Here is a 46,389-nt window from a genome sequence, read left to right on the forward strand (position 1 = left end):
CCTATTGGGACAGTAACTACTGAAAATGCGCATTATACTGACTGGTCTGGGCATCATTTTTGTTTATCTTCTAGAGGAGATCTTGTTTTGACAGAAGAAGTTCTCTTATTTCTAAAGTCATTTGCATTAAATTATTGTGATATTACTCCATTAAAGAGAGCTTAATTATTTAGAGTCAAGTTATTTTATGATTTGACTCTTTTTGAATATCTTTCCAGAGTGGCCCCTCATACCCAGAATCGTTTCCGTACCCCTAGCTAGGTGTTCTAGAACATGAGGAGACATATGTCGTTGTAATTCTTCAGCAATCGGTTGAAGTTCGTCAAGAATCGAAAAATCCATAAAAAAACGCCATCCTTTCCTATAATTCTACAGAAAGGATAACGTCTTTTTTGCTTTATGGATAGTGTAAAACCTTAGCTTGATAGCGATGTGGCCGGACCTCTAAAATAAACTACTTTGGTTCAAAATTAATATTTATTTTCAGTTATTAGGTGGAAAAACACTTACTGGTATGTCCGACTTATACAATTGCTCTAATATCTTTTGATCTTTACAATATACTTCTGCATAACTATATTTATTTACTAAATCAATTCTTACAAAAATTGTTTCTTCGGTATTGCACCACCACTCAAAATATTTATCTGAAAATGATTCTCTCTTAATTTTATTTAAAGCTTCCGTTTTTTTAAACTCATCAATTTCACTAATTTTAGCCCCACGTTTTAGCCAAGTTTTATGCTTATTAACCATATAATATTTAATTGCATCATCGTCTAAAAATTCTTCTATATTGTCAGCTCTAATGAAAAAACTTCCCATGCAGAAATCATATATTTTCCCATCCTCATCAATACAAGGTCCAAAATCTCCTGCATAATGATAATCCATACATTGAACATAGTATTTTCCGTTTTCTTTTTTAAAAAATTTAAGTTCATATTTTGCTTCAAATTCATTGAAGTAAAACATATCCATTTGGAAACCCTTATAAAATCTTTCACCAATTTTATACCAAATGCCACCAAATGATACTTGAAAATCAATTACTTTATCAAAAATGGGTATTCCTTCATTGGCAAATATTCTTTTAATTTCATCTATATTTTTAATTGTATCAACTTTCTTACCAGATAATATCATGTCATTTACTGTCTCAGATAAGATTTTTTTCTCCATACTTTTAATACCCTCCATATGAATTTTTGTTACGAATTTTATAACAACTATTCTTTAGTTTATATATTATACATATTAACTCTTGTGACTATCTACATAAAGGATATAGGCCAATAAAAAATCACTTCTCGTTCTCAATTTTTTCGTTTTGGGGTATTCGCTTTTCTTAGTTTGATGGCGATGGGGTGGTACCCCTAATACCCCAGAAGGAAAAGAAAAGTATAATTCCTTTAACGTACAGGGCGTTCCATATATCATTATAAAAGATCATGAAAATAACACTCAAAATGTATCTTTGAATTAAAGTTTGATTAAAAAGTGCGTTCAAACCCTTACTTTACAGTAAAAAATAGAAGCTATTTTGAAAAAAGATTGATTAAAATAGCTTCTATATTTGTGCATATATATTGTGTTTTTATAAAAAAATTTGATCATTTTAGCAAGCGAATAGTGAAGATTCACTCCTGTTTCAGTATTATCTACATTTACTACATAAAATTTCGTTTGCTCTCTTAGCTAATACTTTATCTAATTGTCCAACAGGCATATTTTTTTCTTCAGGTAATACTAAAGAAACTGCAAATTGTTCACCATGTTCGATTGTTTTACCACATTGTGAACATACTAAATTTACATCTTTAAAATGATTTTTTAATTTATCTAACATATTATTTATTCCTCCTATTTGATTGTTTAATATAAAATATATAAATATCATTATATTTATTATACAAGATTAAAAAGAAAAGATGGAGTGGAATTCCAATTCACACCATCTTTAGCAACAACTATTTTATAGATCTGCAATAAAACTTTTTTACATATTATCAATCTTTATTTTAAACGACCAGACTTTTTTATAAATTATCAAACTTTGTTTTAAAGCCACACAAAAATCAATTCTTGGATTCAGCACTCAATTATTAGAAGAGGCTATTTTATAATAATCATCCCCAAAAAAAGAAACGAACAAAAATGTTCGTTTCTTTTTCATGGTGTTTAATGCTCAAGAAAACTTATAACCGCATAAGTATATAGAACGACTAGGGCAAAGGCACATATTCCCATAATAATAATCGCTAGTGCGCTTTTCTCTTGTCTAAACCCTATAATTCCAAGAATAAATGCACTCAACATCGTTACCTTAAGCATATTAGAAAGGTTGGGAATTGAATATTTACTCAACCAGGTAGAGAAACTTACAATTGCTAAAAAAGAGAACAAAGTTAGAACAATAGATGATATATTAATGTGCTTCCCATACTTCAAGTGCATTTCGCTACCCCTTTTCTTTTCATTAGTGAATAATAGGTAGATGACTATATTTTTATTTTATTCTAAATTTTCTTGAAAGTATAGAGCAAAAAGAAGAGGTTGTCCCAAAAGTCGCTGAATAGTTACTTTTGGGCAACCTCTTTTCTTTATTTTTATTTTCCTCTAGTTTAGAGATACTTGCTTCTTTTTAAATTTTTCAAGTTCTTCACGTTCACGCGGAGACAATTTTTCTAGTAGGGGTACCACCCCATTGCTATCAACCTAAGAAAATAGGTCACCCCCAAAACGAAAATTTTTTAATCCTACTAGTACACGCAAGTTTAGAAAATTCTTTACAAGAATTTAGACCATTAAAATAGGAATTAGTTTATATTAAAATTAGTTACATAGATTGAATATTGGAGGTATAGAATTAAGTTGGAAAAAGAATTTATGGTAATCAATAGCTTTTCTGGTGAAAATTTGACTGGAAATCCCGCAGCTGTTTTTTTTGATCCCAGTGGTTTAGATAATAATACTTTGCAAAACATCGCTAAACAGATAAACCTTGTGGAGACAGTATTTGTCTATCCCTCTTATAATGCGGATTTTCTATTTCGTTATTTTACTCCTAATAAAGAAGTATCGCTTGCTGGGCATCCAACAATCGCAGCATTTATGGCACTAGTAAATTCCAAGAAGATTGATCTCAGTAAAAAAAATATATATCAAATTGAAACTCAAAATGGAATACGTGAAGTTGTTATTGATAATGTTAGAAATCAAGTGCTTGTAAAAATGAAGCAAAGCTCTCCTAAGTTCATTTCACCAATAATAAACAAAAAGACAATCGCTAATACTTTGGGAATTAATGAAGCAGATATTGCTTTCAATCTTCCGATTCAAACGATTGATTTAGGCGTGAAATATTTAGTGATAGCAGTAAATTCTTTAAATGCATTAATGTCAGTTAAACGCGATATTCAATTGTTACAAGAGTTGTGTGAGAACTTGGGTGTTCGCGAAGTACAAATATTCACATTTGATACTTATGGAGAGGATTTTGATTTCCACACTAGAAATCTGTGCCCAGGGAAGGCATGGAAGATCCTGCTTGTGGAATGGGGAATGCTGCTGTTGGAGCATATCTTGCTAATAATTATTATAATAAGCAAAAGTATATTCACCTTCGAGCTGAGCAAGGTACGATTGTAAAAATGCCTTGTTTAATAGAAATGTTTATATCTAAAAAAGAAAAAGATATAGAACTTTATATAGGTGGTACTGGTAAAAAAGTGGTTGAGGGTAAGTTCTTTATTTAATTTATAGTAGGGACATCAATCTAAGATGAATTTATATCTATAATTCCAAAAAAACGCTATTCTTTTTGTAGAAATATATGTAGAAAGGATGGCGTATTTTTTCATTTGATGGAAATTTAATTTTGCTAGCTTGATAGCAATGTTGTGCTACCCCTTTGAGAACAAGAATATTATAAAGAATTGACTGTTGTTTATTTATGCCATATAATTCATATATGAAATATATGGTAGCTTTCAGAGAAATAAGAGAGAGATGTAGGAATAGTTGTAAAGTAGCATATTCATTATTTGACAGAAAATATAATTATTAACATCTAATTTGTCTAGTGTAGACTTCATTCTCTGAAGAAAGGGTGTTTTCTATGCAAATAGTGGCAAGAGAATTATATACTTTAATTAGAGATGTATATCATCAATTACAAAATAATCTGGAAAGTCAATTAGAACAATTCGACATCAGTATAGTTCAATTTGGAGTAATACAAGTGTTATCAGATTCAGAAAAAACTTCTATGTCTGATTTAAAACAAAAAATTGGTTGCGCTCCTAGTAATGTTACTACTATGATTCAACGAATGAAGAGAGATGGTTTTGTAACAACTACTAAAAATCCAGCTGATCAAAGAGAAACCCTGGTATATTTAACTGAAAAAGGTAAAGAAACAAAAGAAAAAGTAAATATTCAATATAAGGTATTTCTTAAAGAAAACTTTTCTTATTTTGATGAAGAAAAATTTATAACTTTATCAGAAATTCTCAAAGACCATAAACGCCATTTATTAAATGTTGAAAAAGGAATAACAAAAGTGTAACTAATAGATACACTTTTGTTTAAACATATACTTCATATATGAAGTATATGTTTGGATATATATTTCATATGTGAAATAAAATCGAAAGACAAGGAGAGATTTAAGTGAATGACAAAGGAATTAAACCTATGTTGTTTCTACTAGCAGTTGTAGCATTTTTTGTTGGAATGGATTCTTTAGTGGTATCACCTTTAATTCCTGATATCGCCAAATCCACTGCAACACCGATGGGAAAAGGAGGGTGGTTAATTACCTCTTACGCTTTATTTTATGGATTAACAGCTCCATTTTTCGGACCGATTTCTGATAAATTTGGCCGTAAACAAATGATTGTAACAGGAATGTTTATATTTTCAATAGGAACTTTTTGTACAGGACTAACTCAAGATTTTAACACAATTTTAGTTTTCCGTGCATTAACAGGGTTATCAGGAGCTATGATTATGCCAAGTATATTTGCAATGATAGGTGATAAAATACCTTATAAAATGCGTGGTACGGCAATGGGAATGGTAATGGGGGCAATGGTTGGTTCAACAGTCTTAGGAGTACCGATTGGGGCTTTCTTAACTTCTGTTGGTAACTGGCAATGGACCTTTTATGGTATAGGGATTTTAGCAATGTTGGTTGCAATTATTGTAATGATCATGTTGCCTAAAACGCCACCAACTAATCAAATTCCAGTGTCTGCACCAGTGGCAATGGTGTCGGCGATTAAAACTGCGTTTACAAATACATCTATATTCTTTGCATTATTATCTACTTTCTTGTGGACTATTGGTTTACAGGGGATGTTTTCTTATATTGGAGTTTATTACAAAGAAAATTTTGATTTTAGTGTAGAAAAAACAGGAATGGTAATTTTTTTGGCGGGAGCAGGTAGTATTATAGGCAACGTCATAGGTGGTAAATTAGCAGATAAAATCGGTAAAAAAGTAGTTATTTCAATTGCTACTATTATCGCTGCAATTGGGGTTGTTAGTTTCTCATTGTTAACTGAACATTTAATATCTGCAATTATTGTACACGTAGTATGGAGTACATCAATTGGGTTTGGACAATCTTCATTAACTGCTTTAATCTCAGAATTAAGTCCAAAGGTAAGGGGTACCGTAATGGCTCTTAATAGCTCAGCGATGTATATTGGAATGATGTTTGCATCTGCAAGTGCTTCCTGGCTATTAGTTCACGGAAAGACATTCTTATCTATTGGCATATTATGTGCAATGGCTAGTTTTCTAGTACTACCGATTGTTCATTTTTTAGTGAAAGATAGTACAGCAACAATAGTAGACGGACAACAAACTCAAGTAAAGTGGTAAGGATAAATAATCCAAATGTATATGTCGAAATTATTTATTTAAACATTTTTTCAATGTTAAAACACCAATTCTTCCTGTAAAAAGAAGAGGTACCGCCACATCGTCATCAAGCTAAGAAGATACAACTACCCCCAGAACGAAATTTTGTACTAACTTGTAATAAAAAAGCTCATTTTTTCGTTTTGGGGTGGATTTGTTTTCTTAAGTTGATGGGCATGTATGGTGAGGCCTATTAGGAAAGTTATTCATAACACGGCTATCTATGCATCCAGTGTTCAAAGAATATTTGACCATAAAAACTGTACCCCTAATTGTTAGTTATGTCTAAGAATTAGAGGTACAGTTTTTTATCTATTTATTTATACACGTACAGCCGTACCACTTACAGCAACCATTAACATTCCGTCGCGAACCACTTCGTAGTCTACATCGATACCAACGATCGCATTTGCTCCTTTTTGTGTTGCAAGTTGTTTCATTTCTTCCATCGCAATGTCACGAGCTTCTTTTAATTTACTTTCATATGCACCAGCACGGCCACCGACAACGTCACGAACAGAAGCGAAGATATCACGCACAATATTTGCACCCATAATTGCTTCACCGTTTACGATGTCTACATACTCAATAATTTCTTTTCCTTGAATTGTATTAGTTGTTGTTACGATCATTATTAACACGCTCCTATAATCTCTAAAAAATTTATTGTTATTTCTGATGCTCTTATTATTACATGGAGACAGTAAAGTAACTATCTCCTAGCCTTACATAAAGATGACAGTTCTGTAAGGTAGTAAAACAAAAAAGCTATTTACAACATATATCTCCACTTGGATGGGAGCATATTAACTTTCTTGGAGGGATAAATTTAAATTCAAACAATCAACTACTTTAGAATCATTAAGACCATCCCGGAAGTAAAGTATCAAATCCGAAATTCCTTAACGGGGGAAAATCGGATTTTCATTTTCCAAAAAAATGTATTAGTGTGGGTTTTATGTCATTTGGTTGGCGAGACCCATATATATAAGAATTTGTTGTTAATTCGATTGTAGACCAGAACTTTGGTGAATAATTTTATTATTTTTCCAATCAAGTTTATAATTATCTATAGTTCCAAAGTTGCCACGCGTAGAATTTTTGTGATTTTCTCCTGTCCAACCTTTTATACCATTATACCATAAGAGATACACATCGTTTTCTCTAGCATGTTTTACAGATAAATCCGTTGTAGTTGCATTTTTATCTGCAATTATAATTGCCATTGTACTTGGCTGAAAACCATATCTTACTAGAGCTGGAAGTTGACTGTCTGATGTGAAATTATCTCCCGCATTAATGAATGGATCGGTACGTGAGTTCATAAATAGTTCATTACCATAAAAACCACCCGAATCTCTATTATAAGGTCCATATCCTTTATTATAAAATTGATTAAATTCTACATTCCAATCTACTTTTTTATCTGTGTTATTTGTTACAAACGTTTTATAGTCTGGTTGTTCATATGATATAGTATTAGACCAAGATGCACCGGCTGATGCAGATGATGATGGACCTTCTGGTTTAATCTCTAAACCTCCACCTACATTGTATGAAACTGTAGAAGCTACTGTTTTTGATTCAATTTCATTTTTAGGTGCCACTTTATAAAATTTTGCATTGTCATTACTTGTAATTTCTAACCCTGTTTTAAAAACAGATGGCCAGACCAACGAAGCTGCAGATGGTGTTTCAGGGTTACGCAGAAAACTTGAAGCAATATTACTTCCTTCTGTAAAAACGATTGCATATTTTTTATCAGTATTTGGATCATCAATAAATGAAACTTTTATTGAATTTTTTATGTTTGCGTCAGCATTATAAGTTGAATCTAGACTATGCATAATTTTCGCGCCTTGTCCTATATCTTCAACTTTTGGTAAAGAATCTGCGTGCGCAAATGAAGAATTAAATGCTAAAGATCCACTAACAATAGTGGTAGCCAATGCTAGAGTTTGTACAAATGTTTTAGTTTTTTTCTTTGGAGCCATTGTTTAATTTCCTTTCATAAAAAAAAATAGTAGAAATATATATGTCGATAAACAGATTCTAATTTATATTTCTTGCAATTTTCTTTCATAAATATAACAAAAGTATTACATTTAATTTCATAGAAAGATGAAATTGAGAAATTTTCATTTAGGGGATACTTCAAAACCTATGAAGAGATTAGCAGAAACATATGAAGATAAAGAATATGCAGCTGAAGTTATTGAACGTATTTACAATGAGGTTACTTCTTGTGAAGATATTGGCTTTATTTTAGATTGTAAAAAGCTATTATTGTTGATTTAAAATAAAGTGTGATAATTTGTAAAAAAGATTGATAATTTAAAACAAAGTTTGATAAAAACGGTTTACTAAGCAGAATGGAGGATTGTATTGTGGGTAAGAGTTTATCAGAAATGTCACTAGAAGAATTATGGGAACTGTTTCCTATTATTCTGAAAGAACATAATTCAATATGGAAAGATTGTTATTTACAAGAAGAAAAACTACTTAACAACATAATCAGTAATCAATATATTGAACGAATAAATCACATAGGAAGTACTTCTGTTAACGGGTTATTAGCAAAGCCAACGATAGATATATTGCTTGAAATAACAGAAGACTGTAATTTGAATTTTTTAGTGAATGTGTTGGAGAAAAACGGATATATTTTTGAAAAGCAACCACAAAAGCCTTCACCTCATATGATGTTTTTGAAAGGCTATACAGAAAAAGGATTTGCCGAAAAAGTATTTCATCTTCATGTTAGGTATATAGGGGATTGGAATGAATTATATTTTAGAGATTTTTTACGACTGCATAAAGATGTTGCCCAAGAATATAGTAACTTAAAAGTGACCTTAATGGACAAATATGAATATGATAGAGACGGATATACGGAAGCAAAAACAGAGTTTGTTAACAAATACACTAAAATTGCAAAAACGGAATTTGAATACAAATATAACCCAAACTAATAAGCATTTTATTTCAAATCAAACTTTTTTACAAAATAAGTCCTTGATATGCCAACAAAGCATTCATTTTGATCAATCTTTTTTCAAAATGGATGCTTTGTATTTATTGTGAAATGCTAGCTTGTAAGGTGTTTTTGATCAAACATTATTTCAAAGCTACAATTATGGGGGAACAATATATTATTTTTTATTTATCGAAAAATTCACGTAATTTTCACAGATGCTTTCCTTAAAAGGGGGCACCATATCAAAAAAAGAAAATTGTACGTTTGGACACAATTTGGACACATTTCAGCCAGTTCCCTGTACGTTAAGGAACCGGCTACTTACTTTACTGCTTTTTTATGATTATGAAATTAAAAAAGATATAGTAGAAATCATGTATGAAATAAATGCAAGTAACACAAGGAAGAATATAAGCATGGTATTGGAAACACATCGTTCTATTCTTTTTTTCATTTGAACTTACTTTATTTTTTTAATTTGGTAGGATCAATTTGAAGTTGGGCTTTCCAAGAACCAGATACTTTTCCAATCCTGTTTATATTTACATCTAATGTAAGTGGTTGTTTAAAGGAATCTTTCCCTTCAGGACCTTCGATAAATGTGATGACACCTTCTGGTCTATCCTTAAAACGAATACCAATTCCCTTTAATTCTGCACCTGATGCTTTTAGTTCGAATGGTCCATCACTTGCTCCTTGAATAAATGCTAATTGTCCGAAGTACCCATTTTTCTTATACTCTGGGTTTTTTTCTTGTTGACCATTTACTTTGCCGTCATCTTCAAGTTGTAACCCTGTTGTATCAAATTCAAACGGTACTACATTTCCATTTTCTTTTTCAATTTTGTAATGAACGGATATACGTGCATCTGCTACATATAATTCTTTCAGATGTACTGTAACACCTTGATCTGTAATCTTTTCATCAAGAGGAATAAATTGCCCTTTTGTAACGTCTCTTCCTTCATCAATAATCGTATCATTTGAAATTGCATTGGAAAAATAAGAGGCAACATCTGTAGCTGCAACTCGAACTTGTGGAATCATGGCTGTTGCAAAAAGCCCTGCTACCGCTACTGCAGTATACATGAAACGTTTTGATTTTTTATTCATATTTGTAAACAATCCCTTCTGCGGTTCAGTTTTTTCATTGATATAAGAAACATTTTCTAATTTTGCGTGACTTTCAAATACTTTCCACGCTTGGTCAACATCAATCTCGATTTCTTTTGATGAATGTATTGTTGCTTCCTCTAACTTGACATTTTCCCATTGATTTAATTTGGTGATTTCGAGTAATAAATCTTGGCATGCGTTACAAGTATCTATGTGTTTTGTGAATTCTTTTCTTGTCCCATCAGATAATTCACCGTCTATATATGCTTGAATAAACCCCATATCATAACAATTCATTTATTACGCCTCCTCTAATTGTTGATAGATTTTACGAAATTTTTGCTTGGCTCGGACTAATAATGTTCCAATAGATGATATGTCGATTTGAAGAACTTCTCCAATTTCTTTATATTGAAAACCAGAAAATTTCATTAATAAAATGGTTCGATCTTTCTCATTCATTTCACTAAGCGCCATTTGTACTTTTGTAATTTCTTCTTTTCTAATCCAATCATCATCTAGGGATGAAATGTGCTGTACTTCATGATATTGTATGGTTTTATCTACTCTCGCCTGATGTCGTTTTTCGGATCGTAAATACTTATAAGCTACAAAAGTAGAAGATTTTATTAGCCATCCAGATAAGTTCTCAATCCCCTTCCAATTGTTGCGGTATAACTGTAAAAATACTTCTTGTGCCAATTCTTCAGCAATCGTCTGGTTTTTGACAATCCAAACAATCTGTTTCACAACGTACACATAGTTTTGTTTAAACAAATCTTCAAATGTCACATCCGAAACAGGCCTTTCTTCCCTTTTAATCTTAAACATGTCGGTTAAAACCTCACTCTCATTTGATGCCTGTATTATATAGAACCCGAATTAATGATTTTTGTGACAAAAATTCTTATTTTTTTTTTATATGTACAAAAAAACATTCATCTTTCAATCAGATGAATGCAAAAATTAAAATCATTTTGGTTTCTTAGATTATTTGTGTAGTTTAAACCAAAAAACAAATTTTAATAATCTAAGACCATTACGAGAGAAAAATTATATAAAAAAGTAAGTAGCCGGTTTCTTAGCGTACAGGGAACCGGCTGAAATGCGTCCAAATTGTGTCCAAACGTACAATTTTCTTAAAATGATATGGTGACCCCATGCCCATCAACTTAAGAACGGAAACAAAATGAACTTTCGTTCAAATAAACTACAACACTCTTAAAACACTTTTTATTCTTAAAAATGAGCATGCCAAATAAACCTAGGTAGGTATCATTTTTAAAGATTATGCAGTTTTCTTTTGTTTTCTAAGTCCACTATACTCATAGACAACACCCATAATATCGAAGACTGTTTTCTTCTCATATCGATGAGATTTCCGCCCATTTTTCTGTAATAGGTGGAATAGACGGATTAGAATCTTTGTTATTTCTTGGGTGTCTTTCTGTATAGCTTGATACAAAAGATATAGATAATCTTGGATCATTCCTATCGCTTTATATTCGCTTAATTCTCTTTTTTTCTTTTGCAAAAGAAGTTGGCGCATTTTAAACATAGTAGAGGAGCAAAGGAAAATAGCGATTAGCTTTCCATATAATTGGCACTCTAATCGTTCCTGTTTTACATTACGATAATGGTCTATTTTGAAGAGTGATTTCCACGTTTTAAAGACAATCTCTATTTGCCAACGCAAAGTATATAACTCATGTACCTGTTCCATCGGAACCCATTCCCAAGGTGTATTCGTCACGTACACGTTTAATCCCGCTACCATTTTACTTTTCTCCGAGTACGATCTATTTTGGGATTTTTCTTTTTCCGAAATTTTCGCTCGTCGTTTTTGAAGTTGTTTTTCTGTTAATCGATTAAAAATAACACGTGCAAACAGTTGTTGTTTATCACCAATATAAGCATTTTTTAATTCCAATGTTTCTCCAGGTTGTAGTTGGTTTAAAATTTGTTTCACATCGATTTGTAGGTATTCCGATTGTTTCTTCATTGCACCATTTTTAAAGTATTCTGGGTCTGGATTTTTCACATATACATTCGTATTTAATTTCAAACGAGAAATATAGTATGTACCGCGTTGATCCATTTGATCTAAGTCTTCCAATGAAAAATAACCCAAATCACGAATACATAAATCTCCAGGTTGTAAGGTATCTAAGCACTCCGTACCAAATGTTTTGTCATTATTTTTTCCTGGTCCAACTTGAAAGTTAAGAAATTCCCCACTGTGTAGATCATATTCTAATTGGATTTTGATTCCAGCTTTTTGAGCACATCCTCCAGATCCTGGATATACATTCTCTAAAGCATTTGGCACTTGAAATACGGTGGCATCTAGGATACGAATTCGTTGGAAATAAGAGAAGAAATGGTTAGAAATTTGCGTTTGTTCACATACTTTTTGTTGTAACAGTAAAGAAAAAATATGTTGTAAAAACAAAACTGCTTTAGCATTTAAACGTTTATTTAAGCCCTCAGGGCTGAGTAAAGTACCAGTGGCTGCATGAAGCCTGCTACATAATCGGACTAAGGAATCACTTGCCACCTGTTGACTAATCCAAATACACATAGTAGCTAAGTCTGAGCCAGAAAACTTACGTTTTCTCTTTATAAATCCGACTTCCCTTGCAAGTTTTTCTAAAAATACAGGTGCAACATATCGTTGTAATTCTTCCGCAAATGGCTGTAGTTCACCTTGAATCGAGAGAATCATAAAAAAACGTCATCCTTTCTAATTTAGCCTGTTTAGAAAGGATAACGTTAATGGGCATTTGAGGGTATTAAAACCTCTTGAGTTAATGGGCATGTGGTGACCCCTTATTCCAGAGATGCTAACGAGTTTATTGAACAAGAAAAAAGGACTACCCCAGCGTCCCATTTTCACCAAAGACCCATTTACTTTAAACTATTGCACCCTTTGTATATCAACTATGATTTAACTTTCAAGTCTTTTTTTAAATAATAATGCTCAAAGTCTCTTCCTACATTATCTATACTGCCAAACACTTGATAACCATTCTTTTTATAAAAATCTAACGCTTGAAAACTTAAGGTATCTACTTTTATGAAATCGCATTTTTTATCTAAAGCAATTTTCTCTAGCTCTAATAATAATTTAGTCCCATACCCAGAGTGTCGAATGTCCTCATCTAATATAACAGTATAAATCTCCAGCCAATTCCAACATACCGCACTTAGTATTCCACCACGAACCTTGCCCTTTTCATCCTTAAGGAATAAATTGATTTCTTCATATCTACCTCCCAAATCTTTTGGGAAATGCTTTAAATTGAACCTGTAAAGTTCATCGTCAATATATTGTTTATCGTTTTTATTTAATTCTTTACTAATATGTAGTGTCATTCAAAATCCCCCTCGTTCTCTCATCACTTAATACTCCATAACCCTCGTGGAAATCCTTTCTTTTCTTCGGCTAACCTGCACCCTTAACTCACATAAAGATTTCCAGAAATGGACAGAAGAAATTTTCGTTATGGTGGCACTTCAAAATGTTAGCTTAATAGCCATGGGATGGTACTCAAAATAACAACCAGAAAAAAACTCTATACAGAGGCCTTTTTTCCTGGTATTTTTTTTGTAAATTGATATAAAGCGATTGCTCCTAAAATAACAAGTATTCCTTCAGGAACATCTAATAATACTGTTTTCCATGTTTCTGAAATTAATAATTCATTACCTGTAGAGGCTTTATAATATCCTTCTATATAGCCAATAGTAAACTGAATTACAGATAAAGAGACAAATAACCACAAACCAAGTCGAATTCCTTTTTTATTTTTAAACATATAACACCTCTTTAAATTAAGTAAACATAATATTAAAATTATTATATTAAATATCCATTTTTCTGTCAATTATATTTGTAACTTGTCTAATTAGCGTACCATCCCATCATTATCAAGCTAAAAAGAACGGGTTACTTCAAAACAATAAAAACGAGCATAATGCACAAAATTTTCGTTTTGGGGAATTTTAAAGTCTTAAGTTGATGGGCATGGGGTCACCATATTAAAAAAAGAAAATTGTACGTTTAGACATAATTTGGACACATTTTAGCCGGTTCCCTGTACGTTAAGGAACCGGCTACTTACTTTACTACTTTTTTATATGATTTTTCTCTCGTAATGGCCTTAGATTATTAAAGATTCACATTAATTTCAGAAGAGGATTTGACCTTTAAGGCCAAATCCTTTTTATTTTTATTATTTCGCAGCTAGTTTTTCTTTTACTTTTGCAGGAAGCTCGTCCTTCTTCACTTCTTCCCAAGCTGATACACCTTCACCTTCTTTATCAGAGTAGTAGACGCGTAGGAATGCTTCTTTACGAAGGTTTTTTGGAGCATCAAATGTTTATAGAAATAGAATTTATTGAGAAAATTGAATTTTCATAAAAATAGGTTGTTCCCCCAATATTCTCCACCTATAATTTAGATGTACCACATGATTATATAATAAAGGAGGAGTTCATAATGGGACGTTGGATTATAGTAACAAGTGAAAAGCATGAACCTAAATTAACAGTGTCTGAAACAAAAGAATTACAGAAACTACAAGAAAAAAAATAAAGAAGATAAAGAGGACATTCTTATGATGTCCTCTTTATCTATACATAAATTCATGAAAAATTGTATTTATTTAATTTATTTTACTGGAGGTTATTAGAATGCTATATTCCTGGGAAAGAGAAACCTTAGAAGAAACTGCGCATCAACGTATTATGGATACGTTCAAAGAATTAAGTTTTTCAGTGAAAAAAAAAGCTTTTGGAGATAAAATACAAACCACATATGTGGAATTATTTAATTTAAATCAACAGATTGAATCATTCGGTGTAGGAAAAGGGAAGTACAATGAATTAGGCGCATTGTTTGAGGCCTTAGAGCATTATACTCTGGAGAATATATCAATGAAAGAGTGTGATTTTTTCTCTTCTCATCATATTGCGAAGAACCCAATATTTGAAGGAGAGCGTGTTATGCAATTGATAGTAGAGGAACCAGATCAACAATTACTTTGTAAAAAATACTATTCTTTGAATAATACACAACAACATGTATGGTACCCATTTTTCATTGCTAATCCACATTATATGCAACATCCAATTGAAACGGATACTTATCAGTATCAGAAGGTACAACGATACAGTTCTAATAGTGGCACAGCCATTGGTTCCACTTTACATGAGGCAATTATACATGCAACGAATGAAGTCATTGAAAGGGATGCCTTTTCTTTATTTTTACTTCGGCATTTCTACTATGATATGCCAGATCATACATTAAAAATAATTCATCCAAATACACTTTCACCATCCCTAAAAGAAACGATTGTACACGCAGAAGAGGAATTACAAGAGGAAATTATACTATTGGATATTACAACGGAAGTTGCAATTCCAACTATATTAGCTGTTACAAAAAATAAAAAGCATACTGGTATATTTGGGCTTGGTACATCTTTATACCCTGAATATGCTATCTTGCGAAGTATTACAGAACTGGTTCAGGTGAATCATATCGCTTCTGCAAATATTGGTGATGAGTTAGCACATCGAGAGCATTTTTTGAATCAATTACAGCCGTATCCTCGTCACTATGCTTGTGCAGAAATGAATATGTGCTCCGTATTTAATCAATTTCCAGCCACTTATGTTTCGTTTGAGGATTTACCGAGATTTTCAGAACGTAATTTAATACTTTACATCGAAGAACTGCAAGAACGATTACACCAACAACATTTTTCTATCTATTATTCTCCAGTCAAAGAGTTTTCCAATGGTATAAAAATCATACATGTACTAATTCCACAAATGGAGCGTTTTTTATTGATTACAAATGGTCAATTGGTATTCCCGTCCGAAAGAGGTATGAAAAAGAGTCTTAAATTACAGTCCAGTTTATAAAAAACATCCTATAAGAATTTAAACCAAAAAACAATCGACCATTACGGGAAAAAAATTAGTAAAATCAATAACCGGTTCCTTAACGTACAGGGAACCGGTTAATTTGCGTCTAAAATGTGTCTAAACGTAAAATTTTCTTTTTTTGATATGGTGAGGCCAAATATGTACCTAGAGCCGTATTTAAATTTAAATGTGATACGATAGTTGTATGTATGCATTTAGATGGTAAAAGGGGATGAGTGTTGATGAAAAACCATATAAAAGTAAACTGAAGGGATTTTTCTAGATATATTGAATATCGATAAGTGGGGTTATGTTAAACTTTTAATATGGTTTTTAATCTCTGGACAGGATTAAAATTGTTAAATAAAAATTATTTATACAAACTAATCCCTTATCTATAATAGATAAGGGATTAGTTTAGTTTTGTTGTATGGTATAAACAAAATTGAGTGTCATAATATATGGTAACATGAATATTCATGTGTTTTTAAAATTTTATTTATTCTAAATAAACAAAAAGAACTAGTATCATACTAGTTCTTTTTGTTTGTAGATCCATATTTAAGTAGTAGGGTACTACATATAAATCCGTGATCTTTTTCTTATTTCATTTTAGAAAGATATTTCCAATCCTGTTTTTTCTTAGAAATAGGGGTACGGAAACGATTCAAGGAATGAAGTGCCACAATGGAACTTTGTAATATTAAATTAACTTAATGGTGATGATTTCCTGTTGAAGAATCCTTGTTATAAGGATTCTTTTTTCGTATTATAAATCCACACAAAAAAGATAAGATCGGAGAGGATGATCTTATCTTAAGCATAAAGGAAAAACAAGTGACACAAACCATCTTAATTTTTATGATATTGTATTTTTTGTTAATTTTCGATATAAAACCCACATTTAACATCTATATGGGGTACCGCCAGCATTTTGGAAAAAAACCACGCTAAGAACATGCAAGATTTAATATAGTTTTTTGGTTGATCCAACAACAAACGAGAAACCTAAAACCGCGCCAGAATAGGAATGTATAAAAAAATGCATAGGTCCATAGAACGAAAAAAGGAGGTTCCTTTGAGAGAGTAGGGTTCCTCCTTTTCCTTGCTACCGATAATGATGCGTTATGTTAACCGCATATGTATAGAATATACATCAAAAAATGTACGACTTATTCTAATTTCTTCGTGATAGAATATAAATAATCCATATTTTAACAAAATATAAGGAGGAAAGCTTTTGTATAAAAAACTTAGAAAACACCTGTCACTTTACCTATAAGTTTGCCGCAATTGGAAGCATAAACTTGCCGGAATTCGCTTATTTTAGAAGATATTTATCTAATTGTTCAAGGTAAATGGAAGCATAAATTTGCCGTGGATTAATTATTAACTCATAAACTTGCCGTGAATGTTAAAACAATAAAAATACCTATTATCAGCATCAGGTATTTCATCCTACTTTTTTTACAAATTACTTTGACAGACAAAGTAATTTGTTGTACATTATACTACGAGAGGTGAAGTGTAATGAGTGTTATATCTACAGACTTAATCCGTGGGCATACGGACATGATCATCTTAAACGTCCTTCATCAAGGTGATAGTTATGGATATGAAATATACAAACGGATTATTGAATTAAGTGACAATCAATATGAATTAAAGGAAGCCACTTTATATACAGCTTTTCGTCGATTAGAGAAAGAAGACTATATCTCTTCCTATTGGGGAGATGAAACTCAAGGAGGAAGACGAAAATATTACCGCATCACAGAATCCGGTATAAGTTTTTACGAAAATGGTAAAAAAGAGTGGGACATTGCGAAAGAGATTATAGATCATTTAATTAAAGGAGCAATTACAGGTGCTAATGAGAAATAAAAATTTAGATGAAAGAATACAAGAGTACATCGATAAACAGTTTATAGATGTAAAAGGAACACAGCAATTATTTGATATGAAAGAAGAGTTATTTATAAATTTAAAAGAACGAATTTCAGAAATGATTAAAGAAGGTTATACAGAAGAAGATGCTTTTAAAAAAGGAGTCATTTCAATTGGAGATTTAAGTGACTTAGTGGAAGAAATGCGATTGTATGGTCAAGATGGAACGAAACAATCTATTGACTCTAAAGAAGCACTACATATTTCAACAAAAGGATTGATTGTTGGAATATTATTATTTCTTTTTGGGATATTCGCATCCTTAATAGCAAATTATTTACTTGGATCACAATTATTTTGGGTTATCTCTTGTCTTTTCACTGTTCCAGGTATGTTGTTAATTATTCATAGTTTACTAATAAAAGAAACACGTAAACGTTATGCAATGAATAAGATCCGTGCTAGATATTACATTTTAGCAATCGGAACTTTCCTTTATGGTTTGTGTATATCAATTATCATTTTTTTCCTTCCAATAAAACTTGTTGCAATAATCTTATTCATGGTAGCCATTTTGATTAGTTTGGCTATTCTTTTATCCCTTCTACTGACTGGGAGAAGTCGTTTAAAATACAGGGAGATATAAGGGAGCAATAATTCAAACGCAAGCACCCTACATATTCTCTTGTCGGTATATGTATTAACTTTGTATTAGGAAGAGACTAAATTACAACCATTAAGCAGTAAAATCAATAACCGATTCCTTAACGTACAGGGAATCGGTTATTTTGTGTCCAAATCCTTTTATTTTTTTGGAAGCATAAGCTTGCCGTTCCGACAAACATATGGTTCTTATCACAACACCTTATATTAGGTTCCCTAATTCTTATCATTAGTGGCTGCTCAATTTCAAAAGGATACGACACACAACAAGAAGCATTAAAACAAGGATTAAAAACAACAAATAATACAGAACTAGATAAATATAATGCTCTAAAACATATTATAAAAATAGATGGAAAAATAGCCTTTTTTGTTACACCTGAAAATTACATTTCAATAGCAGATTTAGAAATAGAAAATGGGAAATGGACTGTTAGTGGGATAACAGGAGCAACAAATGTAAGTGAGTTAGAAGTACAAGATTCTGGTATATCACCTACTATGGGAATATCAAATGGAAAAGTTATTTCTGGTTATCTTAAGAACCCATCTATTAGCAAGGTATCATATGAATCTACCCCAGGACATATTGTAGATTTGGATAAATTCTTACCAAATGAAACAAAGTATAAAGGATGGAGTTTATGGTACGTGATCCTTCCTAATAAACTAGATGATGATTTAAAGTCTTTTGATCTTATTACGACTGTTTTAGAATTTAAAGATACAAATGGCACTATTATAAAATATAAGAACTGATCATCTAAAAACAACTTCTGATAACGATAATTATGTAAATGAGCTGTCCATATGGGCAGCTTATTGTATTTTTTGCTTAGCGTGTTTTTCTTCAAAATTGCTGGCGGTACCCAAATATTACTTAACATGGTAAAATAATATTCGGATGGGAGTCCAATACATATTATTAAAATTAAGATGGTTCAAGTCGCAGGAAGACACCTTAGGGTGTCTTTTTTTATTATAAATTTTTAGGGGTATGGAAATATAGCTATCAGGTCAACTAAACTAGTATCTTAGGGTCATTAACTTAAACACAAAATAAACTCATGTCTATTTTGTGGATTAAATTCATTCTCCTTGGATAAAGGACAGTAAAACCCCCTGAGTAATTAATTTTGTTGATTTTTATTACAATTTTGTAAGGTTAAGTAATAAAAATCGATAGAACTGGATATTCGAATGAGATACTCTGAATAAAGGAGAGAATATTCTGAAAAACGGGAGTGGAGTAAATGAAGAATAGGCAAAAAGCATCGATAATTTTCAAAAGTATTTTATGTTTAATCATTTTCATATTAATTACGAATGAAGCGTGGTTTACGAAAGTGGTGAGGGCAGAATCGGGTGCGTTGACTGATAGGAGTGTAGAGAACTTCAAGAAAAAGATGGATGAACAGGTACCAAAATGGCAGGAAAATTATCATGTACCAGGGGTTGCAATAGGTATTGTACATGAGGGTCGTATTGCTTATACACTTAACTACGGTTATGTAGATAAAAAGAAAAAAAAAGCGGTGAGTGATGATACTTTATTTCAGGCTGGTTCCATATCTAAAAGCCTTACAGCGTGGGGAATCCTACATCTCGCAGACGAAGGTCGTTTATCACTCGATGATCCCGTTGGGAAATTTTTAACCAAATGGAACTTACCTAATTCAGAGTTCAATAATAATGAAATCACGATAAGAAGATTATTAAGCCACACAGCAGGGCTATCTGCACATAAAGGATATCTTGGGGTTGCACCCGGGAAACATCTTGATTCTATCGAGGAGTCTTTGTCTGGAAAAGGATGGTTTAATGAGCCAGTGGAGGTTACCAAAAAACCCGGTTCAGAAACACTTTACTCTGGTGGTGGATATACAATTTTGCAACTTGTTATCGAAGAGGTTACCGGAATGCCCTTTGATCGTTATATGGAGGAACAAATTATGAAACCTTTAGGAATGAAATCTAGTTCATTCCTACAACGACCTGAAAATCCTAATCTTTCGAAAGCCTATGGATATTTTGGAGAGGAACTCCCTAGTTATCAATTTACCGAACAGGCTGCTGCAGGTCTCAAGACAAATGTTGCCGATATGATGACATTGATACTTGCAAGCATGGATGCGAATAATTATAAAAATAAAGGTTATGGTGTCATCAAAAGTGAACGTGTCGAGGAAATGCAAAAGCCGGTATTAGGGGAGAATGGTTTAGGTGTATTTGAAAAAAAGTTATCTAATCAATGGAAATTAATTTATCATTCCGGTGACAATCGAGGTTGGCATTCTTTTTATGGTTTGATTCCTAATACAAAGGATGGATTGGTAATCCTTACGAATAGTGAAAATGGTATAGACTTAAGACAGGATATTTACCACGCATGGATTGAATATGAAACTGGAAAATTACCTGAAAGTTACTTCTCTCTCGCTGAGCAGAGAAAACACAACTCAATTATATCAATTGTTATTGGAGCCACACTTGGTGTATATTTGCTTCTGTTTGTGATTAGATTGTACAAAGGTAGAGGAACCTTCATTATTAAGCACGAGAAGAAACCTTACATCAGATTAGTGGTTAGGATATTTTTACTTATTATTACCGCTATGCTCGTATTTTGTGCTTCCTATTTGTGGAAGGTTTTAAGTTTAAATTCTGGCAATACAATAAATTTTATTCTAATAATGGCGTGGATTATGGCATTATTAATTAGTGGATTTTTCCCGAAAATTCGAAGTAATAAAAAACAATAATCAGACAATGATATAATTTAAATTATATATTTAAATACTTAAGGGTTTACAAGGAGTACCGCCCCACATATCCATCAAGCTAGTAAAAATAAATACCCCAAAAATAGTAAAATTGACATCCACAGAGTAAAAATGTAAAAAATTATTGTTTTTGGGGCATCATAAAACCTTAGCTTGATAGCGATGGGGCGGGACACCTTTTACTATGCACTTGTGGCATGAATCGTACCCTTTGGATACATTTGTTGCAAATACATATAAGACACAGCATTTCAATTAATTTATGATACGATTATAAAAAAGGAGGAAACGATGTGCACAATTCACAAGAAGACATGTATGAACAATTGAAAGGTAAAAAAGAGGAAGTCACTTTATTTTTAAAGAGTGGGGTTCCAATACGTGGGCAAATCCTTGCAACAGATAAATTTACTGTCCTAATGATGGTTCATGGTAAACAACAACTAATCTACAAACAAGCAATCTCTACACTTGCTACGTAATACATACTGGGCTTATGTAAATATTTCTCAATATTATATTATTAATATGTAAACTATAATATAAGTAATTCTTTTTATTGTTTATATTTTGTTATTTCCTGTTGCAGAATCCTTATTATATATAAGGATTCCTTTTTTTGTTACAAATCCAAAAAAAAAGATAAGATCGGAGAGGATGATCTTATCTTAAGCATAAGGGAAAAACCAGTGACACAAACCATCTTAATTTTTATGATATTATATTTTTTGTTAATTTTCGATATAAAACCCATATTTAACATCTATATCAATATTGAGAAATTTATTACAAAAATAGCTATAAATGATTCGAAATCCGAATGTAAACTTTTACCCATTAGTTTACTTTCAAATTCACTTAAGGTACACATTTTCTCGTATCAAAAACCTCATGTTTATAAAGGTATACCTTTACAAACAGATGTAGCACATCTATGAAACATTGAAATATCAAGTTTATAAAGGTGATTGGAATTACTTTGTAAACGTTTATTTTTAATGAACACCTTTATAAACGAAAATGGTATAATTGAGGTAACAAATGTAAGGAGAATCTTAAACTTGGCAAATATTTATGGATATATACGTGTAAGTACAAAAGATCAAAATGAACAACGTCAATTACATAAGATGATGGAGCGAGGAGTGGAAGCTCGGCGTATTTTTGTCGATAAAGCAAGTGGACGACATTTTAATCGCCCTCAATATCAATTATTACGAAAAATATTAAGTACAGGTGATATTGTTTACATAGATGCCTTAGATCGTATGGGCCGCAATTATGATGAGGTAATTTCAGAATGGAAGTATATAACAAGAGAATTACAAGCTGATATCGTAGTTTTAGAAAATGAAACATTATTTGATAGTCGGAAATTTCGTGAGATGGGTGATATGGGCCGATTAATGGAAGATCAATTTTTATCTTTGCTTTCCTATGTTGCGGATCAAGAACGTAAAAAGATTCGTCAGCGACAAGCGGAAGGTATTGCAGTAGCTAAGTCTCAAGGAAAACATTTAGGCCGTCCTCAGGTGAACCTTTCGACCTTAAGTAAACAACAAATGAATATAATAGAAGAAACTTATTCAAAATGGAAAAGTGGAGAAATAACTGCTGTTATATTTATGGAAATGCTAGAACTAAAGAAAAATACCTTTTATAAAATTATGAAGGAATATGAAAAAGTAAACTAGGGATTTTCCTATAAAGCGTATCACCAACACTTTAACGAAACTATAGCAAACCATCCAAATTTAGAATCTGTACGTATTTTGATTGGTGACGGAATAACTATTACTAAAGTGAAGAAATATTCATATTTGAATGATTGTACATCCGATTTTTTTACTATCTAACAAAAGTGTAATGTTAATGTTATGTTGTTACATTTCTTCTTTGTGGAGAAAGATTTAAGATAACAATATAACAAAAACACATGAGGTGAAGGAATTGAAAAAATATATCGCACTTTTTAGTATTTTAGTCGTATTTGCAACCCTATTAGTAGGTCCTGGTTGGAATCCGGGTTTACATCATTTGGGTAAATTATCTCAGGATAAATATTATGTTCAAATTACAACGGATGGAACTAAAAAAGCTGATAACGGCGAAACATCAAAACGCTTTGATTATAAGTTAACTGGATTTGATAAAGACGGTAAAGAAAAAGAATTAGAATTCAATACTCGAAAAAACCTTCGTAAAGAAGCATTCATACGCGTCTACTATTCTGATAAAGAAGGTCAAGAAGGTGTATCAGGTTGGGAAGAAGTGAAGAAGGACGAGCTTCCTGCGAAAGTGAAAGAAAAACTAGCTGCGAAATAATAGAAATAAAAAGGATTTGGTCTTAAAGGTCAAATCCTTTTCTGTTTTCAGAATCCTCTTCTGAAATGACTGTGAATCCATGTCTTTTAAATAGAGCTGTTGTTACGCCATAACCATCTTGTTTATTTCCATTAAATTCTCCAGTGTAAATAGTAGAACTAGCACAAGATGGGCTACGTTCTTTTAAAACGAGGTTCTGGTGCAAATATATGAAGAAGAACATGAATGATAGTAGCTTCCTAACGGAACCGTATTTTATGTTATAAGTCCCAACACTCAGTGGATAAATTCTTTCCGATTTCGGGCAGACTGATCCCGTAAATCAATTTGTCTTTTTTTATCATATGCATGGCTTCCACACCACTCAATATAGAAGTTACTGTTTTATATGACTTAAATCCCAGCATAGAGCGCACACATTTCTTGATAAAACGATGATCTTGTTTTACTATGTTATTCAAATATTTTATCTGTCTAGTTTGGATGTCTGTTGGCATCTTTTTTTCTTTCTTCAATTGTCCTATGGCTATTGGATATGCTGGATTTTTATCAACTGTGATTACGCGAGGTTTTGAAACATAAAAAGACCGCAAGAATTTTTTGGGAAATCGCCTAGCAACCTTATGATTTCTAGCTGTACTCAGATAAAAGTCAATCTTATTTCTTTTAAAATCTATCGCACGATATAGATACATCCATTGTCCTTTTACTTTGATGTATGTTTCGTCGGATCATTCGTTTGTTTGAGATGATATCAGATGCGCTGATCCAGCTGAGGACCATATTGATATACCCACCGCATAATAGTAATAGTTGTATGAACTATTTCTATTCCTCTATTGTATACTTTGGAGTTACTTGACGTTTACAAAAAAATAGCCCTTCACCTGACCAAAAAGGATCAGGTGAAGGGCTATTTTTTGTATTTCTATCATTTTTTACTGTTTTTGTTCACTAAAATCTTAAAAAATTCCAGAGTGTTGGAAACCAGTTAGGGTTTCCCAACACTCATTAAAAACATAATCTAAATAGATTCTGTTTTTAATGAAAGTTGCATTTTATTTTTTTATGGACGTTACCTTCCAATACGTGCACGTTCTTAATAACCATTCTATGGGTCCCATTTTAAAGTATCGAAGCCACAGCGTACTAAATACTAATTGAATCACATATATACCAATGCAAAGAAACAGAGTTTGGATATAAGTGACAGTGACTTTCCCTGATAATTGTAGAAAATATCCAAATACCAACACTAAAGCGGATTGACCAAGATAGTTTGTTAACGACATACGACCATAGTTTTTTAAGGGAGATAATAGCTTTTGTACCCATGAATATTGTAATAATAATATTAATATCCCTACATAACTCGCAGAAACAATAGGACCAATTGCAATACCAATTTTTATGAAAATTTTCGAGTCCATTGCCTCCTTAGTTGGCATATCGACTATAGTTGAAGGCATATGTGTATATTGAATCCATAATCCAATTATACTTAAAATAAATGCAATGATTGTAAAAACCTTATATTTCCATATGTTTTTCGATATATTCTCAAATATACGATATTGCCCTGCTGTAAGTCCCAATAAAAATAAGGTGAATATTAATAAAATTTTATCACCTAGATAACTCACGTACATTACTCCTAATAGTGCTAATATCAAATTGATATGTTTGTTTACTCTATAAAAAGGGATTAGAAAAAGTCCGAACACTGCATATAATGTTAATATATCAAGATCATCGACAAAATAAAAATGGATACAGCCCATTGCAAATAATACAACCAGTCTTCTTAAAAATAGACGATATGCATTATCATTTTTTGCTTTTGCACGTGTGATAAAGATATAAAATCCTATACCAAATAAAAAAGTGAAAATTGGCATAAAGCGTCCTTCTACAAAGAAATATAAAAAACGTTGATATGATGCATCAATAGAGTTTGGCGATGGAGAATCCACTTTTAAAAGAAAAAAGGGAACATTCACTAGCAAAATCCCTATCAAAGCAAATCCTCTTAAATAATCTAATAAATCTATCCTGTTGTTAGTAATTTCAGTTTTCATGTTTATTTTCTATGCTCCTACATTCAAATTTTATTGATTTTTGTCTCTGTACTATTCCATTGAGTGATGTTAATCCTACAATATTATAAGAAAATTTACCGCTCTTTATTTTGATCTGCACTGAAAACTCTGATATATCCAAATTTTTCATATTGCAAATTCTTCACCTACTACTGTAAAAATAATTAATAATATAAAATGCCTACATATTTTTTCACATTAACATTCCTCCGTTTTCGTTTGATCACATATGACTTTATCATATATCTTTCAATTGAAAGATGTATGTTCCTTACACTAACGTTACAATTTTGTTATGTTAATGATTATGCTTAAAGAATACGGAATTACTAAAGTATGTCTAAACGTACAATGGTATTGTGAGTCTTATAAGCTGAACAGATGAGGTCTAAATGGCTGAGTTTCTTTTATCGCTTATATTATCAAGAAACTTCTCCCTTGCCTTTCGAATGGCAAGATTGAGGCTTTTATATTGGGGAGCATTTTGTTTGGGTACATAAAATATAACATGTGGTTTTAGTCCATAAATAAAAGCCTCCTGATTAATCAGGAGGTTCTTGATCTTTCAGTCTTATAAAATTGACTTCTAAAGCTCATAAGAATACTTCTTCGATTTTTAGTGTTCGTTATTTTTCATTTCCAAGTTTAAGTAGAGATGCTTTTTTAGTCATTTTACATCACCTCATCCACACTATATGCAAAAAAACTATGGACAACCCTATATTTATCTACTTCTTTTGTAAGGCATCAAATACTCTTCACCTATACAAATGGAATTATTCCCCGCTTATTTTTACAAATGCCATCAAGATTTCTGATAACTTGCATGTAGAGGTATCACTCAATATAACAAAAATGTAAGGTTAATGAAATGTAATTCCATCGATACTATAAATGAAATTATATAAAATAAATTACAGAAATGAATGAGAGTTAAAGAATTTTTATAATGAAAAAGGAGAAGTATACATGCGAAATATATTAAGTGTAGAAAAAATTGAAAAATATTATGGTAATAAAGGTAATGTAACAAAGGCTATAGATAATATTAGTTTTAAGGTAGATGAGGGAGAATTTGTTGGGATAATGGGGCCTTCAGGAAGTGGTAAAACTACATTGCTTAACTGTATATCAACTATTGATAATGTTACTACGGGAAAAATAATCATAAATAATAGTGACATTACTCGGTTAAAATCAAAGGCACTAGATAAGTTTAGACAAAGTGAATTAGGGTTTATATTTCAGGACTTTAATTTATTAGATACTCTTACCGCTTATGAAAATATTGCCTTAGCGTTAACAATAAAAGGTGAGGAAAGTTCAAAAATTGATGGCAAAATAAAATCAGTAGCAAAATATTTAGGCATTGAAGAAGTATTAAGTAAATATCCGTATCAAATGTCAGGCGGACAAAAACAAAGGGTTGCTTCGGCAAGAGCTATCGTAACAGATCCATCTTTAGTACTTGCAGATGAACCAACAGGAGCATTAGATTCTAAATCAGCTCGATTATTACTTGAAAGATTTGAAAGTCTAAATAAGGATTTAAAAGCTACAATACTTATGGTTACTCATGATGCATTTACAGCAAGCTATGCTCGTAGAATTCTTTTTATTAAAGATGGGAAAATATTTAGCGAGTTGGTAAGAGGGAATGATTCCAGAAAAGAATTCTTTACTAAAATTATCGAAGTTATAACCCTTCTTGGAGGTGACGATAATAATGTATTCTAAGATTGCTGTTGGTAATGTAAAGAAAAGCTTTAAAGATTATGCGATATATTTCTTAACACTAACATTAGCTGTTTGTATATTTTATAGCTTTAACTCAATAGAATCACAAAAGGCACTTATGGAAATTGACACTTCAGGTAGAGCGTATGCGTCTACTTTAATGAACGTTATCTCAAATGTTTCAGTATTTGTATCTGCAATATTAGGTGGTTTAATATTGTATGCAAATAATTTCTTAATCAAAAAACGTAAAAAAGAATTAGGAATATACATGACTTTAGGTATGGGAAGAAGAACCATATCCAGAATATTAGTAACAGAGACATTTCTAGTTGGCGTTATATCTTTAATGAGTGGACTTATACTAGGTATTGGAGTATCACAGGGATTATCTACATTTGCATTAAAGTTATTTGATTTGCCCATGAATAAATATCAATTTGCAATTTCAACAGGTGCTATAGGTAAAACTGTATTATACTTTGGAGTTATGTTTATACTTGTTATGTTATTTAATGTATATGTTGTTTCTAAATACAAAATCATTGATTTGTTAACCGCAGGTAGAAAAAACGAAGATGTAAAATTTAGAAATCCTCTTATCTATGTAATCACATTTATTATGTGTGTAGCATCACTTGGATATGCATATGTGACTGTACTAAAAATCGGATTAGATTTTAGAAATCCTATGCTCATGGTATCAATCATTCTTGGCATATTAGGTACATTGCTGTTTTTCTTTAGTTTATCTGGATTTATATTATATGTTGTAAAGAAAAATAAAAAAGTCTATTTTAAAGGGTTAAATATATTTATCATTAAACAAATAAATAGTAAGGTTAATACAAATTTTATATCCATGTCTGTAATCTGTTTAATGTTATGCCTTACAATGGTGACTTTATCTACAGGAATAAGCTTTAAAAGAAGTATAGACGCAACAATGAAAGAAGCAACACCATTTGATGCCAGTATTGTGTTGATGAATAAGGATGAAAGTTACACTATAGAAGACGTGTTAAATAAATTTAATTTTAAAATAAGTAAGAACGAAAAATATGTATCTTATAATGTATATCATACAGGGATGAAAGTTGAAGACTATTTAACACAAGAAAATAAACGTTCTAAGAAACGCGATGTGGATTTCATTAAAATCTCTGATTACAATAAAATTTTAAAACTTAAAGGTGAAAAAGAAATCAATTTAAATAACAATGAAGTTTTACTTTTATCAAATATTAATCAGTTGGTTAATCCGATAAATGAAAGATTAAATAATAGCAACAAAATGAATATTAAAGAAAAAGAATATCTGGTAAAAAACGCTAAAGTTATACAAGAAAATCTTCACACTTTTGATGGGACAACTAATTTATTCACAGTCGTTATAAATGACGAGTTTTTATCAGGCTACAAAATTAGTGAATCCGTATTAAATGTGAATTATTTAGATGGAAATAGAGAAGAATATAATAAAAAATATGATAACGTTGAACCGATCTTTTATGACCCTAATGGTAATGGTCCCACATTAAATATTGAATATATAGGTGGCATATCAAAGGATGAAGCTTATGCAGCGAGTAAGGGATTGAAAACTATCATACTATTTATTGGGATATATATAGGGATTGTATTTTTAATAACGAGTATGGCTGTATTAGCTCTTCAACAATTATCAGAAGCCAGTGATAGCATAGATCGATATAAATCTTTGAAGAGAATTGGTTCAAACGGAACAATGATCGACAAAACGATTTTCATTCAAACTTTCGTATACTTTAGTCTTCCAGTTATTCTTGCTCTAATTCATTCTGTAGTTGGAATTTATGTAGTCAATAATTTTATTAACTCACTTCAACAAACAGACATTGCTTTACCAGCATTGATGACTGGCTTAGTATTTCTTGTAGTTTATGTAGGATATTTCTACACGACATATGTCGGGTATAAAAATATTGTAAAAAGTAATACTTGATTTTATAATGCTCATTAAGGCTATTACATCTTGTTTCTCAAGATGTAATAGCCTTATATTCTATATAGGGAGGGAAAAGTCATGAAAAAAATCATTCTTATTGAAGATGATGAAATCATCCGAGAAGAATTACAAAAATTTTTTATCAAGTATGGATATGAAGTAAAGGCTCCCACAGATTTTAATCATATTATCGAATATGCAGAAAATGAGAATGCAGATCTTATATTACTAGACATAAATCTTCCTGTGTTCGATGGCTATTATATATGCAGAGAAATACGTAAAACTTCAGATGTTCCAATCATAATGGTTACAAGCAGAGATAGTGATGTAGATGAACTCATAAGTATGAATTTAGGAGCAGATGATTTTATAACAAAGCCTTATAATACAGAAATACTATTAGCAAGAGTAACTAACATCTTAAGAAGAACACATGGGGGCGTAAAGGCGACTAACATCTTACATTATAAAGATTTTCATTTGAATCTTTCGAATGCAACGGTTACTTATCAAGATAAGTCCGTAGAGTTAACTAAAAATGAAGTTAAGATACTCTCATGCTTAATGAATAATCGCGGGAATATTGTAAAAAGAGATTCACTCATGGAATCCTTATGGAAATCCGATTATTTTGTGGATGATAGCACCTTAACTGTTAATATAAATAGATTAAGAAAAAAGCTTGAAGAGATAGGTATAGAAAATCCAATTGAAACAAGAAGAAGGTTAGGGTATATAATGCCATGAATATAGGTGAATTTATTAAAGATAAAATGGTAGTAATACTATCTAATGTACTGGCATTTATTATACTAGCAGGTATATTGCTGACTGCGAATGTTCAGTTCATTATAATATTCTTTGTCTTTTGTATTTGGTTTTTTCCATTGATTTCATATATGGCTATAGAATTTATAAAATGTAAAAATTATTATAACGAGATTAATGGCATATTAGAAAACTTGGAGAAAAAATACCTACTTCCAGAGGTAGTAAAGGAAGCAAACTTTATACATGGGGAAAAGCTTAACGCTATTCTGAAAGAAATAAGTAGAGATATGCATGAAAATGTAAAATATTATAGAGATATGCAATTAGATTACAGAGAATATATAGAAACATGGGTGCATGAAATTAAGACACCTATAGCTTCTACAAAGCTAATAATTGAAAATAATCAAAATGAAGTAACTAATAAAATAGACTCCCAATTGGATCGAATCGAAGGGTTTGTAGAACAGGTGCTGTATTATTCTCGAAGCAATAATGTCAGTAAGGACTATATTATAAAACCAATCAACCTTGATGATGTAGTAAGAACTGTAATTAAAAGAAATTATAGAGATTTTATTCATAAGAGAATAAAGTTAGATATAAAAGATATTAATGAAATCGTATATAGTGATAGAAAATGGGTTGAATTTATTATTAATCAAATAATAGGAAATTCTATAAAGTACTCAAATAACAAAGAACAAATGATACGTATATACTCAATTAAGAAAGCTAACTCAGTAATACTAACTATAGAGGATAATGGAGTAGGGATAATACCTAAAGATATAAACAGAGTTTTTGAAAAAGGATTTACTGGAGAGAATGGAAGGAGATTTAGCAAAAGTACAGGAATGGGCTTGTATCTATGCGAAAAACTGTGCTCAAAATTGGGATTAAAAATTGGCATCGATTCTGAAGTGAATAAAGGAACTAGGGTTACATTAATATTTCCTTTGTCAGGCATGGTAACTTTGGAGTCTCTTTTATAACAGAGATGCTGCCATCTTTCCACGTATTTCGTATGAAACTTATAAACAAATTTAAAAAAGTATGAAAAGAATAGAAATTCTCTTCATACCGTTTGTATTACTTAGCTATTTAACATATTGGTATATTTAATTGTGAATCGGATAGATGTTAATCTAGATTAGTCATTACTATTTTTGATGTCCACTAATACTTAACGTAAGATTTGGTTCGGTTGCTACACAGACCTCGTAAGCGAGAAATTGTACACTATATAAAACAGTAAAATAATTAACCGGTTCCTTAACGTACAGGGAATCGGTTAATTTGTGTCCAAATTGTGTCCAAACGTACAATTTTCTTTTTTTGATATGGTGACCCCATGCCCATCAACTTAAGGATGGAAACAAACTGAACTTTCGTCCAGCTGGGTTAAAACATTATTAAAATAGAGTATATTTTAATAATCCACATACCAAATAAACCCTAAAGGGTTGCATTTTTTTAATTATGCAGCTCTTTTTTGTTTTCTAAGTCTACTATACTCATAGACAACACCCATAATATCAAAGACTGTTTTCTTCTCATATCGATGAGATTTCCGCCCATTTTTCTGTAGTAGGTGGAATAGACGGATTAGAATCTTTGTTATTTCTTGAGTGTCTTTCTGTATAGCTTGATACAAAAGATATAGATAATCTTGGATCATTCCTATCGCTTTATATTCGCTTAATTCTCTTTTCTTCTTTTGCAAAAGAAGTTGGCGCATTTTAAACATAGTAGTGGAACACAGGAAAATAGCGATTAGCTTTCCATATAAGTGGCACTCTAATCGTTCTTGTTTTACATTACGATAATGGTCTATTTTGAAGAGTGATTTCCATGTTTTAAAGACAATCTCTATTTGCCAACGTAAAGTATATAACTCATGTACCTGTTCCATCGGAACCCATTCCCAAGGTGTATTCGTCACGTACACGTTTAATCCCGCTACCATTTTACTTTTCTCTGAGTACGTTCTATTTTTGGATTTTTCTTTCTCCAAGATTTTCGCTCGTCTTTTTTGAAGTTGTTTTTCTGTTAATCGATTAAAAATAACACGTGAAAACAGTTGTTGTTTATCACCAATATAAGCATGTTTTAATTCAAATGTTTCTCCGGGGGGGAGTTGGTTTAAAATCTGTTTTATATCGATTTGTATGTATTCCGATTGTTTTTTTATTGCACCATTTTTAAAGTATTCCGGGTTTGGATTTTTCACATATACATTTGTATTTAATTTCAAACGAGAAATATAGTATGTGACTTGTTGATCCATTTGATCTAAGTCTTCCAATGAAAAATAACCCAAATCACGAATACATAAATCTCCTGGTCGTAAGGTATCTAAGCATTCCGTACCAAATGTTTTGTCATTATTTTTCCCTGGTCCAACTTGAAAGTTAAGAAATTCCCCACTGTGCAAATCATATTCTAATTGAATTTTGATTCCAGCTGTTTGGGCACACCCTCCAGAGCCTGGATATACATCCTCTAAAGCATTTGGCACTTGAAATACGGTGGCATCTAGGATACGGATTCGTTGAAAATAAGAGAAAAGGTGGTTAGAAATTTGTGCTTGTTCACATACTTTTTGTTCTAACAGTAAAGAAAAAATATGTTTTAAAAACAAAACTGCTTTCGCATTTAAACGTTTATTTAAGCCCTCAGGGCTGAGTAAAGTGCCTGTCGCTGCATGAAGCCTACTACATAATCGAACTAAAGGATCACTTGCCACCCGTTGACTAATCCAAATACAAATAGTAGCTAAGTCTGATCCAGAAAACTTACGTTTTCGCTTTATAAATCCTATTTCACTTGCAAGTTCTTCTAAAAATACAGGTGTCACATATCGTTGTAGCTCTTCAGCAAATGATTGTAGTTCATCTTGAATCGAAATATTCATAAGAAAACGCCATCCTTTCTGTATATTTCTACAAAAAGAATAACGCTTTCTGTGAATTATGGATATAAATTTATCTTAGGTTGATAGTGATGTGACGCTAGCCCTTAAAGAGCGGATAAACAGGGATTCATCAAAAAAAGTAAAAAAAATAAGCAAGGTTATACCTGACTTATTTCTGAAACTTATGGTTGAGCGTTAGTAACCCATAGGACTACGATCAGAAGGTACAGAACTAATATACCTCCAACGCCAAATGCTAAGATTTTAAAGGATAATTTGTTTAATTATTTTCCTCGTCCTGCAATAGTCAAAATAACGGCTAGAGCAAGAGAGATATACTGAATGTATATTACGGTTGCACCTAAGAACTGTGTAAGACCAAAAAATCCTACAACATATAAAAATAATGTAAATATGCTAAAGAATATCGCCACTTGATTAATTATTTTCCCATTTGTTTCGCTGACCATTCCAATTACCACCTTTCTTAAGAAATATTCCCAATACATTTATTTTATCATAAAATTGCGAAAAAATAACGCATATAGAGGTCCCACCAGATTCCCATCAAGCTAAGAAAAGCAAATACCCCAAAACGAAAAAATTGACATCTCCAGGTGAAAATGTACAATTTTTTTGTTCTGGGGATGCTTCAAAATATTAGCTTGATAGCAATGTGTCTCTACCCATATAGGTCCGTGAACTACGGTACTATGACCATATCGTACAGCTAGTTGAGTGTTCAAATGTTTTTGGTCAAAGTTTTTGTCTTGATATTATATGAACTCACTTCATCACTCCATAATTTTTAGGTAGTGAACGATTTTAGATTACCTAAAATCATCATGATATCCTAAATAATATTTAAAAAGCTAAGCCCATACATCGCAGCAACTGTAAAAATGACTGTCCATACTGCTAGACTGACCGTCATCCAACTTATGACGTGTGTCCGGCTAGATCCAAATGTTAAAGCTAATACGGCTGCAATATCAGTTCCTACGAGAATTGGAGCTAGAAGAGCCAAACCTGGAATACCATAGCGTTCCCATATTTTTCTTGATCGGGTTTCTTTTTTAGAAGGTGTTGTTATACCTTTTTTTAGTTTTCTTGCTGCTTGCCATTTTGCATACTGTTTAAAGAAAAAACCGAGTAATAGAACCAAGATAAGATTTCCTGCAAATGCTGTTACTCCTACTGCAAATGGTTGTAACCCCCATGCGATGCCAAGTGGTACAACGATTGATACATCCATCCATGGGGCAAAAGCTAAAAGAAATAACACTACATATTGCCATAATGCACCCGCATTTTGAGCCCACTCCACCATATTGTTTCATCCCCTTTGTTAAATACGATTTAAAATAAGAATAGTAGTTAACCAATAGACAATGTATTGACCTGCACCTAGTAAACCAATGCACAATAATGGAACAAAATTATGTTGAGAAAAGAGGAAGCAAATCCCTGCCGTTACTGGAAGCGCAATGCTATAGTAAATATACACACTTCGGCAAGCCTTATAGGTTACCCACTGCTGCCCTTCATCTATTTCACGAAATTCAGATGGTATAAAACCAAATAACCTAATCTTATCATGAGGATTCTTTCGGTTATAAATCCTTGTGAGAATGAGCCATAAAAAAGTAACCGTCACTAAAATCCCGAAACATAACTTAGCTAAAATGAGTTGTGTATTCATAAGAGAAAATAGTAAAAATGCAATAATCAACACAAATATACTGGCCCCTATAAGTGGAGATCTTAAAACCTGTTTTATCATAATCGTTCCTCTCCCTTTAAATAAAAAACCTCTTCTACGGTAACTTGAAATACAGCAGCTATTTTTAACGCCATAGTGACAGATGGAGAATAATCACCTTTTTCTATTAATCCAATTGTCTGCCTTGTGACCCCAATTGCATCGGCCAAGTCTTGCTGAGTCCATCTAAATCGTGCTCGTAATTCTCTAACTCTGTTTTCTAGCATCATAATTTCCCTTTCCTCATTTACAATTACTGTAATTGTAAATGATTACTAACAAAATGTAAATAATCATTTGCATTTTGTAATGAATAATTGCTATATACGACATAAATTAACCCTAAGTTAAAAAGGGAGCCCACCCCATCGCTATCAAGTTAAGAAATTTTTTGTTCTCCAAAACCACCAAAAATGAACTAAATTCCCATAGACAACTGTAATGAGATAAAATTTTTATTTTTGGGGTATTATGAGTTCTTAAGTTGATGGCTATGTATGGTGACCCCTATTATATTTTTTGTTAATTTTCGATATAAAACCCATATTTAACATCTATATCAATATTGAGAAATTTATTACAAAATTAGCTATAAATGATTCAAAACCCGAAAGTAAACTTTTAGCCATTAGTATACATTTAAAATATTGATTTCATTAACCCTATCCAACTTTATCTATTTTTAGCAAAATCAATAACAAAAGTATACATTCAAAACACTATAAACAAAAAGACAATTCATTAATATAAAAAAGAATACCACCTTTAAAGGCGGTATTCTTTTTTATATTTTCATCTAAGCAACTAAATAATTAAGTGCCATATATATGGCTAAAAATACACCTACTACTAACTCAAGAGCAATAATTATATATGAAATATTTAAATACAAATCTCTTATGCTTCTATATATAAACATAATCCCTAATAAGAAGAATGTAACATATAAATATTGACCGATGCTAAAAGCTAAAATACCAGATAGTAAAATTAAAATTAGAAACAACTTGTCTATTGTTTTATAATTAATCATTTTTTGTCCAAAAAGTGGTTGCATAAATTTCCTCCTAATATTCATTTTCCGAATTATGGATATTGTTACGTCTATTATATCGTGAATTTTCTGTTTATTTCGTTTTAAATAGGGGTCACCATATCAAAAAAAGAAAATTGTACGCTAAGGACTACAAACCCTTATCATTACAGTATTTTATAAAGATGAATACATGTTCAGAAAGATAAAAACCTAGGTTTAATTGAACATTGATTTGTTTACACACTTTATGAACACGATTATAGCTAGAAAACGTTGATAGTATTGAGTTTAACCTTCTGTTCATAAACATACAATTTTCTGTACACAAAAAATTAGGTTCTTTTTCAAAACTATATAAAGAGAACTACCATTTATTTATGATCCAATCACAATAGGCTAATCCCTTAATCACTTCTTGTATGTCGAAGAAAAAAGAATCAAAATCTAGTAAATCCCATTCCTCATAGAGTAAATATTGTGGGTGTGAAGGATCTTTTATTGCTTCTAAAAATTTAATATATCCTGGAATACATCTAATATCCTCTAATTAAGCTGAATTTTCTCTGCCCATACATGTTACCTCATCAGAGGAGTGATCCAGTATACTTTCAATTTGAATCTGTAGCAACCAATAAATAATCTCCAAAGTCGTATACATATTGAAAAATCTGATCCTTCTTTTTGTATTTGTAATAAAAACCCATATTGACCCCTCATACTCAGAATCGTTTCCGTACCCATACAAGACAAGAATTGAAGAATTTATTTGAAAGTTTTTATAAAAAGGATGAATCAAGAAGCAGAGTCTCAGAAGGATTTGGACTTGCCATTGCAAAAAGTATTGTTGATTTGCAAAGCAGAGACATTCGAGCAGAATATGAAGATGGTATTGTGCGTTTTATTATTTCACTTCCCATTGAAGCAGAAAAGTAATAATGTTATATAAATTGTTTCTTGGTGTAATGAAATGATACGAACTAAAAATGTACCGTTTGTTAACAAGGTAAAAAAGAACTCTTGCAAAAGAGTTCTTTTTTATTAGATTGAAAAATTATTGAACGATTAAAGTTTAAAGTTTTTGTTAAGAAAAAGTTAAGAAATCCCCTCAGTATTTATTAAGAAACACTCTCTATACTTACAAATGTGTTAGAAAGCATATTCATTCTCATTAAAATCCAAAAGAATGAATAAGATGACATCTAATTAAATAGGAAAAGAAAGGCGGAAAAGATAGATGAAAAAAGCATGGATCGCAGTATCAGGATTAGTTGTTGTAGGAGGTGGATTATTAACTTATATGGGAGGAGAAACAATAGATAGATTTAATCCATTAGTGAAAGAAAAAGATGTGTACGTCCTTACAAAAGGGGAAGCAAAACCTGATGGTAAGAGATATTTTTACATGTTAAACGGAGTTGATAAATCAGGCGATGAAAATACCATTAAAGTAGGGGTTTCTGGTAAGAATGATTATCCAGATTCTTATTTAAAGGTTCATGTAAAAGGAAAGTATGTTTACGAATTTGAGAAAGTGCAGGAAAAAGAAGTTCCTGAGAAAGCAAAAGAAAAACTAAAAAAATAAAGAATGAATTTATCGAGTTAAAAACAAAGGTAGGAGAATATTATGAACAACTCAGTTGTAAATGTAAAAAATGTTCAAAAAGTGTACGGTAAAAAAGGTGAAAATCAGTCACACGCTTTAAGAGATGTATCGTTCTCGATTCAAGAGGGAGAATTTGTTGGAATCATGGGACCGTCTGGTTCAGGAAAAACAACATTATTAAATGTAATTTCAACATTAGATGTAGCAACTGGCGGTATTGTTGAAATTGCTGGTATCGATATTACTAAAATGAAGCAAGGAGAGCTTTCAGATTTTCGCGCTCAAAAATTAGGATTTATCTTTCAAGATTTCAATTTATTAGAGAATTTATCTATTTATGAAAATATTGCACTTCCACTTTCACTTCAAGGAGTCCCATCGCGTAAGATTGGTCCAAAAGTAAAGAAAGTAGCCAATATGTTAGGGATTTCGGAAATACTTCAAAAATATCCATCTGAGGTATCTGGTGGGCAAAAACAACGTTCCGCAGCAGCACGTGCGCTTGTACATGAACCAGCCATTATTTTAGGGGACGAACCAACAGGGGCACTGGATTCAAAAAATGCAACAAGCCTTTTAGAAGCAATAAAAAATTTAAATGAAAAACAAGATGTATCCATTATGATGGTGACACATGATCCATATAGTGCAAGTTATTGCCAGCGCATTTTGTTCATTCAAGATGGCGAGTTATATAAAGAAATTCATCGTAGTGGTACGCGTGAAGTGTTCTATAAAGAAATTTTAGATGTACTTGCGGATTTAGGTAAACAAAAAGGATAAGAAAGGACACCCACCATGATATTTAAACTTTCTATATCAGGACTAAAAAGTAAGCTAAAAGATTATATAGTATTACTAGTTGGTCTTGTTATGTCAATTTCAATTTTTTACATGTTTCAAACGCTAGCATTAAATAAAGCATTTTTTGAAGCAAATACTACTATTCGGTCAATTGCGCCTGTTTTTCAAACAGGTTCAGCTCTATTAGCAATCATTACATTCTTCTATGTTCTATATGCAAATTCTTTTTTGATGTCTCTTCGTCAAAAAGAATTTGGGATGTATATGATGTTAGGTGCAAAAAAACATAAGGTTACATTACTTATGTTTCTGGAAACGATTATTATTGGGGCAGTATCCTTAGTAATTGGAATTACAGTAGGAATAGGGCTTTCACAAGGGATTGGTAAACTCCTCATGAAGCAACTGGATTTTACTGCGAGTGGTTACCAAGGGTTTTATGTACCATCTATGTTAGTTACTTGTATGTTCTTCTTGGTATTATTTATGTTATCTGCCATTATGAATAGTGTGAAATTATCACGCATCTCCGTTCTGCAACTTGTACATGCAGATGCTTCAGCAGAACGTACAATGATTAAAGGTAAGTGGACTGGGATTGTTTCATTTTTAGCCATTATTTTATTAGGAATTGGATATGCTTCGATGATTTATATGAATAAGTTAAAAGAACAGGGTCCTATGATTGCGATGCTTACAACTACAGCGGGAACGTATATGTTATTTACTTCTGTCCTTCCGCTTATTATTAAAAAATTAAAGAGTAATAAAAAGCGTAGTGAGAAAGGTCTTAATGCTTTTACATTTGCTCAATTAAACTTTCGTATTAATAGTTTAACAAAGGTACTCGCAACAGTAGCAATGTTAGTAGCACTTGGTGCGGGGGCCATTTCAGGTGGGATGGCTTTCAAAAATAACGTAATTCAATCGACGGATCAACTTGAAATATACGATACAGTCATTCATAATCCAACAGCAGAAGAAAAGAATATTTTAGATGGTATTACATTTAAAGAAAAGAATGAATATCACTATAAAGTAGATGATAAATATGTTTACTACTTGAAAGAAGATTTAGAGAAAAACCGTCCACTTGTGCAAGCTGGAATAGAAAAAAAGGATAGAGGGAAAGTAAAACGAGTTTCTGAAAATCTTCCTGTAGGAGCAATTTCAAAATATGGTGAGGAGAATACAAATATTATCCCAGAAGAGTGGGATGACGCTTTACGCTCTCTTCAACCAACCTATTTAAATTACATGGAAAAAGTAAAAAAAATAGTAGATCAAAAAATGTACGATGGCATACAAGAAAAAGAAAACATTGTTGTAATTGGAAAAACTGAGGATTTTGTAACATATTTAGATAAATGGAAAAAAATTGACGAGTTGCAGCTAGTTAAATATAAAAATGTCACAGCTGAAGATATCTTCAGTAAATATCAAATATATACTGGGATTTACGCCAGTGCCAGCGGAACAGTATTTATGGGATTCTTCTTAGGTATTGCTTTCCTTGCGATGATGGCAAGCTGCTTAATGTTTAAGATTCTTTCTGGTGCATCAAAAGATATTGTACGCTATGAAATGCTTCGTAAAATTGGAGTCCGTCATGAATTATTAGCAAAATCCATTTATAAAGAGTTATTTTTAGTGTTTTTATTTCCAGGGATAGTAGGTATAATTCATGTATTATTGGGTATGAAGATTTTTGGTTTCATCTTAATTGACCCATATTTCCGTATTTGGTTACCAATCTTGATTTTCGTGGTTATCTATTCGATCTATTACCTTATTACAGTTCAATTATATAAAGGAATTGTTCTTCCTGAAAAAAAGTAATAAGAATGTGATGTTTTATTGTATATGCTTTATATTTAATTAGGATATCCAATATTTATTGGCATTATAGTTAGCTTGCTTTTAGCTAACAAGGTAGCTAGATTGGGTTTAATCGAATATTTCGTATATAAACAAGAGAGAAAGGGAATATAATTTTAATTTATGTTCTTTTTCTTTATCTAGATACTTATAAAATGAATGATCTTCCCCTTAACGTAGGAGGTTCGGGTTTTTATCTTTTATAAAATGTATTATCACTGGTTTTATGTCATTTGGTTGGTGCGGTACCCATATAAAAAAGTAACCTGCCTTTTATTGTACAGGTTACTTTTTTAATCATTATTCAAGAAATTTTTTCATACGAAATAATCGCTATTCTTTAATTACCTTTTATTTTCTCTTTTACTTTCTCAGGTAGTTCGGTTTCTTTTACTGTTTCGTAATTCTTAACGAAATGATTTTCATCAGGATCTTTTGATTTTAATACACGAATACGAAGAAACGTAGGGTTCTTTAGCTCCTCTGACACAGTAAAAGTAACTTTAGCCTTTTCTCCTTCCTCATTATAAGCGTCTAATTTATATTCTTTTGTGGTTGGATGCTGTGACTTATCTTCATTACCTTTCATCTTTGTGATATCTGTCCCAGCGATGGTAATGATACCTTCTGTTGCTTTATCTAAAGTAGAAATCACGTTTAATAATGTTGTCTTCCCTGAACCTGAAGGACCCATGATTCCAACAAACTCTCCTTCTTCAATCGAAAAAGAAACGCCTTTTAAGGCATGGGATTGATTTTTCCCCTTTTTACCCTATATCTTTTCTACTTTATTTACATGTAATACGGTTTTACTCATAAAAATTACCTCCGATGTGTAATTTAATCTCAGGTTGATTCATACATCGTTAGTTTAGCTATTATGCTTTAATGAAGATATCTATTTTTCTTACATCTACCTTACAATGTTGTAAGACGTTAATGATTATTATTTTTTCAATCAAAGTATAGGCAGCAAAAACTCTCCAACTGATATACAGAAATAAAAAAACTATCTATTTCCTTAAAGAGTAAGAAAACAGATAGTTGTGTCCAATTTGTGTCTAAACGTACAATTTTCCCGAAATGGTATGGTGAGGCCATGCCCATCAACTTAAGAATTTCCACTACCCCCAAGTACAAAAAAACGTTATTCTTTCTTAACAAGCTAGTGTCCAGAGATAATAAAGTTGTTTAATTTACAATAAATTCTTTTAAAACATAATAAAGTTATTTAAAAAATTCTGGTCATGTTATTCAACAATTGAGCCATTTAATTGAATAAGACTACACAAAAAGTCGCTTTCCCTTACGTAAGGAAAGTGACTTTTTAGCTTTATTTCCCCCTTGTTATCAAGCTATTTATTTTAAGTTCCTTTGACTAATTTTGAAAATGTTGTTGACTATTCAGTTGAACTGTATTACGTTATTATTAAGTTGAACTATATAGTCGAACTGAATAAAGGGTGAGGATATGAAACATAAATTATTACCGTTGTCTGAAACAATGCATTATATTTTATTAGCTATGCGTGAGCCACTCCATGGCTATGCCGTAATGCAGAAGATAGAAAAGATAAGTAAAGGTACTGTCATTTTAGCAGCTGGTACATTATACGGTGCGATTGAAAACTTGAATAAGCATGGTTGGATTGAACCTGTAGGAGAGTTGGGTCGAAGAAAAGTTTATATGATAACTGCAGAAGGAAGCGCCATTTTGAAAATGGAACAAAACAGGTTATTACATATTTTATCTCTGTACGAAAGAAGTGAATCTAATGAAGAAATTTAAGATATTTTTTGATATTGGAAAAGAGGAGCAATGGCTGAACGAGCAATTACAAAAGGGCTATCGTTGTACAAATATTAGTGGACTAGGAATATACACTTTCGAAAAAACCAACAAGAGATATGTGATGCGACTGGATTATCAAGATTACTTGTCAAAGAAAAAGTTTAAAGATTACAGAGGGATATATGAAGATTTCAGTTGGAACTATATAAAGGGGCCCTGGCTTAGTGGAACTCGATATTGGCAAAAAGAAGATGATGATCAAAATGAAATCTTCTCGGATCGCCAATCAAAGAGCAATTATTATAAAAGATTGATGGGTTATTCATCTGGTATTGGTATACTGTTATTGCCTTATTTTCATATGCTTTACAAGAATTCAGGTTTATATTTAACTGAAGGTCTTTGGAGTATGAAAGGTGCATTGTTTTGGAAAGCATTATTATTTGAAACTCCATTTGTCCTTTTGAGGTTGCTTCCAGCCCTTATGCTTGTTTTCGTTGGTATCAGCTTCTATAAAACTTATCAAAAGTATTCAATGTTAAAAGAAAAATAAACGTTTTTTAAATTTTCCAGGATCGCGCGCTATTGTTGAATAAACCTTAGATTTCTAAACGACTTTATTGTTATATTTTTGAGTACAGTGAAGTATCTTATATCGAAAATTAAATAACTATATTTTAACCCCGTCCTAAATTTAGTACGGGGTTATGCTTGTTTTAGGTATTAAAGTTAAATAACTTTATTGTCTTTATACAGCTAGATAAGAAAGGATGACGTTTTTTATGAATCTCTCGATTCAAGATGAATTACAACCATTTGCGGAAGAATTAAAACGATACACCACACCTGTATTTTTAGAAGAACTGGCAAGAGAAATTGGATTTATAAAACGAAAACGTAAGTTTTCTGGCTCAGATTTAGCTACAATTTGTATTTGGATTAGTCAACGAGTGGCTAGCGATCCCTTAGTCCGATTATGTAGTAGAATTCATGCAGCCACTGGTACTCTTCTTAGCCCTGAAGGCTTAAATAAACGTTTAAATACAAAGGCAGTTTTGTTTTTACAACATATTTTCTCTTTATTGTTACAACAAAAAATATGTGAACAAACTCAAATCTCTAACCAACTTTTTTCTTATTTTAAACGCATTCGTATCCTGGATGCCACTGTATTCCAAGTGCCAAATGCTTTAGAAAATGTATATCCCGGCTCTGGAGGATGTGCCCAAAAAGCTGGAATCAAAATTCAATTAGAATATGACCTACATAGCGGACAGTTTTTAAACTTTCAAATAGGACCAGGAAAAAATAATGATAAAACATTTGGTACGGAGTGCTTAGCTACCTTACGACCAGGAGATTTATGTATTCGTGATTTAGGCTATTTTTCATTAGAGGATTTAGATCAAATGGATCAACGTGGCACCTATTATATTTCTCGATTGAAATTAAACACAAATGTATATGTGAAAAATCCAAACCCAGAGTTCTTTAAAAATGGTGCAATTAAGAAACAATCGGAATACATACAAATCGATGTAAAACAGATTTTGAAGCAATTACAACCAGGAGAAACATTTGAATTAAAAAATGCTTATGTCGGTGATAAACAACAACTGTTTGCACGCGTCATTTTTAATCGATTAACAGAAAAACAACTTCAAAAACGACGAGATAAGATAGCTGAAAAAGAAAAATCCAAAAATAGAACGTACTCAGAAAAAAGTAAATTGATAGCGGGCTTAAACGTGTACGTGACGAATACACCTTGGGAATGGGTTCCGATGGAACAAGTACATGAATTATATACATTGCGTTGGCAAATAGAAATTATTTTTAAAACGTGGAAATCATTATTCAAGATAGATCATTATTCTACGGTAAAGCAAGAACGATTAGAGTGCCAATTATATGGGAAACTCATTACCATTTTCCTATGTTCCTCTACTATGTTTAAAATGCGGCAATTACTTCTACAAAAAAAGAAAAAAGAATTAAGTGAATACAAAGCAATTGGAATGATCCAAGATCATCTATCTCTGTTATATCAAGCCATGCAGAAAGACACCCAAGAGATAACAAAGGTTCTAATCCGCCTGTTTACCCTACTACAGAAAAATGGACGGAAATCTCATCGATACGAGAAAAAGACAGTCTTTGATATTATGGGTGTTGTCTATGAGTATAATGGATTGAGAAAACAAAAGAAAGCTGCATAGTGAAAAAATGAAACCCGTTAGGGTTTATTTAGTATGCCTATTTTTAAGGAAATCAAATATTTTAAGAGCTTTTTAGTTTATATGAAAAAAATTCATTTTATTTCTGTTCTTAAGTTGATGGGCATGTATGGTGAGGCCTACTAGAAAAAATGAATAATAAAGTTGTTTACTTCGAGAGCTAAATCTTTAATGATGACCCCCATCATTTCAATAATACATATTTAAAAATATCGACATTTTCACCTTGTTCATCTAGAACTGTTTCAATATGCTCCCAACCTCTTTTTTCATAGTAAGCTGAAGCATTTTCTGTCTTTAAATATACTTTTGTATAACCTATTTTTTTCATATGTTTTAGCAAGTCTTTGATTAAATAAAACCCTATTTTTTGACTTCGGTATGAAGGTTCAACATATAAAGATGCTAACCAAGGTTTATATTGAGATTTTTCTTTCCAATCGTTTTCAAATACGGATACTGTTCCTACACATTGTTCATCTACATTCGCTATAAAAGTGATTGGAAATTCATCTGCATATGTTCTCTTAAAAAAATCGACAATTTCTTCATATGTTTTTTTACTGCTAGTTGGTACAACAAATTCTTTGTAAACCATTTTTGCAACATCTTCTATATGTTCTGGCCGATTTACTAATAAATCAATATCCATAAATTCCCCTCCGTTTTTAAATTCTAATTACTGTCCTGGTGTTAAACATCCGTTTGCCGAATATTCTATATAATCATTATAAACGATATGAAAAAAAACGACACTAAATCTCTTAGTATCGTTTTTTAAAACAACTCAATTATTCGTGAACACGTATTTTTTTCACTTTGAGGGGATTTCTTTTTATTAGCTTGATGGCGATGTAGTGCTCCCCCTTATAAATGTTACAAAAATCTTTCAAATAGCTCTAACTTGCACAATGCTTCCCGTTAATATAATACGCTGATTCTGTGAAAACCGTAAATACAACCTCTACTTCTGGAAGTCCAAAATCCATTACATATTTAGTAATGGCCTTGGCAAATCGATCACGAATTTCCTGTCCACGCTCGAACCATTTCACTTCAATAAGAGGAAACGCTTCTATTTCTTCTCCATTGAATACAAACGTAGAACTTGGTAGTTCCAACGTAAAATTATCCGTACCACACTCACAAATCTCTGCGAGCTCTTCTACTAATGGCTTGCTTATGCGTTTTAATTGTTCAGTAGTAATTCCACGAAACACAACATGCGGCATGTGAATCCCTCCGTTAGATAGCTTTATATTTGCTCACATCATAGCACAATTTATTTTGCTGCACTAGAATCTATTGGTACATTTCAATGACATTCTTAAATTGATAGGCATGGGGTAGTACCACACATCCATCAACTTAAGGATTTAGACTATTCTTGAAGTTAAAAGCACGTTACTATTCTCTTATGTTAATGAGAAAGGGTGACGTGCTTTTTATGAATATGCATCAAAAACAAGAGTTGTCTTTATTTGCCGAAGAGTTATATCGCTATATGTCTCCCGCTACACTTAATCAACTAGCTATAGAAGCTATTTTGAACGTAAGGGATTTGTAAGGAATAGGTAAGGAAAAAGAGATTTTCATTGTATATGATAAAAATATAAAGAGGCGTGAAAGGCGGAACAGATATGACTTATATATGAAAAACAAACCAGTAACAAGAGTGTTTCAGAAAAAAAGTAATTTCTGGGGTTAACATACCTGTGGAAAAAGAGGGATTGACCCTTTGTCATTAGTGGAGATGATAGCTGTGTGGTTAGTATGAAACAGCAAGCAACCACCTATACAATATGAATAGAGGAGAGGAATTCCTTATGAAAACACGTAGTCAAATTACATTTGCAAGTCTGGCCCTTTTAATTGCTGGAAATTCCCTGTTATACACAACGCCAACCTCAATTGTAAAAGCAGAGCCCACTCAAAATGTATCTAGTTCGTTACAAACAAGCACTCAACGAGATCGTAATTCCGTCAAGCAAGCAATGCGGGATACATTGCAACTTGGATTCCCGGGGATACTTGCTAAAACTTCCGAGGGTGGAAAAACGTGGAGTTATGCCGCTGGGATAGCGGATCTGAGAACCAAGAAACCAATGAAAACAGATTTTCGCTTTCGCATTGGCAGCGTGACG

At 31.8% G+C, this 46,389-nt stretch carries 45 protein-coding genes and 5 pseudogenes; 26 read left to right on the top strand and 24 right to left on the bottom strand.

Going from position 1 to position 46,389, the window contains the following annotated elements; all coding sequences use genetic code 11:
• Positions 1 to 483: 483 nt before the first annotated feature.
• The 3 genes from U860_RS0115645 to U860_RS0115655 form a co-directional block, all read right to left on the bottom strand.
• Complete coding sequence (locus U860_RS0115645) at positions 484 to 1,182, bottom strand: NADH dehydrogenase (protein ID WP_025149289.1); 699 nt, start codon at positions 1,180 to 1,182, stop codon at positions 484 to 486.
• A gap of 475 nt (positions 1,183 to 1,657) precedes the next feature.
• Positions 1,658 to 1,849 carry a hypothetical protein gene (locus U860_RS0115650; RefSeq protein ID WP_017762595.1) on the bottom strand — a complete coding sequence of 64 codons (192 nt, stop codon included), beginning with the start codon at positions 1,847 to 1,849 and terminating at the stop codon, positions 1,658 to 1,660.
• Positions 1,850 to 2,181: 332 nt separating this feature from the next.
• Complete coding sequence (locus tag U860_RS0115655) at positions 2,182 to 2,457, bottom strand: hypothetical protein (RefSeq protein ID WP_000550339.1); 276 nt, start codon at positions 2,455 to 2,457, stop codon at positions 2,182 to 2,184.
• 417 nt (positions 2,458 to 2,874) lie between these two features.
• Between U860_RS0115655 and U860_RS32445 the strand changes: the two genes are divergently transcribed.
• From U860_RS32445 to U860_RS0115675, 3 genes are all read left to right on the top strand, one after another.
• Complete coding sequence (locus tag U860_RS32445; RefSeq protein WP_025149290.1) at positions 2,875 to 3,651, top strand: PhzF family phenazine biosynthesis protein; 777 nt, start codon at positions 2,875 to 2,877, stop codon at positions 3,649 to 3,651.
• A 469-nt stretch (positions 3,652 to 4,120) separates the two neighbouring features.
• Positions 4,121 to 4,570, top strand: coding sequence for a MarR family transcriptional regulator (locus U860_RS0115670; protein ID WP_025149291.1), 450 nt, complete (start codon positions 4,121 to 4,123; stop codon positions 4,568 to 4,570).
• 104 nt (positions 4,571 to 4,674) lie between these two features.
• Positions 4,675 to 5,892, top strand: coding sequence for an MFS transporter (locus tag U860_RS0115675; protein ID WP_025149292.1), 1,218 nt, complete (start codon positions 4,675 to 4,677; stop codon positions 5,890 to 5,892).
• Between the two features lie 359 nt (positions 5,893 to 6,251).
• Here the strand turns inward: U860_RS0115675 and U860_RS0115680 are convergent, their stop codons facing one another.
• Positions 6,252 to 6,563 (bottom strand): heavy metal-binding domain-containing protein, encoded by a 312-nt coding sequence (locus tag U860_RS0115680; RefSeq protein WP_002107134.1) that lies wholly within the window; start codon positions 6,561 to 6,563, stop codon positions 6,252 to 6,254.
• 369 nt (positions 6,564 to 6,932) lie between these two features.
• Positions 6,933 to 7,925, bottom strand: coding sequence for a beta-channel forming cytolysin (locus tag U860_RS0115685; RefSeq protein ID WP_025149293.1), 993 nt, complete (start codon positions 7,923 to 7,925; stop codon positions 6,933 to 6,935).
• Positions 7,926 to 8,094: 169 nt separating this feature from the next.
• Here U860_RS0115685 and U860_RS36840 point away from each other — a divergent pair, with 169 nt between their 5' ends.
• Both U860_RS36840 and U860_RS0115695 read left to right on the top strand, forming a co-directional pair.
• Entirely contained in the window at positions 8,095 to 8,229 is a 135-nt protein-coding gene (locus tag U860_RS36840) for a hypothetical protein (RefSeq protein WP_275887054.1), read from the top strand.
• Between the two features lie 89 nt (positions 8,230 to 8,318).
• The gene (locus tag U860_RS0115695) at positions 8,319 to 8,903 is read left to right on the top strand and encodes a GrpB family protein (RefSeq protein WP_025149294.1); all 585 of its coding nucleotides are present in this window, start codon (positions 8,319 to 8,321) and stop codon (positions 8,901 to 8,903) included.
• Positions 8,904 to 9,373: 470 nt separating this feature from the next.
• On the opposite strand, the gene U860_RS0115700 is transcribed toward U860_RS0115695, so the two are convergent.
• From U860_RS0115700 to U860_RS33450, 6 genes and pseudogenes are all read right to left on the bottom strand, one after another.
• Positions 9,374 to 10,321: a DUF4179 domain-containing protein gene (locus tag U860_RS0115700; RefSeq protein ID WP_025149295.1), complete on the bottom strand. Its 948-nt coding sequence runs from the start codon at positions 10,319 to 10,321 to the stop codon at positions 9,374 to 9,376.
• A gap of 3 nt (positions 10,322 to 10,324) precedes the next feature.
• Positions 10,325 to 10,855 (bottom strand): RNA polymerase sigma factor SigX, encoded by a 531-nt coding sequence (locus U860_RS0115705; RefSeq protein ID WP_025149296.1) that lies wholly within the window; start codon positions 10,853 to 10,855, stop codon positions 10,325 to 10,327.
• A 457-nt stretch (positions 10,856 to 11,312) separates the two neighbouring features.
• Entirely contained in the window at positions 11,313 to 12,749 is a 1,437-nt protein-coding gene (locus U860_RS0115710) for an IS4 family transposase (RefSeq protein WP_025149297.1), read from the bottom strand.
• Positions 12,750 to 12,964: 215 nt separating this feature from the next.
• On the bottom strand, positions 12,965 to 13,399 hold the full coding sequence (locus U860_RS0115715; protein WP_025149298.1) for a GNAT family N-acetyltransferase: 435 nt from the start codon (positions 13,397 to 13,399) through the stop codon (positions 12,965 to 12,967).
• Positions 13,400 to 13,599: 200 nt separating this feature from the next.
• Positions 13,600 to 13,842 carry a DUF3937 family protein gene (locus U860_RS0115720; RefSeq protein ID WP_025149299.1) on the bottom strand — a complete coding sequence of 81 codons (243 nt, stop codon included), beginning with the start codon at positions 13,840 to 13,842 and terminating at the stop codon, positions 13,600 to 13,602.
• A gap of 417 nt (positions 13,843 to 14,259) precedes the next feature.
• A pseudogene (locus tag U860_RS33450) lies at positions 14,260 to 14,397 on the bottom strand (hypothetical protein); the annotation flags it as partial.
• Positions 14,398 to 14,719: 322 nt separating this feature from the next.
• Here U860_RS33450 and U860_RS0115730 point away from each other — a divergent pair.
• The 8 genes from U860_RS0115730 (at position 14,720) to U860_RS0115770 (ending at position 23,619) form a co-directional block, all read left to right on the top strand.
• A complete protein-coding gene (locus U860_RS0115730; RefSeq protein ID WP_025149300.1) occupies positions 14,720 to 15,958 on the top strand; it encodes a YcaO-like family protein in 1,239 nt (412 codons plus the stop codon).
• Between the two features lie 1,533 nt (positions 15,959 to 17,491).
• Positions 17,492 to 17,845 carry a PadR family transcriptional regulator gene (locus U860_RS0115735; protein ID WP_025149301.1) on the top strand — a complete coding sequence of 118 codons (354 nt, stop codon included), beginning with the start codon at positions 17,492 to 17,494 and terminating at the stop codon, positions 17,843 to 17,845.
• Entirely contained in the window at positions 17,835 to 18,494 is a 660-nt protein-coding gene (locus U860_RS0115740) for a permease prefix domain 1-containing protein (RefSeq protein ID WP_029953000.1), read from the top strand. The genes U860_RS0115735 and U860_RS0115740 overlap by 11 nt, the downstream gene beginning before the upstream one ends.
• A 197-nt stretch (positions 18,495 to 18,691) precedes the next feature.
• A complete protein-coding gene (locus tag U860_RS37005) occupies positions 18,692 to 19,270 on the top strand; it encodes a hypothetical protein (RefSeq protein ID WP_029953001.1) in 579 nt (192 codons plus the stop codon).
• Between the two features lie 494 nt (positions 19,271 to 19,764).
• Entirely contained in the window at positions 19,765 to 21,273 is a 1,509-nt protein-coding gene (locus tag U860_RS0115750; RefSeq protein ID WP_025149304.1) for a serine hydrolase domain-containing protein, read from the top strand.
• A gap of 314 nt (positions 21,274 to 21,587) precedes the next feature.
• On the top strand, positions 21,588 to 21,776 hold the full coding sequence (gene hfq, locus U860_RS0115755; RefSeq protein ID WP_025149305.1) for an RNA chaperone Hfq: 189 nt from the start codon (positions 21,588 to 21,590) through the stop codon (positions 21,774 to 21,776).
• 579 nt (positions 21,777 to 22,355) lie between these two features.
• Positions 22,356 to 22,988: a recombinase family protein gene (locus tag U860_RS0115765; RefSeq protein ID WP_025149307.1), complete on the top strand. Its 633-nt coding sequence runs from the start codon at positions 22,356 to 22,358 to the stop codon at positions 22,986 to 22,988.
• Positions 22,989 to 23,244: 256 nt separating this feature from the next.
• Positions 23,245 to 23,619 (top strand): YxeA family protein, encoded by a 375-nt coding sequence (locus U860_RS0115770; protein ID WP_025149308.1) that lies wholly within the window; start codon positions 23,245 to 23,247, stop codon positions 23,617 to 23,619.
• 22 nt (positions 23,620 to 23,641) lie between these two features.
• Here the strand turns inward: U860_RS0115770 and U860_RS0115775 are convergent.
• The 3 genes and pseudogenes from U860_RS0115775 to U860_RS0115785 all read right to left on the bottom strand — a co-directional run.
• A pseudogene (locus tag U860_RS0115775) lies at positions 23,642 to 23,812 on the bottom strand (DUF523 domain-containing protein); the annotation flags it as partial.
• Positions 23,813 to 23,895: 83 nt separating this feature from the next.
• A pseudogene (locus U860_RS0115780) lies at positions 23,896 to 24,457 on the bottom strand (IS6 family transposase); the annotation flags it as partial.
• Between the two features lie 220 nt (positions 24,458 to 24,677).
• On the bottom strand, positions 24,678 to 25,697 hold the full coding sequence (locus U860_RS0115785; RefSeq protein ID WP_025149311.1) for a DUF418 domain-containing protein: 1,020 nt from the start codon (positions 25,695 to 25,697) through the stop codon (positions 24,678 to 24,680).
• 990 nt (positions 25,698 to 26,687) lie between these two features.
• Here U860_RS0115785 and U860_RS0115795 point away from each other — a divergent pair.
• From U860_RS0115795 to U860_RS0115810, 4 genes are all read left to right on the top strand, one after another.
• Positions 26,688 to 27,455, top strand: coding sequence for an ABC transporter ATP-binding protein (locus tag U860_RS0115795; protein WP_025149312.1), 768 nt, complete (start codon positions 26,688 to 26,690; stop codon positions 27,453 to 27,455).
• Complete coding sequence (locus U860_RS0115800) at positions 27,445 to 29,439, top strand: ABC transporter permease (RefSeq protein ID WP_025149313.1); 1,995 nt, start codon at positions 27,445 to 27,447, stop codon at positions 29,437 to 29,439. Before U860_RS0115795 ends, U860_RS0115800 begins: the two co-directional genes overlap by 11 nt.
• 81 nt (positions 29,440 to 29,520) lie before the next feature.
• The gene (locus tag U860_RS0115805) at positions 29,521 to 30,192 is read left to right on the top strand and encodes a response regulator transcription factor (protein ID WP_025149314.1); all 672 of its coding nucleotides are present in this window, start codon (positions 29,521 to 29,523) and stop codon (positions 30,190 to 30,192) included.
• Positions 30,189 to 31,211 (top strand): sensor histidine kinase, encoded by a 1,023-nt coding sequence (locus U860_RS0115810; protein WP_025149315.1) that lies wholly within the window; start codon positions 30,189 to 30,191, stop codon positions 31,209 to 31,211. Before U860_RS0115805 ends, U860_RS0115810 begins: the two co-directional genes overlap by 4 nt.
• A gap of 485 nt (positions 31,212 to 31,696) precedes the next feature.
• On the opposite strand, the gene U860_RS0115815 is transcribed toward U860_RS0115810, so the two are convergent.
• The 7 genes from U860_RS0115815 to U860_RS37010 form a co-directional block, all read right to left on the bottom strand.
• A complete protein-coding gene (locus U860_RS0115815; RefSeq protein ID WP_025149316.1) occupies positions 31,697 to 33,133 on the bottom strand; it encodes an IS4 family transposase in 1,437 nt (478 codons plus the stop codon).
• 284 nt (positions 33,134 to 33,417) lie between these two features.
• Complete coding sequence (locus tag U860_RS0115820; protein WP_025149317.1) at positions 33,418 to 33,603, bottom strand: hypothetical protein; 186 nt, start codon at positions 33,601 to 33,603, stop codon at positions 33,418 to 33,420.
• Positions 33,604 to 33,986: 383 nt separating this feature from the next.
• A complete protein-coding gene (locus U860_RS0115825) occupies positions 33,987 to 34,463 on the bottom strand; it encodes a small multi-drug export protein (protein ID WP_025149318.1) in 477 nt (158 codons plus the stop codon).
• Positions 34,464 to 34,481: 18 nt separating this feature from the next.
• Positions 34,482 to 34,916: a hypothetical protein gene (locus tag U860_RS0115830; RefSeq protein ID WP_025149319.1), complete on the bottom strand. Its 435-nt coding sequence runs from the start codon at positions 34,914 to 34,916 to the stop codon at positions 34,482 to 34,484.
• Complete coding sequence (locus U860_RS0115835) at positions 34,913 to 35,125, bottom strand: helix-turn-helix transcriptional regulator (RefSeq protein WP_000979036.1); 213 nt, start codon at positions 35,123 to 35,125, stop codon at positions 34,913 to 34,915. Before U860_RS0115835 ends, U860_RS0115830 begins: the two co-directional genes overlap by 4 nt.
• Before the next feature lie 566 nt (positions 35,126 to 35,691).
• Entirely contained in the window at positions 35,692 to 35,952 is a 261-nt protein-coding gene (locus tag U860_RS0115840; RefSeq protein ID WP_025149320.1) for a hypothetical protein, read from the bottom strand.
• 343 nt (positions 35,953 to 36,295) lie between these two features.
• On the bottom strand, positions 36,296 to 36,469 hold the full coding sequence (locus U860_RS37010; protein ID WP_345840341.1) for a hypothetical protein: 174 nt from the start codon (positions 36,467 to 36,469) through the stop codon (positions 36,296 to 36,298).
• 203 nt (positions 36,470 to 36,672) lie between these two features.
• On the opposite strand from U860_RS37010, the pseudogene U860_RS0115850 reads away from it, so the two are divergent.
• From U860_RS0115850 to U860_RS0115865, 4 genes and pseudogenes are all read left to right on the top strand, one after another.
• Positions 36,673 to 36,864: pseudogene (locus tag U860_RS0115850) on the top strand (ATP-binding protein); the annotation flags it as partial.
• A gap of 301 nt (positions 36,865 to 37,165) precedes the next feature.
• Positions 37,166 to 37,513 carry a YxeA family protein gene (locus U860_RS0115855; protein WP_025149322.1) on the top strand — a complete coding sequence of 116 codons (348 nt, stop codon included), beginning with the start codon at positions 37,166 to 37,168 and terminating at the stop codon, positions 37,511 to 37,513.
• A gap of 42 nt (positions 37,514 to 37,555) precedes the next feature.
• Complete coding sequence (locus tag U860_RS0115860; protein ID WP_025149323.1) at positions 37,556 to 38,317, top strand: ABC transporter ATP-binding protein; 762 nt, start codon at positions 37,556 to 37,558, stop codon at positions 38,315 to 38,317.
• Between the two features lie 15 nt (positions 38,318 to 38,332).
• A complete protein-coding gene (locus U860_RS0115865; protein ID WP_025149324.1) occupies positions 38,333 to 40,177 on the top strand; it encodes an ABC transporter permease in 1,845 nt (614 codons plus the stop codon).
• 379 nt (positions 40,178 to 40,556) lie between these two features.
• On the opposite strand, the pseudogene U860_RS36845 reads toward U860_RS0115865, so the two are convergent.
• Positions 40,557 to 41,033 (bottom strand): annotated as a pseudogene (locus tag U860_RS36845) (YxeA family protein).
• Between the two features lie 654 nt (positions 41,034 to 41,687).
• On the opposite strand from U860_RS36845, the gene U860_RS0115875 reads away from it, so the two are divergent.
• From U860_RS0115875 to U860_RS0115885, 3 genes are all read left to right on the top strand, one after another.
• On the top strand, positions 41,688 to 42,005 hold the full coding sequence (locus U860_RS0115875; protein WP_000681016.1) for a helix-turn-helix transcriptional regulator: 318 nt from the start codon (positions 41,688 to 41,690) through the stop codon (positions 42,003 to 42,005).
• A complete protein-coding gene (locus U860_RS0115880) occupies positions 41,992 to 42,561 on the top strand; it encodes a DUF2812 domain-containing protein (RefSeq protein ID WP_025149326.1) in 570 nt (189 codons plus the stop codon). Before U860_RS0115875 ends, U860_RS0115880 begins: the two co-directional genes overlap by 14 nt.
• Before the next feature lie 229 nt (positions 42,562 to 42,790).
• Positions 42,791 to 44,227 carry an IS4-like element IS231H family transposase gene (locus tag U860_RS0115885; RefSeq protein ID WP_025149327.1) on the top strand — a complete coding sequence of 479 codons (1,437 nt, stop codon included), beginning with the start codon at positions 42,791 to 42,793 and terminating at the stop codon, positions 44,225 to 44,227.
• A 202-nt stretch (positions 44,228 to 44,429) separates the two neighbouring features.
• Here the strand turns inward: U860_RS0115885 and U860_RS0115890 are convergent, their stop codons facing one another.
• Complete coding sequence (locus tag U860_RS0115890) at positions 44,430 to 44,897, bottom strand: GNAT family N-acetyltransferase (protein WP_025149328.1); 468 nt, start codon at positions 44,895 to 44,897, stop codon at positions 44,430 to 44,432.
• 247 nt (positions 44,898 to 45,144) lie between these two features.
• Positions 45,145 to 45,477: a DUF1904 family protein gene (locus U860_RS0115895; protein ID WP_025149329.1), complete on the bottom strand. Its 333-nt coding sequence runs from the start codon at positions 45,475 to 45,477 to the stop codon at positions 45,145 to 45,147.
• Positions 45,478 to 45,632: 155 nt separating this feature from the next.
• On the opposite strand from U860_RS0115895, the gene U860_RS35645 reads away from it, so the two are divergent.
• Entirely contained in the window at positions 45,633 to 45,812 is a 180-nt protein-coding gene (locus tag U860_RS35645) for a hypothetical protein (protein ID WP_081806751.1), read from the top strand.
• 235 nt (positions 45,813 to 46,047) lie between these two features.
• Positions 46,048 to 46,389 (top strand): serine hydrolase (locus tag U860_RS0115900; RefSeq protein WP_162791005.1); only part of this gene is annotated, 342 nt, incomplete at its 3' end.

Origin of the sequence: Bacillus sp. H1a (assembly GCF_000633475.1) — a bacterium.
Lineage (GTDB): Bacteria > Bacillota > Bacilli > Bacillales > Bacillaceae_G > Bacillus_A > Bacillus_A paramycoides.

Excerpts from the sequence above, each read along its gene's own strand:
- U860_RS0115860 (WP_025149323.1), top strand. The coding sequence starts at position 37,556 with ATGAACAACTCAGTTGTAAATGTAAAAAATGTTCAAAAAGTGTACGGT.
- U860_RS0115800 (WP_025149313.1), top strand. The coding sequence starts at position 27,445 with ATGTATTCTAAGATTGCTGTTGGTAATGTAAAGAAAAGCTTTAAAGAT.
- U860_RS0115835 (WP_000979036.1), bottom strand. The coding sequence starts at position 35,125 with ATGATGCTAGAAAACAGAGTTAGAGAATTACGAGCACGATTTAGATGG.
- U860_RS0115645 (WP_025149289.1), bottom strand. The coding sequence starts at position 1,182 with ATGGAGAAAAAAATCTTATCTGAGACAGTAAATGACATGATATTATCT.
- U860_RS0115685 (WP_025149293.1), bottom strand. The coding sequence starts at position 7,925 with ATGGCTCCAAAGAAAAAAACTAAAACATTTGTACAAACTCTAGCATTG.
- U860_RS0115865 (WP_025149324.1), top strand. The coding sequence starts at position 38,333 with ATGATATTTAAACTTTCTATATCAGGACTAAAAAGTAAGCTAAAAGAT.
- U860_RS0115810 (WP_025149315.1), top strand. The coding sequence starts at position 30,189 with ATGAATATAGGTGAATTTATTAAAGATAAAATGGTAGTAATACTATCT.
- U860_RS0115830 (WP_025149319.1), bottom strand. The coding sequence starts at position 34,916 with ATGATAAAACAGGTTTTAAGATCTCCACTTATAGGGGCCAGTATATTT.
- U860_RS0115815 (WP_025149316.1), bottom strand. The coding sequence starts at position 33,133 with ATGAATATTTCGATTCAAGATGAACTACAATCATTTGCTGAAGAGCTA.
- U860_RS0115840 (WP_025149320.1), bottom strand. The coding sequence starts at position 35,952 with ATGCAACCACTTTTTGGACAAAAAATGATTAATTATAAAACAATAGAC.
- U860_RS0115795 (WP_025149312.1), top strand. The coding sequence starts at position 26,688 with ATGCGAAATATATTAAGTGTAGAAAAAATTGAAAAATATTATGGTAAT.
- U860_RS0115735 (WP_025149301.1), top strand. The coding sequence starts at position 17,492 with ATGAGTGTTATATCTACAGACTTAATCCGTGGGCATACGGACATGATC.
- U860_RS0115720 (WP_025149299.1), bottom strand. The coding sequence starts at position 13,842 with ATGTTTAAAAATAAAAAAGGAATTCGACTTGGTTTGTGGTTATTTGTC.
- U860_RS0115650 (WP_017762595.1), bottom strand. The coding sequence starts at position 1,849 with ATGTTAGATAAATTAAAAAATCATTTTAAAGATGTAAATTTAGTATGT.
- U860_RS0115670 (WP_025149291.1), top strand. The coding sequence starts at position 4,121 with ATGCAAATAGTGGCAAGAGAATTATATACTTTAATTAGAGATGTATAT.
- U860_RS0115740 (WP_029953000.1), top strand. The coding sequence starts at position 17,835 with ATGAGAAATAAAAATTTAGATGAAAGAATACAAGAGTACATCGATAAA.
- U860_RS0115730 (WP_025149300.1), top strand. The coding sequence starts at position 14,720 with ATGCTATATTCCTGGGAAAGAGAAACCTTAGAAGAAACTGCGCATCAA.
- U860_RS0115705 (WP_025149296.1), bottom strand. The coding sequence starts at position 10,855 with ATGTTTAAGATTAAAAGGGAAGAAAGGCCTGTTTCGGATGTGACATTT.
- U860_RS0115680 (WP_002107134.1), bottom strand. The coding sequence starts at position 6,563 with ATGATCGTAACAACAACTAATACAATTCAAGGAAAAGAAATTATTGAG.
- U860_RS0115885 (WP_025149327.1), top strand. The coding sequence starts at position 42,791 with ATGAATCTCTCGATTCAAGATGAATTACAACCATTTGCGGAAGAATTA.
- U860_RS36840 (WP_275887054.1), top strand. The coding sequence starts at position 8,095 with ATGAAGAGATTAGCAGAAACATATGAAGATAAAGAATATGCAGCTGAA.
- U860_RS0115825 (WP_025149318.1), bottom strand. The coding sequence starts at position 34,463 with ATGGTGGAGTGGGCTCAAAATGCGGGTGCATTATGGCAATATGTAGTG.
- U860_RS0115820 (WP_025149317.1), bottom strand. The coding sequence starts at position 33,603 with ATGGTCAGCGAAACAAATGGGAAAATAATTAATCAAGTGGCGATATTC.
- U860_RS0115895 (WP_025149329.1), bottom strand. The coding sequence starts at position 45,477 with ATGCCGCATGTTGTGTTTCGTGGAATTACTACTGAACAATTAAAACGC.
- U860_RS0115710 (WP_025149297.1), bottom strand. The coding sequence starts at position 12,749 with ATGATTCTCTCGATTCAAGGTGAACTACAGCCATTTGCGGAAGAATTA.
- U860_RS0115715 (WP_025149298.1), bottom strand. The coding sequence starts at position 13,399 with ATGACACTACATATTAGTAAAGAATTAAATAAAAACGATAAACAATAT.
- U860_RS0115785 (WP_025149311.1), bottom strand. The coding sequence starts at position 25,697 with ATGAAAACTGAAATTACTAACAACAGGATAGATTTATTAGATTATTTA.
- U860_RS0115855 (WP_025149322.1), top strand. The coding sequence starts at position 37,166 with ATGAAAAAAGCATGGATCGCAGTATCAGGATTAGTTGTTGTAGGAGGT.
- U860_RS0115655 (WP_000550339.1), bottom strand. The coding sequence starts at position 2,457 with ATGCACTTGAAGTATGGGAAGCACATTAATATATCATCTATTGTTCTA.
- U860_RS0115890 (WP_025149328.1), bottom strand. The coding sequence starts at position 44,897 with ATGGATATTGATTTATTAGTAAATCGGCCAGAACATATAGAAGATGTT.
- U860_RS0115750 (WP_025149304.1), top strand. The coding sequence starts at position 19,765 with ATGAAGAATAGGCAAAAAGCATCGATAATTTTCAAAAGTATTTTATGT.
- U860_RS0115805 (WP_025149314.1), top strand. The coding sequence starts at position 29,521 with ATGAAAAAAATCATTCTTATTGAAGATGATGAAATCATCCGAGAAGAA.
- U860_RS0115880 (WP_025149326.1), top strand. The coding sequence starts at position 41,992 with ATGAAGAAATTTAAGATATTTTTTGATATTGGAAAAGAGGAGCAATGG.
- U860_RS0115875 (WP_000681016.1), top strand. The coding sequence starts at position 41,688 with ATGAAACATAAATTATTACCGTTGTCTGAAACAATGCATTATATTTTA.
- U860_RS0115700 (WP_025149295.1), bottom strand. The coding sequence starts at position 10,321 with ATGAATTGTTATGATATGGGGTTTATTCAAGCATATATAGACGGTGAA.